We start from the raw sequence: 57671 nt of genomic DNA, 5'->3' as shown, positions 1-57671 counted from the left end.
ACGGGGCGGTGGCCCAGCAGGCGGCTCAGGAATATCTGCTGGAGATGGGGCTGTAGCAGCCCTGTTCCCATAGAGTACGGAGGAAAGACGATGGCAAGAATGTTTGGAACCGACGGCGTCCGTGGCGTGGCCAATGATAAGCTCAACTGCGACCTGGCCTATAAGCTGGGGCAGGCGGCGGCTGTTGTGCTGACGAGCGCGGTGCATAAGGCGAAAATTTTGATTGGAAGGGATACGCGGATCTCCGGGGATATGCTGGAGAGCGCGCTTATCGCGGGCATCTGTTCGGCGGGAGCCGAAGCGGATACGCTGGGAGTCATCCCCACGTCCGCCGTGGCGCATCTGACCCGGCACTATGGAGCGGATGCGGGCGCGGTTATCAGCGCATCTCATAATTCCTTTGAATATAATGGAATCAAGTTTTTCAACGGCCAGGGATATAAGCTGGCGGATATGATAGAGGACGAAATCGAACGTCTGGTGCTCTCGGGGGAGGCGGCCTGCAATCTGCCCACCGGGCTCATGGTGGGGCGCAAGGTCAAGCTGAAAAAGGCGAAGGAGGAATATGCAGAATTTCTCTGCTCCACGGGCGAACCCCTGAAGGGATTGAAGGTGGTTTTGGACTGCGCCAACGGGGCCTCGTCTCAGATTGCGCCGGAGGTTTTCCGCCGCCTGGGGGCGACGGTATATCCGTATTACAACGACCCGGACGGCACCAACATCAACGATAACTGCGGCTCCACCCATCCCCAGCAGCTCTGCATGCTGGTGAGCGAGCTGGGAGCGGACGTGGGCCTGGCCTTTGACGGCGACGCCGACCGGCTGATTGCCGTGGACGAACTGGGGCGCCTTGTGGACGGCGACCGGATCATGGCGGTCTGCGCTCTGGATATGATGGAGCGCGGCGCCCTGAAGAAAAATACGATCGTGGCAACCGTGATGAGCAACCTGGGCCTGGAGCTTGGGGCGAAGCGGCTGGGAATGAACCTGGTGAAAACGGATGTGGGCGACCGGTATGTTCTGGAAGAAATGCTGAAAAGCGGCTATAATTTCGGCGGCGAGCAGTCCGGGCATATCATTTTCCTGGATCACAACACCACGGGCGACGGTATCCTGACGGGTGTGCAGCTTTTGAGCATCCTGCGCCGCAAGGGAAAGCGGCTCTCGGAGCTGGCGAAGATCGTGGATATTTTGCCCCAGGTTTTGGTAAATGCCCGGGTGAGCGAGGAAAAGAAGCACGATTACCAGGATGACCCGGTGATTATGGAGCGCATCCAGGCGCTGGAAAAGGATATGGACGGCAAAGGACGGGTGCTGATCCGTACATCCGGCACCGAGCCGCTGGTTCGCGTGATGATTGAAGGAGAAAACCGGAAGGCGATTGAGCGGGAGGCCGTTTCCATTGCCAAACTGATAGAAACCAGATTAGCATAACAGGAGGAAAAGCAAATGTGCGGAATCGTCGGATATGTGGGCCCGCGGGATGTGATCCCGGTTTTGACCAACGGGCTGGAAAAGCTGGAATACAGAGGCTATGACAGTGCAGGCGTCGCCTATGTGCAGGATGGAAAGATGAAGGTGGTCAAAACAAAGGGCCGCCTGCAGAACCTGCGGGATAAGCTGGGGGATGCCTCCCAGGAAAACACCATCGGCATCGGGCATACCCGCTGGGCCACCCATGGGGAGCCCTCGGATATCAACTCCCATCCCCATACCAACGTATCGGGAAGCCTGGCTGTTGTCCATAACGGCATCATTGAAAACTTTTTGAAGCTCAAGGAATGGCTGCAGGAAAAGGGCGTTCATTTTGTTTCTGAAACGGATACCGAAGTGGTGGCGCATCTGGTCAACTATTATTACGAAGGCGATCTGAAAACTGCCGTCATGAAGGCAGTGAAGATGCTGGAGGGTTCCTATGCTCTTGGCGTCATCACCGTGAAGGAGCCGGACCGCATTGTTGCCGTGCGCAAAGACAGCCCGCTCATCGTGGGCATCGGCAAGGGCGAGAATCTCATCGCCTCGGATGTTCCTGCAATTTTGGAATATACGCGGGATGTATATTTCCTGGACGATAACGAAGTGGCGGTCATCAAAAAAGACGAGATTCAGATTTATGACGCTTATGGCGCCCGGACGACCAAAGAGGCGGTCACCATCGACTGGGATGTGACCCAGGCCGAAAAGGCGGGCTATGAGCACTTTATGATCAAGGAGATCAACGAACAGCCCAAGGCTTTGGCGGATACGCTGTTCCCCCGGATTCACGATGGGAAAATCGATCTCACGGACGCGGGCTTCTCGGATGACATGATCGAAGGCATCCGCAAAATCTATATCGTGGCCTGCGGAACAGCCTCCTATGCCGCCCAGGTGGGCAAATATGTCATTGAGCGGCTGGCGCGTGTCAGCGTAGAGGTCGACGCGGGAAGCGAATTCCGCTATCGCAATCCGGTTCTGGAGCCGGATATGCTGGTGATTGTCATCAGCCAGTCGGGCGAGACGGCGGATACCATCGCGGCCCTGCGGGAGGCGAAAAAACGCGGTCTGAAAGTCATTGCTATCACCAATGTGGTGGGCAGCACACTTTCCCGGGAGGCGGACGCCGTGTTCTATACCCGCGCGGGCATGGAAATCGCCGTGGCTTCCACAAAGGCCTATATCACCCAGCTTCTGGCCCTCTATATGATCGCCATGGAGGTGGGGCGCATCAAAGGTAAGCTGGCGGATGAGGAATATGCCCGCCTGCTGAAAGAGCTGGAGCGGGTTCCGGAGCTGTCTAAAGAGCCCATGGAGAAAAAGAAGGATCTGCAGAAGCTGGCTTCACAGCGGTATATGGACCAGCACGCGTTCTATATCGGCCGCGGCCTGGATTATGCCGTCGCCATGGAAGGAACCATGAAGATCAAAGAGGTTTCCTATATCCATGCCGAGGCGTTCTCCGCCGGCGAGCTGAAGCACGGGACGATTGCCCTGATTGAGAAAAACACGCTGGTGGTGGCCCTGGCGACCCAGGCAGATCTTCTGGAAAAGATGATGAGCAACATCAAAGAGGTTAAGGCCCGCGGCGGCTATGTGTTCGCCATTGTGCAGGAGCGGGATGCGGCAACTGTGGCCGATCAGGTGGACCAGGTGTTCACGATTCCCAATGTGGAGGATTTGTTCGCGCCCATGCTTTCGGTTATCCCGTTGCAAATGCTGGGATATTATGCGGCAGTCAGCAAGGGGTGTGATGTGGATAAACCCCGCAACCTGGCAAAATCCGTGACCGTGGAATAACATATGCAGGAAATAAACCGGCTGCCCGCAAGGCAGCCGGTTTTGGTCTCTGTGTCTTCGGCAGACGGCCATGACCGAACAAAAAATGGCCAGTGAATGGAAACAGAGCCCGCATTGAAAAACAGCGGGGAGCGAGAGACAGGTTTTCGGCAGACGGCCGCGACCGAACAAAAAATGGTCAGTGAATGGAAACAGAGTCCGCATCGAAAAACAGCGGGGAGCGAGAGACAGGTTTTCGGTAGACGGCCACGACCGAACAAAAAAGCGGCAGCAGATGGAAAAAGGAAATCACATGGAAAAGCAACAGGAAAGAGCACGCAGGCAGGGATCACAAAAAGCGGCAAGAGGATGTGTGCGGGAAGGCACCGAGATGCCCAGAGAAGGCCATATGTGAAACGGCGGGCTTACAGCATGAGACAAACTCCCGGGGGAGGAACGCCCAGGCAGATAAGGGGAATCCCAAATGGCAGAGATATTTCCCGGGGCGCGGAAGATATTTTTCTGATCGAATGCAGCGGATGCCATTTTATCCTGCAAGGGCTGCAATGAATTGTGAAACCGCGGAGGAAGGAGACCAGCAGATGGAAATTTTCTACCGGCTGTTTTTACCGCCGGATTTTATGAAAAAAGAGGTCAACGAAAGCGTTGTATTCGCCATGCTTAAAGCGGCAAAAAACCTTCAGGTTTCTCGGCGGGGGATTCCGCCGGAGCCGGATTTTATTGCGGACGGCGAGGGCATCGAGGTTACCTTTGCCGCCGGGCGGGAGGCCAGCCGGGATTTCATCCGCCAGACCTGCGATGGTCGCTTTGATCCCGGCGCCAGCAAAGCCGGTGAGATTGGGCGCATAAAGAGCGCGCTGTCCCGGAAGGCGGAAAAATTCTACAGCACCCGGCGAACCAGCCTGGCCATCCTCTGCATGCTGGAGTTGTTCGACTGGGCTGCGGGAGAAAGCCGGGAGCGGGAGAAGTTTTTCCGCTGGATACGGAGGGAGTATATAGATGCCGGCATTTTCCATACCGTCTATTTGCTCCTGCCCAGCCTGAATCAGGAATGGTTTGTCTATGACCTGCGCCGGGAGGAGCGCAGGCGGCTTCTGATCCTGAACTATCTCCAGGCGCCTTATTACACGGTTGTCAACAAAGGAGGAACCGGCGGATGAAAAAAGGGATTCCTTAGAGAATCCCAGCCATTCTGTTATGTGTATGCGCTATATTCCTGCTGCTGAAGGGGTGCGTTGAAGATAAAAACCGCATCATTCAAACAAAACCCTGCGTCCGGGGCAGGGTTTCTCGGTGAGGATTCCCTGCGTCAAAGCTGCCGCCTTAAATGTGGTGGAAAATAAGGACAGCGATGGGGATATAAAGGCAGGCGATGAAGTTGCCGCATACTGCGGGAACGGCGCCTTCCCGGTTTTCTAAGGTCTACGCACCTCTATATAGGAATCCGAAAAACGGCCCGCATAAAATATGGACAACGCAACAGCGCACATAGAATTCTATGTGCGCTGTTTTTGTTGCGGATGAAAAGCCCTGCACAACACCGCCGGGATAAAGCGGCAAAGACAGGCCCGGAACCAGAAACGTCGGGGAACATGCCGTTTCCGGTCGGATTTTGTTTGGCCTTTGTGACTCCCCTCCAAAAAGAGACCAGCTCCTGCTGCGGCGGGAAATGATGCGCGGCCTCATTCTCCCGTTTGCGAAAGCAGAACCGGGCGCACCATCCGGAACATGGCCTTTCCCAGCCCCTTTTCCAAAAGGGCAGTAAATTCCGCAAAGCTGACAGGGCAGCCATAGGAAAGAACCTCCATATGCACGCCCATATCCTCTATTTCCAGACCGACAGGCGTGATATCGTGGCGGCGATAGAATTCCCTGCGGCGCAGGCGGTCGGCATAGTTGGAAGCGGATTCCTCGGGAAATTCGATTTCCAGAAAGAGCCGCCGCCCCGCATAGCGCTTTTTCAAAAGAGAGAGGGCCCTGCCGCCCGCTCCCTGTCCGCGCGCTCCGGGAGAAATGGCAAAATAGTCGAGAAGCACGAGGTCTTCATGGAGTACCGTAATGGCCAGCCCCAGAAACCCCTCCTCTTCAATGGAGAGGATTTCCATATGCCCGGCTCTCTCCCTGCGTTCCATGAGGGAAAAAGGCTTGCGCTCACTCCGGGGGAAGGCCTCTTTATAGAGGCGGACAATATCCGGTTTGTTGGAGGGGGATATAGTATGAAGCTGCATAAAATCTCCTTTCCATATTTTTTATATGATATTGGCCTTTGATTGCAAAATGCGGGCCGGAAATTTTTTATGAAATACAATGCAAATACAGTATACCATAAATTCCACGATACGAAAAGCAGAGGCGGGGAGGCGGAACGAGACTGCGGCGAAGAAGGGGCAAAAGCCGCCGCAGATATTGTCAGGGGAAAGGCAAAAGACCAAAAGACCTTGGGAGATTTTTCAAAAGCTCCCAAACCCGCAAAACTTTTAGCCGGATGCTCCGCATCCTTGGGGGGGAGGGAAACAGGCCGATTTTTTGAACATTCATCTTCTTAATATTTATTCCAAAAATGGGGGCTGTTCCGTCTCTTCTCTAACCCGTTCTTTCAAGGCCAACAATCTTTCCTTTTCCCGCACCTTCTGCACACACTGCATCCGCTTTTGCCAGCTTCTCCGCTCTTCCCGCAGAAGAGATATCGTTCTTTCCACTACAGTCCGTGCCCCATCCTGTTCCATCCTCTCCCGATAGAGCTGCAAGAACATCCGGCGCCCTGTCCGTTCCATCACCGGGTCCTGCGTCGTCATCAGCATTACGGGCAGCAGCTCCTCATATCCCGCAAAATAATCTACCTCCAGCTCCCGCAGCAGATCATTATATGTAAACCGCTCATAGGGCATACATAACATTTCTAAATTCAAAATCCCTTCCAGGAGTAGATTCATTTCCTCTTTCCCTTTATTTCCCATTTTTTTCTCCTTTCTTTTTTCAAATGCCACTATATAGTGGCATTATATCATCTTTACCTTATTATAATCAAGATATAATTTGCAACTATATGGTTGCGAAGGGAGATTTTTATGGAAAAATTGATACAAGACATCAGTTTTGGGGATAATTTGAAAAGGCTGCGGACGCAAAAGAAGCTTTCTCAGGCCGATTTAGTTTATAAGATGCAAACTTATGGTAGCTCTATTTCTCGCAGTGCTTATTCCATGATTGAATTAGGTACTCGCAATATCAAAATTTCTGATCTTATAATTTTGCAGCAAATCTATAAAGTAGACTTTGGTGAATTTTTCAAGGGTATCGCGCCCCAAGAATGACCGGACTGCCCCGCAGATGCGAAAGCATCTGCCCGTTTTTGGGGTGCGGGGGATTTTTTCAAAAATCCCCTGCGGCCTTCCCGTAGCCTTAAACAGAAAACAGCAGAAAATGCCGGCCGCTTTCCGGCTTCCTTGCCATGCCGCTTTTTCCCGCAGACGAGTGGCGCCGCGCAATCCCCATCCCGCAGATGCGAAAGCATCTGCCCAAAGATTTTTGGGGTGCGGGGGATTTTTTTAAAAATCCCCTGCGGCCTTCCCGCGGCCTTAAACAAAAAAACGGCACGGAATGCTCCGTGCCGCAGCGGTGCAGAAGATTACTTCAGCAGATCGAGGATTTTGTTCTCGCCGTAGAACGCCTTCCAGTCCTTGTCGAACCCGGCAATGCCAGAATCCGTCAGCGGATGGCCCGCCAGCATGTCGAACATTTCGGCCTTCAGGGTCACCACATGGCAACCGCCCATGGCGCATTCCTGCACCTGATCGACATTCTTGAAGCTGGCGCCAACGACCTCGCAGGGCAGGCCATAATGGTCAAGCATTCCGGCGATATCGCAGGCAATTTCCACGCCGCCCGCGCCGATGTTGTCCAGACGGTTGACATAAGGCGCAACAAAGCTGGCTCCTGCCCGGGCCGCCAGCATAGCCTGCTGCCGGGAGCAGATCGCGGTCACGCAGCAGGGCATCTCCTTGGAAAGGGTCATCACGGCCTTGAGGCCCGCCCGGCCCATGGGGATTTTGGCCACATAGTTGTCGCCGATGAGCTTTTTCAGCGCCCGGGCCTCCTCAATCATTTCCTCGGCGGTGTCGCCTCTGAGCTGCACAAAAAATACGCGGTCGGGGCCGATCACGTCCCGGATGCCGGTAACCAGGGTTTTGAAATCCATCTTTTCCTTGGAAACCAGCGTGGGGTTGGTGGTCACGCCCTCGATGGGAAAGAACTCGATGATGTCTTTGATCTCTTCAATGTTAGCGGTGTCGATCATGTAACGCATGGGAAAAACCTTCCTTTTTATAGAGTCTATTTTGTGACTAATTCACAAAAACAGCATACAATATAAACAAAAAACTGTCAATGTCTATTTTTCACTGCCGGAAGTATCCCCGCTGTCATGGGGATTTTCCGGTTTCGTACATTTGTCCTTTTTCTGACATTTTTCACAGTCGCCGCAGCAGCGTCCGCTTTTACGGTAATGCCAAGCCAAGCCCAGGCAGACAGCGATACCCGCCAGAAGGAAAATATCGATTGCATTCATATGCTTCACCTACACGAACAGCAGCCCGATATGATAGACGGCAAAGGCCGCGATCCAGGCGATGACCAGCTGATAGACGATCAGCCCGGCCGTGGCTTTCCAGCTTCCAAGCTCCTGCCGGGCGGCGTTGATGGCGGCCACGCAGGGCGTATAGAGCAGCGTGAAAGCCAGGAAAGAAAGCGCCGCCAGGGGCGTGAAAATCTGTCCCAGCGCCGCGGGCAGCTCTGCCTGGGTCACGCCGAAGAGCACGCCGAAGGTGCTGACCACGGCTTCTTTGGCTGTAAGCCCGGTGATGAGCGCTGTGGAGGCCCGCCAGTCCGCAAAGCCCAGGGGGGCAAAAATGGGGGACAGGAAGCGCCCGATGGCGGCCAGCATACTGGTCGAGCTGTCACTCACCAGATTGAACCGGAAATCAAAGCTCTGGAGGAACCAGATGACAAGAGTGGCGATGAAGATGATGGTAAATGCTTTTTTGATGAAGTCCTTGGCCTTCTCCCACATATGCAGCGTCACATTTTTAGCCGAAGGCAGGCGATAGGCCGGCAGTTCCATAACAAAGGGCACCGGCTCGCCCCGGAACAGCGTCTTTTTAAACAGAAGCCCCGAGAGAATCCCCATGAGTATGCCGAAAACATAGAGCCCGATCATCACAAACGCCTGATTTTCCTTGAAAAAAGCCATGGTAAACACGGCATAGATCGGCAGCTTGGCGCTGCACGACATGAAGGGCGTCAAGAGGATGGTCATGCGGCGGTCTCGCTCGCTGGCCAGCGTCCGGGTCGCCATGATGGCGGGAACCGAACAGCCGAATCCGATGAGCATGGGGACGAAGGAACGCCCCGAAAGGCCGATTTTTCGCAGCAGCTTATCCATGATGAAGGCCACCCGGGCCATATAGCCGCTGTCCTCCAACAGAGACAGGAAGAAGAACAGCACCACGATGATGGGCAGGAAGGAGAGAACGCTGCCCACGCCGGCAAAAATCCCATCGATGATCAGGGAATGGATGGTGGCGTTGACGCCGCCGGCCGTAAGCCATCCATCCACCACGGCGGTGAACCAGGAAATCCCCTCGGCGAACCAATCGCTCAGGGTGGAGCCGATGACGCCGAAGGTGAGCCAGAAAATCGTGAACATGATGCCCAAAAAAATGGGGATGGACCAGATTTTGTGGGTGAGAATCCGATCTAGCTTGATGGATCTGGCCTGTTCCCTCGTCTGCTCGGCCTTGTGAACGGCTTTTTTACATACCCCTTCGATAAATTCATAGCGCATGTCGGCGAGGGCGGCCTCCCGGTCGGTTCCCAGCTCGGTCTCCATTTCCTTCACCACATGGCCGATGATATCCTTTTCGTTTTCGTTGATTTTCAGGGCATTGATGGTGGGCTCGTCGCCCTCCACCAGCTTTGTCGCGGCAAATCGCGGCGGGACGCCGATGGCCTCGGCGTGGTCCTCAATCAGATGGGCCAGGGCATGGATGGCTTTATGCACCGGGCCGCGGCAGAAATCCTGCCGCCGGGGCGGAATTTTCTCTTTTGCGATGTCCCTTGCCTTGTGGATCAGCTCGTGAATTCCTTCGTTTTTGCTGGCTGAAATGGGAACGCAGGGCACGCCCAGTTCTTCGGACAGCTGCCTGATATCGATGGAGCCATTGTTTGCCCGAACCTCGTCCATCATGTTGAGGGCCAGCACCATGGGAATATTCAGCTCCATAAGCTGCAGGGAAAGATAGAGATTCCGCTCGATGTTGGTGGCGTCCACAATATTGATGATGCCGTCGGGCTTATCCTTCAAAAGAAAATCCCGGGTGACAACCTCTTCCGACGTATAGGGAGAGAGGGAATAAATCCCCGGCAGATCCACCACGATCATATCCGGGTGCTTTTTGATGACGCCCTCCTTGCGCTCCACCGTGACGCCCGGGAAGTTTCCCACATGCTGGTTACTGCCGGTGAGCTGGTTAAAAAGGGTCGTCTTGCCGCAGTTCTGGTTTCCGATGAGAGCAAAGATCATTGCGCGTCCTCCTCCGGACATACCTCAATTTTACGGGCGTCGTCCTTGCGGAGCGTCAGTTCATATCCCCGAAGGCATACCTCGATGGGGTCGCCCAGCGGCGCTACCTTGCGGACAAAAACATGGGTTTTTGGCGTAAGCCCCATATCGAGAAGCCGCCGGCGCAGCGCACCCTCGCCGCCAACGGTTAAAATTACGCCGCTCTTTCCCATATGCAAATCGTCTAACGTCATGAATATACCTCGTTTATATGCAGATTCATACTTTTATTATATCTTAATAATAGTCTATAGTTTGGCCTCGCGCCTGTCAAGGAAGGAGAGAGGGAAAATCCACAGAAAAATGGGGAATATCCGGCAAAGAAAAGGATTTTCTCTCCGCTTCTGCAAAACAAAGGATACTGGATTTGCCGGAGAATCCGGGGCGGTGAATTCGGCCCTGCTGGAGAACAGAGCTGTAAGAAAGAATAATCTTCTGCTAAAAATAATTCTGCCTTCAATTGACCTGCCCGGGAATATTCCGGCGCGGCAAGGAACCAGTATGAACGATAAAATATATTTCCGGCGGTTTGTCCGGCTTTATGGAAAAGGGGTTGACAAGTTTCCTGGCTCCGATATAATGAGGGTGTCAAGTGAAGGGAAAAATTACATAAGGAATGAATTCAAATTTTGGGAGGTACTCATGAAAAAAGAACGTATGGCGGAGATCCAGGCAGCGATCCATGCTGTGGAGGAGAAAAAAACCATCAACCATGTCTATCTTGTCGGATGCGGCGCATCTTTTGCCGTGTTCAAGCCGGTGGAGTTTTATTTAAACCGGGAAACCGAAATGCCCACAACGGCGATCACGGCCAATGAATTTAACTATGCAACCCCCAAATCGCTTGGCGAAGAAAGCGTAGTCGTGACCTGTTCGCATTCCGGCTCCACTCCCGAGACCGTGGCGGCCACAAAGCTGGCCCGGGAGAAGGGCGCGCTGGTCATCTCCTTTATGGATATCGCGGCGGCGGGCGCTCCCCTGGAAAAGGAAGCGGATATCTCCTTCCACTATGAATGGGGCGACGATATCGATATGTCCGATGGTAAGGAAGCCTCCCTTTATTATTTCATGTTCGGCCTTTTGAAGGAATTCAACGGCGAGGAAGCCGCAAAATATGAAAAGGCGATGGAGGATATCCATAAGGTGGGCGCTGTCGTGGCGAAAAACCGCAAAGATTGGGATCAGAGAGCCAACAACTATGCCCGAGCCCACAAGCGTTTCGACGGCGTATACTACACCATGGCCAGCGGCAGCAGCTATGGCGCGGTCTATATCTATTCCATGTGCCTCATGATGGAGATGCAGTGGCTCAAATCCCAGGCCATCCATTCCGGCGAATATTTCCATGGCCCCTTTGAAATGACGGATTTCGATACGCCGTTCATCATCGTCAAGGGTGTGGACGACTGCCGCTATCTGGACGAGCGGGCGGAGGCCTTCTGCCGCAAGTTCTGCGATGACGTGCTGACCATCGACTGCGCGGAATTCGATATGATGGATATGGCGGAAACCAGTAAGGTATACTATGCCAACATCGTCCTTACGGCGGTTCTGCGGCTGCATGCCTCCTGGCTGGCAGACTATCGCGGCCATATGTTCACGGTGCGGCGGTATATGTGGAGAATGGAATACTAAAAGCGGTTCCAGAGATATCATGGGCGCCGGCGGAAAAACACTTCCGGCGGCGCTCTTTTGTAGGAAAAAACAGCCGGGAGGGGCGCGGCCGCAGCACAGGCAGGAGATTTCCCGCCGAGGATCAGGGGGATCGGCCTGGAAAATCCAGGCTGTTTTCTTTCCGGTTCCCCCCGCAGGCTTTATAAAAGAAGGAGAAGGATTATGCGTCTACTCTGTATCGGCGACAACGTGGCCGACTGTTATCTATACCAGCGGAAATTCTATCCCGGCGGAAATGCCGTCAATGTGGCGGTGAACTGCCGGCGGAACGGCATCGGGCAGGTGGCCTATCTGGGGATCTTCGGCGACGACGACAAGGCCGCCCATATCCGCCGCGTGCTGCGCAAAGAAAATGTGGATATTTCTCGTTGCCGCCGGTTTTACGGCGTCTCCGGGCAGCCCATCATCACGCTGAGCCCGGAGGGAGACCGGCTGTTCAGCAAGAAATTTTTCTATACCTGCCAAAACGTTGTTTCCCTCAAGTTTATCCAGCCGGACTGGGACTATATGGCTGGGTTTGATCTCTGCCACACCAGTTGTTATTCCTTTTTGGAGACCGAGCTTCCCCGCATCCGGGAGCAATGCGATATTTCCTTTGACTTTTCGGATATCCATACTCCCCAGTATATGGAGCAGGTCTGCCCCTATATCCGCTATGCCTTCTTCTCCGGTTCCCATATGGAGGAGGCGGAAATTCACGATCTTATCCGCCGGGCCCATGCGCTGGGCTGCGAAATCGTCGGCGTGACCCGGGGCGGCCAACCGGCTGTTTTTTCTCGAAACGGGCAGATATTTGAACAGCCCGTCCGCAAGGTGCAGGTCGTGGATACGATGGGCGCGGGCGATTCCTTTATCGCCGGCTTTTTGACGGAATACAGCCGCTCGGGCAGCATGGAGCAGGCGCTTTCCTTTGCCGCCGACCGGGCGGCCGAAACCTGCACTCACTATGGCGGCATCGGATATCCCGCGCCGCTGAAGGGGTATTTGGAATAGGATAAACCGCGGCGGGGCGCAGAAATGCGCCCCGTTTTTTTGCAAAAGAAAAAATGGAGAAGATGGGCGCGGGAAGGTCGCAGGGGATTTTTGAAAAATCCCCCGCACCCCAAAAACTTTTGGGCAGATGCTTCCGCATCTGCAGGGTGGGGCTTAGACGGCGCCACTCGTCTGCGGGAAAGAGCGGCATGGCAAGGAAGCCGGAAAGCGGCCGGCACTTTCTATCGTTTTTCGGTTAATGCCGCAGGAAGACCGCAGGGGATTTTTAAAAAAATCCCCCGCACCCCAAAAACCTTTGGGCAGATGCTTTCGCATCTGCGGGGTGAGGTTTGGGCGGCAATCCGATCATTCGTGAGGGGCGATGCCTTTGAAAAACTCACCAAAATCTACTTTATAGATCTGCTGCAATGCGACCAAATCTGTTACTTTAATATTGCGTGTACCTAATTCAATTTTCGTATAAGTATTTCTATCGATAGTACTTCCGAGCAAATTCATTTTAGCTGTCAACTCTCTTTGGGAAAGTCCGGCAGACGCCCGTAATCTTCTCAGATTCGTTTGTAAACTTACATTTTGCAAAATTAAACCTTTCATGGCAATCCTCCCTGATAAAAAAGTGACCAATTAGCACATTTTCTTCTTGATTATATAGCCAAAGTATAATAAAATAGGTGCTAACGAGTAACCTGTTAGAAAGGAGACAAACAGATGAAAAATAACGGGAAAAAGGAAGGCGAGAAACTGCTGCTGGAAGGGATTTTGAATTTAGAAATGTTATGTATGCCCTATGAGCGGTTTACATATAATGACCTGCTGCGGGAGTTGGAGGTAGATTATTTTGCGGGATATGAGGAGCTGCTGCCCGTAATGCTGATGACGACGCAGGATCCGGTGATGGAACGGACAGGGCGCCGGATGTTCTTGCAGCTCTATCGGGAGAGGATGGAACAGGATGGGGCACGGACTGTAGTGGAAAGAGCGATATCTCTTCTGCGGGAAGAGCGGAGAAGCTGGCAAAAGCGGATGCAGTGTGTGCAGAAGGTGCGGGAAAAGGAAAGATTGTTGGCCTTGAAAGAACGGGTTAGAGAAGAGACGGAACAGCCCCCATTTTTGGAATAAATATTAAGAAGATGAATGTTCAAAAAATCGGCCTGTTTCCCTCCCCCCAAGGATGCGAAGTATCCGCCAGAAAGTTTTGGGATGTGGGGGCTTTTTCAAAAGTCCCCGCGGTCTTTGCGCCCTTGTGAGTTCTGTCCCGTCCCTTCATGCACCGCGAAATAGAAAACACCGCGCCCCAAGGATGCAAAGCATCCGGTCAAAAGTTTTGCGGGTTTGGGAGCTTTTTCAAAAGCTCCCAAGGTCTTTTGGTATTTGGTCTTTGCCTTTCCCCTGACAATATCCGCGGCGGCTTTTGGCAATCCCTTTCCTGGGTCAGTTGTTGTCCCGGTGCATTTTCCGCCGGATGAGCAGGCGGGAGAGAGCACTCCACTTGAAGGGGATGAGGGGATAGAGGTAGCTGGTTCCGGCGGGCGTCCGGTTGGTGGCCAGGAGGACGAGCATGACAAGAATTCCGGCAATGAATCCCCAAAGGTTGAAAATCGCCGTGAGCACGATGAGCAGAATGCGGATGAGCTTGAAGGCATAGCCCAGCTCAAAACTGGGCTGCGTGAAGTTGCCGATGGCGACCAGGGCCATATAGAGAATGACCTCCGGGACAAACCAGCGGGCCTCTACGGCAAACTCCCCGAGGATCAGCGCTCCGACCACACTGAAGGAATTGGAAAGGGCGCTGGGCGTGTTGAGGGAAGCCAGCTTGAGGCCGTCGATGACGATTTCAAAGATGAGAAGCTGGGCGACGATGGGAACAGTGTTGGGTTCGGCGATTTTGATAAAATCCAGCCAGGGCGGGATCCAGCCAGGATTTTGAATCAGGAGGAACCAGACGGGGGTCAGAAAGATGGTGACCAGGAATACGATCATGCGGACAAAGCGCAGATATGTCCCCACCAGCGGGGGGAAATAATAGTCGTTGCTCTCCTGGACAAAATCGAACACAGCGGCGGGAAGCAGCATGACCGTGGGAGAATTGTCCACGATGATGGCGACCTTGCCCTCTAAAATTGAGGCGGCCGCCGTGTCCGGGCGCTCGGTATAGCGCACTTTGGGAAAGGGGTTATACCAGCCGCTGCGCACCAGCGCCTCGTTCAGACTCTCCTGGGCCATGGCGAGAGCGTTCACATCCAGCGTATCCAGCAGCTTTTGCAGCTTTGCCACCAGCTTTGGATCGGCCTGCCCCTCGATATAGCAGAGCACCACATCGGTTTTGGATTTCTGGCCGACGGTGTGGATTTCGTTCACTAGGTTCACATCCCGGATGCGCCGGCGGATGAGGGCCGTGTTGAATACCAGCGCTTCCACAAAACCGTCGTGAGAGCCGCGAAGCACCTTGTCGTCCTCGGGTTCGCTCACGGATCGGGAGGGATAGGTGCGGGCGTCGATCATGAGCACCTGGGGATACTGCTCCATCACAAGGGCAATCGTGCCCGACAGAACCTGGGTGATGATCTTGTCGGGATCGTCCTCTGCGGCAACCTCCACATAGCTCAAAAAGCGGTTGGCGAAACTCTGAGCGTCGGGGCAGGCGTCCACCTGGGCGGGATCGGCGGAAAAGAGGAATTCCATGATCTTTTCCATAATTTCATCCTTGACAAAGCCATCCACCATATAGAGAGCGGCGTTGTGCCCCCCAATGACCATGGGGCGCTTGACCATATCAAAGCTGGTTCCGATTTTAAGCTTTTTATCAAACAGGGCGAAAGCATCCTTTTTCTGCGTTTCCAAGGGAAAAAACCTCCTTTTTTTCTGGGTTAGCATACCCGTTTTTCCCCGTGCATATACAAAAGCAGGCGTTTGACGCGAATTCGGGCGCGTGTTATACTATTGCCAAAAGTAACAAAAGAGGGAGACGCGCATGGCGAGCTATATCGAATTTCGGGACGTGAAAAAAATATATACCATGGGCGAGGTGCAGATTCATGCGTTGGACGGTGTGAATTTTTCCATTGAAAAAGGAGAGTTTGTCATTGTCGCCGGAGCCAGCGGCGCGGGAAAAAGCACAATTTTGAATATTCTGGGCGGCATGGATACGGCCACCAGCGGGCAGGTCATCGTGGACGGACAGGATCTCAGCCAATATTCCCGCAAGGAGCTGATTACCTACCGCCGCTATGATATCGGCTTTGTGTTTCAGTTTTATAACCTGGTGCAGAACCTGACAGCCATTGAAAACGTCGAGCTGGCCACGCAGATCTGCAAACACCCCTTTGATCCGGAAGAGATTTTGAAGCAAGTGGGGCTGGAAAACCGGCGGGATAACTTCCCCTCCCAGCTTTCCGGCGGCGAGCAGCAGCGGGTATCCATCGCCCGGGCACTGGCCAAGAACCCCAAACTCCTGCTCTGCGACGAGCCCACCGGGGCACTGGATTATCAGACAGGAAAGGCAGTTTTAAAGCTCTTGCAGGATACCTGCTCTCAGATGGGCATGACGGTGGTGGTCATCACCCATAATCTGGCGCTGGCGCCTATGGGCGACCGGTTGATCCGGGTGAAGAGCGGGAAGGTAACCAGCATGGAGCGGAATCCTTCGCCCATGCCGGTAGAGAGGATTGAATGGTAGAAACATGAAAAAAGCTCTGCTGCGGGATACTCTTCGGGAAATCTGGCATTCCAAAGGGCGTTTTCTGTCTATCTTCACCATCATCCTGCTGGGTGTGGCATTTTTCGCGGGTTTAAAGGCGGCCGGGCCGGATATGAAGAAGACGGCGGACGCCTATTTTCGTTCGGAAAACCTGATGGACCTGCGGGTGGTTTCTACCTTGGGGTTAGATGAAGAAAACCTGGATGCTCTTTCCCAAATGGAGGGTGTGGCCCAGGTGGACCCGGCCTATACCTATGACGTCATCATGAAAAAGGGCGAGGGAGAGAGCGTCGTCCGGCTCCACAGCATGCCGGGAGAAGGCGGCGTCAACCAGCCGCGCCTGGCGGAAGGGCGCCTGCCCGAAAAGAGCGGGGAATGCGTTTTGGGCCGGGGAAAATTCCAGGACGAGGGCCTTTCCCTGGGGGACAGCGTGACATTCGTCAGCGGCTCGGGAGACGGCCTGGAGGAAGTCCTCGCCCGGGATACGTTTACGGTTGTGGGGTTTGTGGATTCTCCGGCGTATATTTCCTTTGAGCGCGGCTCCAGCACCATCGGCAGCGGGAGCGTCGCAGCCTATTGCCTGATTCCGGAGGAGGATTTTGCGCTGGAAGCCTATACCGACGCTTATCTGGTGCTGGAAAAGGAGGGAGCCGCGGAATCTGCCTATTCCGAGGAATATGCCCGCCAGGTGGACGATAAAAAGGCCGAGCTGGAGGCTCTCGGAGAAGAGGAGGCCCAGGCCCGGGGAGACCGCATCCGCGGCGAGGCCGAGGAAAAGATCGCCGAGGCGGAACAGGAATTGGCGGATGCCAAGACGGAATTTGACAGGGAAATCGCCGATGGAGAGGCCGAGCTGGCCAAAGCCCGCCGGGAAATCGATGACGGCCGGACGGCCATGAGCAAGGCTAAAGAGGAATATAACAGGCAGATCGCCCAGGGAGAATCTGCTCTGGCGGAGGGGAAAAAACAGATGGACGAAAAGAAACAGGAGCTGACGGCGGCCCAGGAGGAATGGGCGGCGCAGAAACCCCAGGCCCAGGCGGCGATTCAGGCAGGCGAGGCTGCCCTTGCGGAGAGCCGGGAAAAGCTGGCGCAAAGCCGGAAGGAGCTGGATGCCCTTCGTGCCCTACTGGATTCGGGTTCAGTTCCCGAGAGTCAGCGCCCGGCGCTGGAGGCCCGGCTTTCTGCCGGAGAGGCAGCCTATCAGCAAGGAGCGCAGGAGCTGGCGGCGGGCGAGGCAGAGCTGTCGGACCGGAAGGAAGAATTTGCTGCCGCTGAAAAGAAATTGGAAGAGGCCCAGGCCGCCATCGCCCGGGGCGAGACTGAACTGGCAGCTAAGGAAAAGGAACTGGCGGCCGCCAAGACCAGCGGGAAGAAACAGCTGGACGCGGCGGAGAAGGAGCTGGCGGCTGCGGAGGAGGAATATGCCGCGGGCCGGAAGGAACTGGGGAAAGGACGCGCCGAGGGGCAGGAGAAGATCGCCGAGGGAGAAAGCAAGCTGGCAGACGCGCAGGCGCAACTGGAAGAGCTGGCGGAGCCCAAATGGTATACCATGACCCGGGAGGACAATCCGGGATACGGCGAATATACCGACGCAGCCGACCGGATGAACGCCATGGCGCAGGTGTTCCCGACCCTCTTTTATTTCATCGCTGCCTTTGTCTGCCTCAACACCATGACACGCATGGTGGATGAACAGCGCACTCTTATCGGGACATATAAGGGACTGGGCTATGCGGGCGGGGCCATTGCCGGAAAATATCTGCTCTATGCCGGCATTGCCAGCATTCTGGGGAGCGCGGCCGGTGTGGCTATCGGCAATGTGGTTCTGCCCCGGGTAGTGTTCGGCGCCTATTCCATCATGTTTACCCTGCCGCCCCTGCAGATTGGGTTCTATCCCGAAACCGCGGTGACGTCGGCGGTGCTGGCCGTGCTCATCACGACGCTGGCCGCCTATTTCGCCTGCCGCCGGGAGCTGGCGGGGGTGCCCTCGCAGCTGATGCGGCCCCGAGCCCCCAAATCCGGCAAGCGGGTCTGGCTGGAGCATGTGGGATTTATCTGGAATCATCTTTCCTTCACCCGGAAGGTTACGGCCCGCAATCTTTTCCGCTATAAAAAACGGTTTTTGATGACGGTGTTCGGCATCGCCGGGAGCATGGCCCTGCTGCTGGCCGGGTTCGGGCTTCGGGATTCCGTGAGCAATATCGTGACATATCAGTTTGGCGAGCTCTATCAATATGGCCTGACCATCGGCTTTGAAACCGAGGGGGCTGATCTTGAAAAAATCGAAAATGAGGTGCTTTCCGGCGGGGAAGCGGAGGAAATGCTTTTTATGGCATCCAAAACTATGGATGCTGCCCATGACGGCAAAAAAATGAGCGTGAGCCTAATGGTCCCCCGGGAAACAGACCGGCTCCCCGAATATATCATTCTCCGAAACCGGCTGACCCATGAGGCAGTGCCCTTTGACGATTCGGGCGTGCTTCTGACCGAAAAGGCGGCGGGAGAATTGGGCGTATCGGCGGGGGACAGCATCGAGCTGCGGGAAGGGGAAACCCAGTCGCATGCCGTGCGGGTATCGGGCATTATCGAGAACTATGCCCATCACTATGTTTACATTTCCCCCGATCTTTATGGGAAAACCTTTGGGGGCGAGCCGGAATACAACAGCGCGCTGGTAAAGACCGGCGAGCTCACAAAGGACCAGCGGGACGCCTATTCCAGCCGCCTGCTGGCGGCGGGCGACATCGGTCTTGTCAACTTCACCGAGGATCTGATGGAGACCTTTTCAGATATGATCGAGACGCTCTCCCTGGTGGTGATGGTGCTGATCGTGTCGGCCGGGGCGCTGGCGCTGCTCATTCTCTATAACCTGACCAACATCAACGTGAGCGAGCGGTTCCGGGAGATCGCCACCATCAAAGTGCTGGGCTTCTATGACCGGGAGGTGCTTTCCTATGTATACCGGGAGAACTTCATTCTTGCGGGTATCGGCATGGTTTTGGGCATCTTCCTGGGAATGCTGCTGCATACCTATATCATCACGACAGTGGAGGTCAACGCCGTCATGTTCGGACGGACCATCAATCCCCTGAGCTTTGTGTATTCCTGCGCGCTCACTATTCTGTTTGCCCTGCTGGTGAACTGGATGATGTATTTCAAGCTCAAGAAAATCGATATGGTGGAGGCGCTGAAAACTGTGGAATAATGCCGGAGGCCATGCGGCAACGGGTATATTCTTCCTGAAAAAGGGAAAAGATAGCAGGGAAAACAAAATCTTTATCCCCAATGGAAGGAGCGAAACTTATGGAATTCAAAGATTCAAAGACGTATGCCAATCTGCATGCCGCGTTTGCGGGGGAATCGCAGGCCTGGGCCAAATACAGCTTTTTCAGCAAAAAGGCGAAAAAGGACGGCTATCAGCAGATCGCCAATATTTTTGACGAGACGGCGCGCAACGAATCCGCCCACGCAAAAATCTGGTTTGAGTATATCGTAAACGGCATAAAGGAAACCGGAGAAAACCTGAAAGCGGCCCAGGAGGGCGAACACTATGAGTGGACGGAGATGTATGCCCAGTTTGCCAAAGAGGCAAAGGAAGAAGGGTTCACCGAAATCGCCAAGAAATTTGAGCTGGTAGCGGCCATTGAAAAATCCCACGACGAGCGGTATGGAAAGCTGCTTGCCAACGTCCAGGACGGCAAGGTCTTTGCCAGAAACGAGGGGGCTGTCTGGGTCTGCCTGAACTGCGGCCATATCTATACAGGAACCACGCCGCCGGTGATCTGCCCGGTCTGCAAGCATCCCCAGGCGTATTTTGAGATTCAGGCGAAAAATTATTGATTTTTTTCTTGCAATGCCTATGGGCGGATGTTATAATAAATGCACGAGTTATGGGGCATGCCCATAACATGAAAAATAGGCCGGTTTTATGCCGGCGGGGGTTTATGAGAATGGCAATCCAAGGGATGGACAATCGATTTTTCGGCTTTATGGGCTTTAGCTTTTTTGGCTACGGCTATTTTTGCCTGTGTCGAAACGCGTCCCCGGAAAGTCAGTGTCAGGCCGCCTGAAATTTTTTTGAAGGAATGCCGCTGAAGCAATCGGACGCTTCAGCGGTTTTTTGTTTTAAACAGTTTAAAAAGAAAAGAGGAACATGAAATGATTATTGTAATGAAGCCCGATGCGAAAAAGGAACAGGTGGAAAAGCTCCAGGAGGAACTCATCCATGAGGGAATGACCGTCCAGCTCAACGAGGGTGTGCAGTGCACGGTGCTGGGCATTATCGGGGATACCCAAAAGCTGGATTATGAAGCTCTTGGGATGCGCGACGGCGTGGAACGTGTCATGCGGGTGCAGGAGCCCTTCAAAAAGAGCAACCGCAAATTCCATAACGACGATACGGTGATCCATGTGGGCGGCGTGCAGATCGGCGGCGGAACGATGACGGTCATGGCGGGGCCCTGCTCGGTGGAGAGTGCGGCCCAGGTGACGGGTATTGCCAAGCGGGTGAAAAAAGCGGGAGCCCGGCTGCTCCGGGGCGGCGCATATAAGCCGCGCACCTCGCCCTATGCTTTCCAGGGGCTGGAAAAGGAAGGGCTGGAGATGCTCCGGGAAGCCCGGGAGGCGACGGGCCTGCCCATCGTTTCCGAGATTATCTCGCCCCGCCATGTGGAAATGTTTGAGATGGTGGTGGATGTGATCCAAATCGGCGCCCGGAATATGCAGAATTTCGATCTGCTCAAGGAGGTGGGCAAGACCCAGAAGCCCATTCTCTTAAAGCGCGGGCTTTCCTCCACCATCGAGGAATGGCTGATGAGCGCGGAATACATCATGTCCCGGGGCAACAACAACGTCATCCTCTGCGAACGGGGTATCCGCACCTTTGAGACCTACACGAGAAACACCCTGGATCTGAGCGCGGTGGCGGCAGTGAAAAAGCTCTCGCATCTGCCCATCATTGTAGACCCCTCGCACGGCACGGGCCGGCGGGAGATGGTGGAACCCATGGCCATGGCGGCGGTGGCGGCCGGAGCGGACGGGCTGATGATCGAAGTGCATAACGATCCGGCCAAGGCCCTTTCGGATGGGCAGCAGTCCCTGACGCCCGACCAGTTCGACAGCGTAATGGAAAAGGTGAAAAAGGTTTCCGAGCTGATGGGAAAGACGCTGTAGACGGAGGAAGGTATGCGGGAAGTATTCGTAGAAGCGGAAAACGGCAGCTATGCCATCAAAATTGAGCGGGGGCTGCTCCCGCGGCTGGGCGCGGAGCTGAAAGAGATGGGGATATCCCGGGCCGCCATCGTCACCGATGAGACGGTGAACGCACTCTATGGCGCGGCGGCAGAGAAATCTCTCCGGGAAGCGGGAATCCGGGCCAAAATCATTGTCCTCCCCGCCGGGGAACACACCAAGAGCCAGAAATACCTGTATGAGATTTATGACGAGCTGGCGGCCTTTGGCGTCCATCGTTCGGATGCGCTGGTGGCGCTGGGCGGCGGCGTGATCGGCGATCTCGCGGGCTTTGCCGCGGCAACATATATGCGGGGTATTGGCTTTATCCAGGTTCCGACAACGCTGCTGGCCCAGGTGGACAGCTCGGTGGGCGGCAAGGTGGCCATTAACCTGCCCTATGCCAAAAACATCATTGGCTCCTTCTATCAGCCGGGCCTGGTTCTCATCGACACCGCCACGCTGGATTCCCTGGATGCGCGCCAGTTTGCCGCCGGCATGGCCGAGGTCATCAAATATGCGGCCATTTTTGACGAAACCATGGAAACCATGATCCGGGCGCGGGATTTGGAGGCCATCGTCTGCCGTTCCTGTGAAATCAAGGCGGACTATGTGCGCCGGGACCCCTTTGACAAGGGATGCCGCATGGAGCTGAATTTCGGGCACACCCTGGGCCACTGTCTGGAGGTGCAGACGGATTTTTCCGTTCTGCATGGCGAAGGGGTGGCCGTGGGCATGGCGGCGATGGCAAAAATCGGGGAGAACAAGGGCATAACCGAGCCCGGAACATATGAAAGGCTCATCTCCCTGCTGGATGATTTTGGTTTGGCGCACGATCCGGCGATATTCGATAGGGAGACGCTGGAAAAGACAGTAAACAAGGACAAAAAGATGGAAAAGGGCGGCGTCCGGGCCATTTTCCTGGAGCGCATGGGCAAAGCCGTTGCAAAAACCCTGCCTGCTGCCGAGCTGATTGCCGGCTGGGAGGAGCTGTTATGAGCCGAATGCGGGTTTCCGGGAGGCTTTCGGGGAAGGTAGAGGCCATGCCCTCCAAAAGCATGGCCCACCGGGCGGTGCTCTGCGCGGCCCTCAGCGGCGGAGAGAGCCGAATTTCTCATATCGCTTTTTCCCGGGATATCCAGGCGACAATTGCCTGCGCCAAAGCTCTCGGACTGGCGGACTTCTCCTTTGCGGGAGACAAGCTGCGGGTGATCGGCAGGCCCCGCACAGTCGCGGAGGAAGCCCTGCTGCCCTGCGGCGAATCCGGCTCTACCCTGCGGTTTTTCCTGCCCCTCTCCTGTCTGCTGGCTAAAAAGGCGCGGTTTGTCTGCGAGGGGCGGCTGGCGGAGCGCCCGCTGGAGCCCCTGAAGAGCCTGCTCATGGAAAAGGGCGTGGCCTGGCCGGGGAGCCATGAGGTTTCGGGGCGCCCGGCGGCGGGGACTTTTGAAATTGCGGGAAACGTCTCTTCCCAATTCATCTCGGGGCTGTTGTTTGCCCTGCCTCTTTTGGAAGGAGACAGCGTCATTCGGCTGACCACGCCGCTGGAATCGGCGGGCTATGTGGAGCTGACCCGGCAGATGCAGGCGGCCTTCGGCGTGCGCTCGGAATGGAAAAGCGAAAGAGAGCTGTTGGTTCCCGGGAACCAGACATACCGTCCATCGGATGTCCGGGTGGAGGGGGACTACTCCCATGCCGCCTTTTTTGCCGTTGCGGGGCAGATCGGCGGGGAAATTGCCGTTTCCGGTCTTTTGCCGGATTCCCGGCAGGGGGATAAGGCCGTTTTGGAAATTCTCGCCCGTATGGGCGGCAATATAGAAATTCAGGGGGAAACGGTATTTTCCCGGCCTTCGCTGCTTTCGGGCACGGTCATCGACGCGGCGCAGATCCCCGACCTTGTCCCCATTCTGGCGGTGGCCGGGGCGGCGGCAAAGGGCGAGACGCGCATTGTCCATGCCCAGCGCCTGCGGATCAAGGAGAGCGACCGCCTGGCGGCGACGGCCGCGGAGCTGGCCAAAATGGGCGCGGAGATCGAGGAGACTCTGGACGGCCTTGTGATCCGGGGCGGCAGGCCCCTGCATGGAGCGGAAATCGACAGCCATAACGACCACCGCATCGCCATGGCGGCGGCGGTAGCAGCCGGGCTGGCGGCGGGGGAAACCGTCATCGGCGGCGCGGAGTGCGTCGCCAAATCCGCCCCCCAGTTTTGGGAGGAATTTCGCAGCTTAGGAGGAAACGCGGTTGAGCAGTAGCATTGGAAAGAACCTGAAAATCAGCATCTTCGGGGAGTCTCACGGCCGGTCCATCGGCGTCGTCGTCGACGGCCTCCCGGCGGGCATTCCCATCGACCGGGAGGACATCCTCCTGGATATGGCCCGGCGGCGGGCGGGAAGAAAGCCGGGCTCCACCAAACGGGTGGAGGCGGACATACCCGAAATTCAAAGCGGCATCTATGAGGATCATACTACAGGCACGCCCCTCTGCGCCGTCATCAAAAACGGCGATCCCCATTCCCAGGACTATGCAGCCCTGGCGGGAAAGCCCCGGCCTTCTCACGCGGACTATACTTCTCTTGTGAAATACGGCGGCCTGCAGGATCTCCGGGGCGGCGGGCATTTCTCCGGACGGCTGACGGCCCCGCTGGTATTCGCCGGGGCGGTGGCCCGGGCCTATCTCAAGACCCAGGGCGTGGTCTGCGGCTCGCATATCGCCTGCATCGGCGGAATTTGGGATGCGGCATTTGATCCCCTCAATGTGGATGAGAAGACGCTTGCCCGCCTGCGGAAGAGTGATTTTCCCGTGCTGGATGCAGCTCGGGGCAGGGAAATGGCCGAACGCATTGAGAAAGCCCGGATGAATAAAGATTCCCTGGGGGGCATCGATGAATGCGCCGTGGTGGGTTTGCCCGCCGGGATCGGCGATCCCATGTTCGACGGCATGGAATCCAAAATCGCGGCGATATTGTTCGGCGTGCCCGGCGTGAAGGGCGTGGAATTCGGCCGGGGTTTTGCCATGGCGAACCTGCGGGGGAGCGAGGCCAACGACGCCATGGAGATGCGGGATGGAAAGCCCGCCTTCCTCTCCAACAACAGCGGAGGGATTCTTGGCGGGATCACCAGCGGCGCGCCGCTGATCGTGCGCACCTGCTTCAAACCCACGGCCTCCATCGCCCAGGAACAGTCCACCGTCGATATGAATACGAAAGAGGACTGCCGCATCGTCATCAAAGGGCGGCACGACAGCTGCATCACGGTACGCGGCCTTGTCGCGGCGGAGGCGGCAGTGATGATCGCCGTGGCAGACGCCATGCTGGAAGGGAGCAAACGGATATGAGCGAAAAAAAGGATCTGACAGAGCTTCGCAGCGAGATCGACTCCATCGACCGGGAGATGATGCGCCTGTTTGAAGAGCGCATGAACATCTCCCGGCAGGTGGGAGACTATAAGCGGGAACGGGGGCTGCCTGTGTTTGACGAAACACGGGAAAAGGAGGTCATCGCCGCCCGCACGGCCCTCATCGGCGAGGAGACCCTGCGGCCCTATGCCAGCCGGCTGATGCACAACATCATGGATTATTCCAAAGAAGTGCAGAAGCGCCCGGGAGGGAAAGTGGCCTTTCAGGGATGCCGGGGCGCCTATTCCGAGGAGGCTGCCCGGACCTATTTCCCGGATGCGGAACTGGCCGCCAAGGAGCAGTTTGAGGATGTGTTCCGGGCGGTGGCCCGGGGCGAGGCAGAGGCCGGCGTAGTGCCGGTAGAGAATTCGGCTGCCGGAAGCGTTACCGCCAATATCGACCTGCTGGGCCGCTATGACCTTTCGGTGCAGGGAGAGGTGCTGCTGCCCATCCGGCATGTGCTGCTGGGCGCGCCAGGAGCCTCCCTTTCGGATATTGGCGAGGTCTATTCCCATGAGCAGGCCATTCGGCAGTGCAGCGCCTATCTAGCGGGGCATACGAATTGGACGATTCGGGACTATCCCAACACGGCCATGAGCGCAAAATATGTGGCGGAATGCGGCGATAAGGCAAAGGCTGCCATCGCCAGCGCCTTTGCAGGCGAGGTCTATGGGCTCGTCCCTCTGGAGCGGGATATTTCGGATTCCATGGAGAATTTCACCCGCTTTTTTGTCCTCTCCCGCCAGAGCGGCATCGCGGAAGGGGCGGATAAGGCCAGCCTGCTGTTCACTCTGAATCACGTTTCCGGCTCGCTTGCCAAGGTGCTCAGTGTGTTCGGGGAAAAGGGCTATAACTTGACGAAAATCGAGAGCCGGCCCATTCTGGGGCGGAATTGGGAATACAAGTTTTATGTAGATGTGGAAGGGGATATCGCCCGGCTCAGCGAGGATATGGCCCAGATCGGGCGCTATTGCCTGGAACTGCGGCTGATTGGCGGATATCGAAAGGCGAAGCGATGAACATTTATCTGACAGGCATGATGGGATGCGGAAAGACAACTCTGGGGGCGCTCCTGGCCGAACAGGCTGGGGCAGAATTTCTCGATATGGATGCGCAGATCGTCCGGGAAGAGGGAAAAAGCATCCCGCAGATTTTTGCGGAATCCGGCGAAGACGGCTTTCGGGAAATAGAAACCCGGGTGCTTTCGGAGATCGCGGAGCGGGACGGCCTGGTGGTAGCCTGCGGCGGCGGCGTGGTTCTCCTGGAGCGCAATGTGGAGATTATGAAGCAGTCCGGAAAAATCTATTTTATCGACCGAGCTCCCGAGGAAATCCTCCAGGGTATGGATATGTCCGGCCGGCCGGTTCTGCGGGACGGAGAAAAGACCTTTCAGGAAGTCTATAAAAAACGCCTGCCTATCTATCGGAAGACGGCAGACGTTGTTTTCAAAAACACGGGAAACCCCGGCGACGCGGCGGAGGCGTTAGCCGCGCTGTTGAAGTTCTAGGGTCAGGCGGGCGAGCAGGGAGCGGTAGTCCGCCTCTGTGGGGCGGATACCGAACCAGTGCTCAAAGGATAAAAACGCCTGGCAGATGAGCATGGACAGCCCGTTTTGGGTCTTGAGGCCCCGGGCCTTGGCTCGCTGCAAAAGAGCGGTTTCCAGGGGATTATAGATGAGATCCACCACCCGGGCGCGGGCGGGGAGCAGATCCAGAAAGCCCAGAGAGGGAAATTCAGCACCCGTATGGGCCATGCCCAGAGGCGTGGTGTTGAAAAACAGGTCGCAGGCGGGCAGGACGGCTTCCAGGCATCCGCTGGGAACGGCTTTGGGGGAAAGCGGGCTGTTCTCCCGGACAAAGGCGGCGATGCGCTGGGCTTTGGCCTCTGTGCGGTTATAGAGATAGAGGCGCTTTCCCCCGCTGCGGGCAAAATCCAGGGCGATGGCTGCGGCGGCCGAGCCGGCGCCATAGAGGAGCAGGGTCTTGCCCTGGTAATCACCCCCGCCCTCCAGCTCCAAGGCGCTGCGCAGGCCGGGAGCGTCGGTGGACCAGCCCTTTCTGCCGTCGGCGGCAATGGTGTTGACGCTCTGGCAGAGGGAGGCCTCATCCTGCACCCAGGAGAGGAAGGGGATTACAGCAGCCTTGTCCGGCATGGTGACGTTGCAGCCGGCAATATCCCGGCCCAGACGGGCTTCCATGAAGGCGGGGACGTCTTTGAGGGGCACATGCAGCGGGACATATTCGCAGTCCAGGCGATACGTTTGATATAGGGTGTTGTGAATGAGCGGCGAAAGGCTATGGGCGATGGGATCGCCGATGACGGCATAGGTTGCTTTGGCCATTTGTTCTCCTCCTGTATGATCCGAAATGCGCTTTGTTTTCTACTATAGCATATCCGGGAGAAAAGCAAAAGGGGGGCGCAGGGAACGGCGGTTCACCGATGAGAGTATATCCAAAGGAGAACACCCGGATGAATGGGACTGGCGCTGGAGGCCGGCCCGGCCGGGGACAGGGCGTTTTCGGGAGGGATATGCCCAAAAGAGGAAATTGCGCGCCGGGCGCGAATTGAATGACTAGAGAATCGACAAGAGAAGGAGAGGGAAAATGAAAAGATATCTGGTGCTGAACGGTCCCAACCTGAACATGACGGGCATCCGGGAACGGGGCGTCTATGGAACGGGGACGCTGGAGGACATCTATGGAGAAATCCGCGCTCTGGCGGAGGAATTGGGTGTAGAAGTGGATTTTTACCAGTCCAATTATGAGGGGGCGCTCATCGATCAGCTCCATGCCGCCCATGAGGGATATGACGGCGTGATCCTGAATGCCGGCGCCTATACCCATTACAGCTATGCCATCCGGGATGCCATCGCCGCCATCGATACCCCGGTGGTGGAGGTGCATATTTCCAACGTTCATGCCCGGGAGGAATTCCGAAAAACATCGGTGATCGCTCCGGTCTGCATGGGGACGATTGCCGGATTTGGCCCCAAAGGCTATCTGCTGGCCCTCCGGGCGCTGGAGGAAGAGGAATGAAGCCGGATTTGGAGATTCTCCCCGGCCGCTTTGCCATCGCCAAAGTCCGGGATTTTGATGGGGTGCGGTTCACTCCCTTCACCTTTCTGGCGCGGACGGACGCCGAATGGTCGGTGGTCTGCCGGGAGGAAGAGGCGCCGGAGAATGCCTTGGCGAAGGAAACGGGATTCGGTATGCTGCGGATTCCGGGGAGCCTGGATTTTTCCCTGACAGGCATTCTCGCCGGGATCAGCGATGTGCTGGCCCGAGCGGAAATTGGGATTTTTGCGGCTTCCACGTTTGACACCGACTATATTCTCCTAAAGGAAGGGCAGATGCGGGCTGCCGCCTGGGCCCTGGAGCAGGAGGGCTATGTTGTGCGCCGGGTAGAAACGCAGGCATGAAAAAAGACCGCATAGGCGGTCTTTTTTCGTTATGATTTTTTGAAGCAATCAAGGGAACAGAAATTACAGAAGATTCATGAGAGGATTCTCCAAAAAATGTTTCTCGAGGAGTATTGATTGTAATGCTGAGAGGCAACAGGTTTGGGCTGGCCAAGTTTATGTTTGGACGGAAAAAATCGCCAAGAGGGCAAATCCACGCTCCGTAGATACCTTCAACGGGGCGTGTGTTTTCCTATGCCGGCGGGAGATGATATAATCAGAGCAACAGAAAGGGGGGCTGCACATGGATAATGAAAAGATTGGAAAGTATATTTCCCTATGCAGAAAGAATAAAGGGATGACACAACAGCAGCTGGCGGATATCCTGGGCGTCACCAATAAGGCAGTATCCAAATGGGAAACGGGACAGGGGATACCGGATGTTGCTCTTTTGCCTCAGCTGGCGACCGTGCTGGGTGTGCGTATTGATGATATTTTTGCGGGAGAAACTGTATCCAGGGATGCTAACAGGCAAATTCCGCGATTTGCGGCAGAACATCAGATGACGCAGAAAAGCGTCTGCCAGGCATACATGAAAATATACGGCAATATTCAGCGGGGAAGGGGGCTGAAACTCCTGTTGACGGCAGGGCTCCTGCTGTTGCTCGCTGTGGGAGCTGTGGTTGCCGTGCGGATTACAAGAATCGCGCTTTTCTATTACTTTACTGCGGTTCTGGGCCTTGCGGCAGCAGTGGTTTTTATTTGGATATGGATGGATCCATGGATGAAAGCCCGGCAGGAATTTGATAGGACTGGATTGCCCAAAGATGCCGGATATAAGGAGGAGATCCTCTTTTTTTCAGACCACTGGGAACGGAATCTGCCTTTCCGCCAGGAGAAATTTTCCTATGAACAGATAGACCGAATCCGGGAAAATCGACATGATATTGTATTTTTCCATGGAAAAGAAGTTGTTGTCATTGAAAAACAGGCCGTGCCGGAACTGGATCTTTTCTTCACGTTCCTTGCCGGCGTCTGCCCGCGCGCCTGGGCGGCGCGGGAGAAAGAAGGAAAGATTAACACGCCCCGAAAGATAAGCTGCATTGTTACCGGAGCACTTTTTGTTCTGCTGGCAATGGAAGAGGTTGGGGCGGCATTGCTCACTCGCTTTACGTCGTATGAATATATATACGACAATGCCGGTGCAGGCATCCGCATTCTTATGGCGGTGCTGCTCGGCGGATTTTTCCTCTCACTGTATTATGACAGAAAAAAACCGCGGTTTATCTCGCTTTTATGCTGCGGAATTTTGCTTGCAGGAAGCATAATAGGGGCGTTGCTTTTCCCTGCTTCCCGGGAGACAATTCTGTCGAGCTCCGCAGAAAACCTGCTGATCGTCAAGCGGGAAATAGCTTCCGGCAAAGCTACGCTGTATCGCAGGGGACCGCTGTTTTTCGCTCGGCCCCATGAGCAGTTTCCCTATACTGTCTATGGTGATATGAAAACGCAGTGGCTGCAAGAAGATGTCTGCGCTATCACCTATGTATCGCCAGATGACGGAAATGTGCATCAATATGTGGCAACCTACGGCGTTCGGGGAAATGGTCGGAGTTACGACTATGTGCGGCCGCTTCTCAGCGGCAACTGGGTATCTCATGACGCGGCAAAATGGGCAATGCAGTCTGCGGATGGAAGAATCGTTCTTTCCAGTGCCGGGAAAGTCCAGATGTTTGATCTGGATGACGCAGTTCAGTTTGGAACCACGGCCCTGGTGCTGATGGATGAGAGTGGGCTTCCGGCCTGGACAATTGCCATAGGAAGAGACTGGGAATATAGCAAAAGCGGAGAGATTCAAAAAAAGGGATCTCTTGTGGTATGCCGTGTATCCATGCAGGAAACAGCGCCGATGGTCCTGTATTCCACTGAGCCGGCGACGGTTTATGATGAACCGGAAACAACCGTGGCAAATGCGGAAATGGCGAATCGGCAGGCAGCCCAGGAGATTGTGGATTACATGCGGGATACCCTGGAAAAGGATCCGGACTTATCCGAATTTGAGAACCAACAGGGTTATGTGAAAGTGGAGGCCGGGAACAAGGATATGTTTGAAGTGGCCCGAGACGCCTTTTTTGCCAATGCGATGGAGTTTGCCAGCAGTAATCAGGATATTATTCTGCAAATCACTTATATGCAGATTCTCGCCGGTACTCCCGAGGACTTTTATATCAACGTCCGGGCGACGGAGAAACTGCGGGACGTTTTGGATGGGACAGAGGCAAATACAGGAGGAATGGTGCATAATATCCGCATCATGAAGGGGGATGGAGCCTATCTTTGTGTGTTGCCCGAAGGATCGGTTCCCGGTGATATTGGCCTGGAACAGACGGGGATGGAGCAGCGCCGGGATCCTGCTGGCGATCCCGCCTATGGTTTTACCGTTCCCTGTCAACCAAATCAGCCGAACCACTGATGACATAGAACTGACAGAAGTCAAAAAACGGCAAAATAAAAACAGGCACAGCGAACTGTACCTGTTTTTATTTTTGTGAAAAATGCAGTTATTTTGTAAGCTCGGCCATGAGGCTCTTCACGGTTGCCGCCAGACGGCTGAGCTTGGCCTGGGCATCGGCCTCGTCCGGCGAGACAATGCTTACATAGGCTTTCAGCTTGGGCTCCGTGCCCGAAGGACGCAGGATCACCCGGCCGCCGTCGAAATCATAATAAAGCATGTTGGTGGCCGGAAGGCCAATGGGGGAAACAGCGCCGGTGGCTACCTGGGTCTTGGTGTTTTTCATAAAATCACTCACCGCCGTCACGGCAAATTCGCCGAAAGCCGCGGGGGGATTCTGCCGCAAGGCCTCCACCGCCCCTTTGATCTTGGCAATGCCCTCCATGCCGGCCAGCGTCAGGGAGAGAACCTGTTCCTTGAAATAGCCGAATTTTTTATAAAGCTCCTGCAGGGCGTCATAGAGGGTCATGCCCTTGGCGTCATAATGGCAGGCGGCTTCGGCAAGAAGCATGGAGGCCATGGCCGCGTCCTTATCCCGCACAAAGGTGCCCGAGAGATAGCCATAGCTCTCTTCAAAACCAAAGAGGAACCGGCCCTTGCCCGAGGCTTCGGAGAGCTTGATCTGCTCGGCAATGAACTTGAAGCCGGTCAGGACATTGCGCAGCTCCACGCCATAATGGGCGGCAATGGTATCCGCCATAGCTGTGGATACCACAGATTTCACCACAAATTCGTCTCCCGAGAAAGAGGACTGCTTGGCGGAGAGGATATAATCCATGAGAATGCAGCCGATCTGGTTGCCGGTCAGAACCTCAAAACCGCCGTCCTTGCTCCGGACGCAGACACCCATGCGGTCGCAGTCCGGATCTGTGGCGATGATGAGGTTGGCGCCGATTTCGTCGGCCTGCTGAAAGGCCAGAGTAAAGACATCCCGGTTTTCCGGGTTGGGAGCCTTGAGGCCGGGGAAGTTTCCGTTGGGAAGCTCCTGCTCCTTGACGACGCTCAGGTTGCGGATGCCGATATCCGAGAGAATCCGGCGCACGGGAACATTGCCCGTGCCGAACAGGGGCGTATAGACGATTTTTAGATGGTCGGCCTGGCGGGCGATGACCTCCCGGTCAATCTGTAAAGACTCCACTTTTTGATAGTATACTTCATCTACATCCTCGCCGATATAGGTGACAAGGCCTTTTTCCACCGCGTCATCGAGAGACATGGGGGTATAGGACAGATAGTCGGTAACTTCGTTGATATAGTTTGTCACAGTGGCGGCGTCCTCTGTCGCCAACTGGCCGCCGTCCGCACCATAGACCTTATAGCCGTTGTATTCCGGCGGATTATGGCTGGCGGTGATGACGATGCCGGCGATGCAGTGGAGATGCAGAATGGTAAAGGAGAGCTGAGGGACGCTGTGGAGCATTTGATAGAGATAGACCTTCACACCCTTGTCCGCCAGAACCCGGGCGGCCTCCCGGGCGAATACATCGCTGTTTATCCGGCTGTCATAGGCGATGGCCACGCCGTCATCCTGCTTTCCGGTGGATAAAATATAGGCGGCGAGCCCCTCGCTGGCCCGGCGCACAGTGAACACGTTCATCCGGTTGGTGCCTAGGGCAAGCGTACCCCGCATGCCCGCCGTGCCGAATTCCAGAAACTGATAAAAACTGTCCTGCAAAAGCGCGGGGTCGGCGGCGATGCGCTCCAGCTCGGCCTCATATTCGGTTCCGGCAAGAGCCGCGCTCCATTCCGCATATGCCTGCTTGTAATCCATAGAAATACCTCCTATACGTTTTCGGTTTTATTGATAGAGCAGGAGATTGGCGCCAATGATGCCGAAATCCTGCGTAAGCTCCGCGGGCCGAATCTCCACGGGAAGGGGGAGCGGCGAGGCCGAATGAAGGGCGGAAAAGCATTCCCGCACCCGCCCCAGAAGCGCGTCGCCAAAGCCCGTGAGCAGGCCGCCTCCCATGACAAAACAGCTGACGTTCAAAGCCTGATAGAGATTATAATAGAGAATACCTATACTATTCGCCATGTCCTGAAGGATTTCCTGCGCCATTTTGTCCCCGGCAAAAAAAGCCTCCCGGAGAGTGTTGCCGGTGATATCCTCCACCCGGCCGGCCAGATCTGTCATGCAGGTGGTTTCGCCTTTCCGGAGCCGCCGGGCGACATGCTGGAAGATATGCGCGCCGCCGGCCCAGGATTCAAAGCAGCCCCGCTTGCCACAGCCGCAAAGCTCGCCTTTTCCCGGCGTGGCAAGCATATGCCCGATCTCTCCGGCGCAGCCATAGGCGCCCCGGTAGAGTGCACCATTCAGGATGAGGCCGCCGCCGATGCCGGTGGAAGCGGTGGAATAGACCATATGGGAAAAACCGCGCCCCGCTCCCAGCTTATATTCGGCCAGAGCGGCCAGGTTGGCGTCGTTATCCACATAGACCGGGACGGGAAAGTGATCCGTCAAAGCGTCCCGGAGGGAATAATCCTTCAGGCAAGCCAGATTGGGCGCATAGATCACCCGCCCCGCCTCGTAGTCCACCCAGGCGGGTGCGCCGACGCCGATGCCCGTCAGCTGTTCCTCCCGGATTCCGCCGCGCTGCAAAAGACCGCGGATTTCCCGAACCAGCAGGCGCACAAGTGCCTCGGGCTCCGCATTCTGGGGCGAGGGGGCGGCGGCGCGCAGGCGGGGCATACCCGGCCCGGAAAACAGCCCCAGGGCTGTTTTGGTGCCGCCGATATCAATTCCAATGGTGATGGGCTGCATAATAAAATCCTCTGTCTGGCGATGCCGGCGCTCTGTGCGCCGGGAGGGCCTGTCCTTTTCTTATATACTACCGTATTTTTCTCGAATTGGAAAGGGAAAAAACCGCGGGGAAAACCGCGAAAAAGAGAGAGGGAAAATCTATTGAAAAAAACGGGAATACCATATATAATAGAAATACTGGCCCGAAGGGTGCGGGAGAAGGGAGAGAAAAGGAGTCATGAGCAATAAAGTCTGGAACCTGCCCAATGTTTTGACGATGATCCGGCTGCTGCTGATCCCCGTCACCATTCTCCTGATCCTGGATAACCAGATGGTCTTTGCCCTGATCGTATTCCTCACGGCCTGCGGAACAGACCTGCTGGACGGTTATATCGCCCGCAAAAACCATCTGATCACCAAGCTGGGCATTTGGCTGGATCCGCTGGCGGACAAGCTCATGGCGGTGAGCGTGATCGTCACTTTCACGATCCGGGGCATTCTGCCGCCCTTTGTGATGATTGTGGTGTTTGCCAAGGAGTTCCTGATGCTTCTCGGCGGCGTAATCATCCTGGGGCGCGGCCATGTAACGCCGGCTAATAAATTCGGCAAGATTGCGGCGCTGCTCCTGAACATCTCCATTGGTTCGGGATTTCTATATGAATACCTGTCGCCCTATTATCTCTATGCGACGTATGTCGCCCTGGCGGCGGTAATTGTGGCGTTTGTGCAGTATGCCGCGAAAAACGGACATTTGATTTTTGAGAAGAAACCCAGCGCAAGGGAGGAGTAGGCGCAACCGCCCCGAAAGAGAAGGGCCCGGCAAGAGGTGAAAGGGTCTGGGGAGAGGAAACGCTGAAGTCGCCCGGAAGGGGCTGTGCTGAAGAAAGATAGGCATGGACGTTTGCCGCGCGTTAGGCGGCCAAAGCGCCGGAAGGCATGTGCTTCCGGAGGCTTGCTTGAGTTGCCGCGCTCCGGGCGCGGAAATAAGGTGGTACCGCGAAGTTCCTTCGTCCTTTGGGAAGAAGGGGCTTATTTTTATAAACGGGAGCAATGCAAAATGGGGAAACAGATTCTCGGCCTGGTGGTCATGATTATCGGAGCTCTTGTCACTTTCCTCGCAGGGAAAATCGGCAAAAAGCTCTGGCATATTGAAGACCCCAGGAACAGCCTGGCCTGTCTGCTTTTGAAATTTGCGGGGTTGGGGATTGCGATTTTCGGGATGCTCTTTATCATGGATATACTGTAAGAAGGATGAAGGAAGATGACGGCGGCCTGTGTGCTCCTGGCATTAGGACTTTTTTTAACGCTGTTTTTTTGGCGGCTGGCAAGGCGCCGCAGAGAGGATCGGAAAATAGAAATAGGAAGGCAAAGATTAAAAGCGGCTCGCAGACAGTGGCAGAAGGCTCAAGTGATTTTGCAGCTGCGGATGCTGGGATTCCTCTTTCTTTTCCTGGGCGCCTTTATGCTGTTTATGGCGTGGCAGACCGGGAATGGATGGAAAGGGCCGCTCTGGGCAGGGGCAATGTCCATGGAATTTATATTAGCCGTGTTGGCCTGCTTTGGACTGGCGCTGCTTCTGGAGCTTTTCTTCCTTTGGGCGGCTGCAAAAAGAAAGGAAAAAGGGAAGCCAGTGGATATTTTAGCCCGGTGGGGACCGGGAGCTTCCGCAGTGAATGTTTTGGGAATGATGGCGCTTTTATTGGCGGCTATCGGGAGCACGCTGCTGACGTTGAAATTATAACACAGCCTTGATATCCCCTGCCTCTAAGGCAGTGAGCGCAATTCCCTGCTGAATGTTGCGTTGCATAACAGGGGAAGCTCTTGATTGAACAAACCATGAAATATATTATGATAAAAACCGGGAGGGAGAACCATATGATCGACAAAGAAAATCTAAACAAAGCCTATGACCACCGCCAGGTGGAGGACAAGCTCTATGCCCGCTGGACCGAGCGGGGCTATTTCCATGGGGAAGTGGATGAGAAGAAAAAGCCTTTCACCATTGTGATCCCGCCGCCCAACATCACGGGACAGCTGCATATGGGCCATGCGCTGGACGAGATGATCCAGGACGCCATCATCCGGTTCCGCCGGATGCAGGGCTATGCCGCCCTCTGGCTGCCGGGCACGGATCACGCCAGCATTGCAACCGAAGTGAAAATTGTAAACCAGATGGCGGAAGAGGGCCTCACAAAAGAGGGAATCGGCCGGGAGGCGTTTTTGGAGCGCGCCTGGAAATGGAAGGAGCAGTATGGCGGCCGCATCGTGTCGCAGCTGAAAAAGCTGGGCTCCTCCTGCGACTGGGAGCGGGAGCGGTTCACCATGGATGAAGGCTGCTCCCGGGCCGTCAAAGAGGTGTTTATCCGCCTCTATGAAAAGGGCCTGATCTACCGCGGCAACCGCATCATCAACTGGTGCCCCAACTGCCAGACGGCACTTTCGGATGCGGAGGTGGAATACGAGGAACAGGCCTCGCACCTCTGGCATATCCGCTATGCCGCCGAGGACGGCGGCGAGGGCATTGTGGTGGCCACAACCCGGCCGGAGACCATGCTGGGAGATACGGCGGTGGCCGTCCATCCCGAGGACGAGCGGTATGCCCATCTCGTGGGCAAAAATGTCATTCTGCCGCTTCTTGACAAGCCGATTCCCGTGGTGGCGGACGAATATGTGGACCGGGAATTCGGGACCGGCGCCGTCAAGATCACGCCGGCGCACGATCCCAACGACTTTGAGGTGGCGACCCGCCATGATCTGCCCATCATCCGCGTCCTGACCGACGACGGCAAGATGAACGAAAACGCCGGAAAATACGAGGGCATGGACCGCTATGAAGCGCGGGCGGCTATCGAGGCGGATTTACAGGCGGCGGGCGTTCTTGTGAAGAAAGAGGACTATGCCCATAACGTAGGCTCCTGCTACCGCTGCCATACCACTGTGGAACCCATGGTGTCCCGCCAGTGGTTCGTCTCCATGAAGGAGCTGGCAAAACCGGCCATTGAGGCCGTGCGCAGAGGGGATGTGCAGTTTATCCCCGAGCGGTTTGATAAAATTTATTATAACTGGATGGAAAATGTCCGCGACTGGTGCATTTCCCGCCAGCTCTGGTGGGGGCATCGGATTCCCGCCTATTACTGCGACGAATGCGGCGAGATGGCGGTGGCGCGGGAAATGCCGAAAACCTGCGAAAAATGCGGAGGCACACACTTCCACCAGGATGAGGACGTGCTGGATACCTGGTTCTCCTCCGGGCTCTGGCCCTTCTCCACGCTGGGCTGGCCGGACAAGACGCCGGAGCTGGATTTCTTCTATCCCACCAGCGTCCTGGTGACGGGATACGACATTATCTTCTTCTGGGTGGCGCGGATGATCACCTTCGGCATGGAGGTTATGGGCAAGGCGCCCTTCAAGTATGTCAACATCCATGGCATTGTCCGGGATTCCCAGGGGCGCAAGATGAGCAAGTCCTTAAACAATGGCATCGATCCGCTGGAGGTCATCGAGAAATATGGTGCGGACGCCCTGCGGTTCAGCCTGGCGGTAGGGGTGAGCCCTGGAAACGACATGCGCTACTACGACGAGAAGGTCAACGCCGCCGGAAACTTTGCCAACAAGATCTGGAACGCTTCCCGGTTTGTGGCCATGAATCTGCCCGAGGATTTCGCGGGCGGCCTGGAGCCCGAGCATTTTGATGTTTCGGATCAGTGGATCGTCAGCCGGCTGCAGCAGGTAATCCGGGACGTGAGCGATAACATGGAGAAGTTTGAGCTGGGTCTGGCTGCCCAGAAGGTCTATGACTTCATCTGGAGCGAATACTGCGACTGGTATATTGAAATGGCCAAGTCCCGCCTCTATGGCGAAGATGCGGCGGAAAAGAAGACGGCCTGCCAGGTGCTGCGCTATGTTCTCATAAACGCCCTCAAGCTGCTGCATCCCTTTATGCCCTTTATTACCGAGGAAATATACACGGAAATGCTGGGCGCGGGCGAATCCATCATGATCTCGGACTGGCCGGCGGCGGAGCCGTCTCTGGTGTTCCCCGGGGAAGAGGAGAGCATGGGCGAGATCATGGAGGTGGTGCGCAGCGTCCGCAATACCCGGGCGGGCATGAATGTTCCGCCGTCTAAAAAGGCGAAGATCATTCTCCGCACGGAGAAGGCCGATATGGTGCATGCCACCGAAGCCTATTTGAAGAAGCTGGCTTATGCCAGCGAGGTGGAGGTCATCGCGCCGGGAGCGCCTGAGCCGGAAAATGCGGCGGGCGCCGTGGTTCCCATGGGTGAGGTGTTCCTGCCCCTGGGCGAGCTGATCGACGTCAAAAAAGAGATGGAGCGGCTTTTGAAGGAGAAGAAGAGCCTGGAGGGCGAAATCGCCCGGGCCGGCGGAAAGCTGAACAACGAAAAATTCGTGAGCAAGGCGCCCGCCAAGGTCGTGGAGGAAGAACGGGCCAAGCTGGCAAAATATACGGATATGCTGGAAAAGGTCGAGAAGCGGATCGCCTCCGTGGAGGCGCTGCAGAAATAGGAAAGCGCGGGAGAGAGGAAGGGCATGAAGATCATACAGGTGGCGGGGACAAACGCAAAGGGGTCGGTAGCGGCCTTTGCGGCGGGAATCTTGCAGGCCGCGGGCTATAAATGCGGGCTGTTTATCTCCCCGCACCTTGTCCGGGAAGAAGAGCGCATATCCATCAACGGGCAGGAAATTCCCCGGGAAACCATGCGGCGGCTGATGGAGGAAAATCCAGGCAAGACGCTGTTTCATACCTATTTGAACGCCTGTCTGGCATGGTTCCGGATGAACGGCGTGGAGGCGGCGGTAATGGAAACCGGCCTGGGCGGGCGCTATGACCCGGTGACCGGGCTGCATGCGGATGTGAATGTTTTGACCCGCATTGGCATGGATCATATGGAGATCCTGGGAGATACCCTGGAAAAAATCACCCTGGAAAAATGTGCCACGATCCAGCATGAAGGAACGGTGATCAACATGGAACAGGCCCCCTCCGTCCAGCGCAGCATTGAGGTGGCCTGCCAGTTTGCCCGCGCCCGGCTGGTGAACGTTCGGGAAGAGGATATCGTCCGCCATGGGGATACCTTCGACTACCGGGAATACCGCGGCCTCTCCATCCGCATGCTGGGGGAAAAGCAGCCCCTCAACGCCTGCGTGGCTCTGGAAACCGTGTGCGCCCTGAGCCAGGTGGGTATCTATGTGGAGGAACCGCATATCCGGGCCGGTTTGGAGCAGACCGTGATTCCCGGCCGCACCCAGTATTTCCCCGAGCAGAACCTGCTGATCGACGGCGCTCATAACGAGGATGCCATTGCTCAGCTGGTGAATACGCTGGACGCCCGTTTTCCCGGGAAACCTGTTGTGCTTCTTGCGGCGGCTATGCAGGAGAAAGATGTTTCGCGGCTGGCGGAGATTGTGAAAAAGCGGGGAGGGAGCGTGGTAGTAACCCAGGTGGATTCCCGGCGCGGCCGCCCCGTGCGGGAGCTTTCCCGCGTGTTCCGTGGTCTGCCCCGTACTCGGGAAAAAGACTGGGAAAAAGCCTTTTGGAAGGCACAAAAAAAGGCCCGCCGGCAGGATGCCCTGCTGGTGGCGGCAGGCTCCTTCTATCTGGCGGGGGAACTTCTGAAAAAATTGCAGAGCCAGTGAGGCTTTGAAAAAGACAGGAACGGCTGGGTCTGCATGGTTCGCGGAATACGAGCGACTCGCAGAAATTCTGCAAAAGGCCGCAATCTTTTGGGATTGCGGCCTTTTTTCATATAAGCTGAGGGAAAAATTTAACGCCCGACCGGGGAGGGGAAAAGGCGGGCAGAAGAAAACACCGGAAGCCCTTAGCCGGATTCGCGGCCATGACAAAAGAAAATTGAGTAAACCGCAGCCCGGCGGCGTATCCAGCCGGGATGGAAGCATGGCCGGATTTTCGTCATGACAAAAAAGCGAGAACAACCTTTTTTGGTCTGCTGCGTTGAAGGAATAAATAACATTATGGGCGGCATCCCGCACCATTTGCTATATAGGTGTATTCTGGCTCTCTCTGCATTTCACAAAAGCGATAAACAGGAGAACCCCGCCTTTTTTGTTTTATGACAAAAGGTTTTCAAACGTCTTTTGATAGACCAGCAGAGCCTTTTTCTTCCAGCCCTGGACATATTTATCCGCCTCGGCCTTGGTGGAGGCGAAAAAGCTCAGCTCAAATACGGCGATATCATTTTCCAGTACTTTGAGGTTGACCCGGTATTGATGTTCGCCCAAGCGGATATATTCGGAAAAGAGCTGGCTTTCCAGCCGGAACTGCTCCCGGTTTTCTTCGCAGTAGGCGGCGATCTTCTGCCGCACGCTCATGAGAAGCTCTTTTTCAAAAAATTCCAGCGTGTTTTTTCCCATCTCGGTGATCTGATAAAACGTGCCGTTGATGGAGGTCGACATATCGGCGAGCTGATTTTCCGTGAGGTCATGGAGGGCGGAATTCAGGTCAAAATAATCCATCAGGCCCAGAGTATCCGCCGCTTCGATGAGCCGGGTATCCGAAAGGCGGATATCCATTTTATTTAAAATATAGAGAATAGCGAGTTTATTTTTCGCAATTGCGTTTTTGCTGCTTTCCATAAAACAACTCCAAATATATGGCATATAGTTTCACTTATAGTATACCACATATAGAAGCGTTTTGGATCAAAGGAATGTAAGATTCACAAAAAATCTAAAAATTCCCGCGGATTCGCGCAGTTGTTTCAAAGCACCACAGGGAAAGGAAAAAACGGCGTGCATAATTTTTTATAAAAATGCGCAAAAAAAACTTGAAAAAACTGAACAGGTGTGTATAATAGTAGTTGCGCATGGGATTATAGCTCAGCTGGTCAGAGCGCTACGTTGACATCGTAGAGGTCGTTGGTTCGAGCCCAATTAATCCCACCAAACCTGGGGTGCTAGTTATGCTTCGATTTTAAACCCACAGATTGTAAACGGGTTTTCGCGTCTGAAGCCGGGGATGCAGGCCTGCATTGCCGCAGGAGCACAAAGGCGCCAGCAGATCACCCACCTGCCGAGTTGGCGGGTTACAAAAACGGGGCAGACGACACTTCGGGGAAATATTTTTCTGGCTATAGCGGAATGGTGTAACGGCAGCACCTGCGACTCTGACTCGTATTGTCTAGGTTCGAATCCTAGTTCCGCTGCCAAAAGAAAGTCGATAACCATGTGGTTTATCGACTTTTTTCTTTCTTGCCTTCACAAGTATGCTTCCTAACATTTTTGCAAATAACTTTGCCGTTTCTTTAACTATCTCTAAAAGTGGCTTAAGCAATCCGATGAGCTATTTACTTTTCGCCGTTTCTGAATGGTGATACTCCATAGAAGGAAATTTAATATGACTCCCAATTGTTTTCCATATTTTGATTGTATTCTTCCTCGCTCATGGGAATGCAAGGCGTTCCATCGGACATTGACAAAGTATAGGAGTAGAGTTCTACAATTCCCCAATCCCCATTGTATTTAATTAAGATACATCCGATTAAGTATGTTTTCCCTTTATATTCTATCAATATGACGCGTTCGGTGGAATCCTCTGCCTGATAAGAATCCGCATATTGATTCCACATATCTTTTGTATAATTGTATTTTTCGCTGTCTTCGGATAAGGGAAAATCGCAGCGGATAACCTTTATCGGCGTTTCGATATGGGCAACCATGGAGTTCGTATACAATACATATTCTTCTGGTGGAATAGCAGCTGGATCGTCTATTTCCGGCGGCCAGAAATCATATCCGCCGGTATCTTCATATAACAGACTAGTTACTTTAACGAGAAGCTGTTGTTGAAAATCAAGACGATATTTTTCGGGCGGCGGGCTATTTGTAGACGACATTTCCGCACGGGGGGTATACCCTTCAAACAGCTGCTCTGCCGGGCAAAAAGCCCACAATTCTTCCTGATCTTTATGGTCGGAGAGAGCTTGAAACAAATTAACTATGACGGCCTCTGGTGTGGAATTGGAACATCCGGATATAACGCTGCAAAGAACAAAAAGCAAAGCGAATAGGAAAATAGTCTTTCGTTTCACTATATTTCTCCCTTTCAATACACATAAGCTCGGGGGTAACTTTTCGAAAATTACAATACATAAATTATATGAAAGAAAGATAAGAGGAAGTAAAATTTATAAATTATTATAGCCTTAATATAGGAGATGGTCAAATGAGCTATTCAGACGAAGAGACATTTTTACAAAGATTAGAGGATGGAGGCGAGATGATATGCGGTAACCCAGGAGAACTTTCCATATGCTTTTATAGAGGATGCTTCGAGAAAAGAATACAAAGAAGCTTTCTATTGTGGTATGTGCTATAATAGAATTGGATAAAAACAACGAAAAAAGTGGTGGGAGCTGAACCATTGAAAGAAAAATATTACCAGACAAACGCGATGTATGAATATATCGAGAAAAACAAGCTGCCGGGCTATACGCTGGCAAAAGAGAATATATGGTTGATGGTATATGGGGATCCCGAGAGCATTCCTCGGCTGCTGCTCGTCATCTCAGCCGTGCCGGAGGAGCGATACGAAAATATGGATATCACGCCCCGGGAACGCGGCGTGATGGAGCTGGCGGCCAGGTTTGCAAGGAAAACCGGGTTGGAATACCGGGTGGTTCGCTATTGCCGGGATTGGCCGCTGGATAAAGTCCAATATATGGAGTATCCTTTCCGCCACACTGTTATAGGCATAAATGCGCTGAAACAGCTTTTTGAGAGAAACGGGGTAAAGGGAGATCCGCTCCCGGAAGGCGGCGAAACTTCCAAAGAGCTGAACGACCGAGCGGCAAGCGCATTTCATATTTGGCAGAGGGAGAATCTTGGAAATATAACGGCCAGCGACATCGATCTGATCGCATGGAAGGATAGGAAGCCTGCCTGTGTCTATGAATTGAAACGCTCCTATATTGAGCTGGAGGAATGGCAGCCTTTTGCCCGGGATTTTGCAAATTTCAAGTTAATTGCCCGGTTTGCCCAAAAAATTGGGACAGATTTTCAAATCGTTTATAACCGGAGAACAAAGAATCCTTATTTTGATGATATCCGCCGGCTGAAGCGGTTTGCATTTTTCCCTGAAGAGGAACGGGCAGAATATATCGACACCATCGCGCTGGGCGATTTTTTCGGAGGAGCATAGATGGACAGGCTGAGGATGCATTCGGTCAGCAAAATAGAAGAAAATATAAAGAAACTGGGAGAGCTGTTTCCCGGCTGTCTGGTGGAGCGGCAAGGGGAAAACGGCGCCATGGAATACGGCATAGATTTTGCTATGCTCCGCCAGGAGCTTTCTCCCGTCCTTCAGGAAGGGGAGGAGCGGTATCAGTTCACCTGGCCGGGCAAGAAGCGATCCATTCTGCTCGCGAATACTCCGGCGGCTATGACTCTGCGCCCCTGCCGGCAGGAGAGCGTGGATTTCGACAGCACGGAAAACCTTTATATCGAGGGGGATAATCTGGATGTGCTCAAGCTGCTGCGGGAAACCTATCTGGGCAAGGTGAAGATGATCTATATCGATCCGCCCTATAACACCGGCCGGGACAGCTTTGTCTATCATGACGACTTCGCCATGGAATACGGCGCTTTTGCCGAGGCCAGCGGGCAGCACGATGCGGAGGGAAACCTGTTGTTTGATCTCCGCCGGAACAACGAGAGCAGCGGCCGGTTCCATTCGGATTGGCTGAATATGATATACCCGCGGCTGAAGCTGGCCCGGGACTTGCTGGCGGAGGACGGCGCCATTCTCATCAACATGGACGAACACGAAATCGCCAACCTGCAAAAGATCTGCCAGGAGATTTTTGGAGAAAGGAACGACCTGGGGACGATCGTCTGGGATAAGAGAAACCCCAAGGGGGATGCCCAGGGGATTTCCTGCCAGCATGAATATATTCTGGTATACGCCAAGGAAAAGGAGCCGTTTCTGGCAAACAACCGGCTGCAGCGGCCCAAGAAAAATGCTGCGGCGATTTTGAAAAAGGCGGGGCAGCTCTATGCAAAGCTGTCAAAATCCTATACCCTGGAAGACGCCAACCGGGATTTCGGCATATGGATGCGGAGCCAGCCGGATTTTTCCGGCGGGGAGAGGGCCTATCATAAAATCGATGAAAACGGCGACGTATACCGGGCGGTTTCCATGGCATGGCCCAACAAGCAGAAGGCGCCGGAGGACTATTTCGTCCCGCTCATTCATCCTGTCACAGGCAAGCCCTGCCCGGTTCCCGAACGGGGATGGCGGAACCCTTCCGCCACCATGCAGAGGATGCAGAAGGCGGGGCAGATTCTTTTCGGAAAGGACGAGACGACCATTCCCAACAGCAAATATCTTTTGAAAGAAAATCTCTATGAGAACATCCCATCGCTGCTGTATTACGGCGGCAGCGACACCGCCTTTCTCAGCGGAATCGGCGTCCCGTTTGACACGCCTAAGGCGGCGGAGATCTGCCGGGAGCATATTCTGGCCTTCACTTCGGGGGAGGATATCGTAATGGATTTCTTTTCCGGCTCCGGGACTGTGGCCCATGGCGTAATGCTGGCAAATGCAGAGGACGGGGGCAGGCGCCGGTATATCATGGTGCAGCTGCCCGAAGCGTGCGGGAAAAATTCGCCGCTGGGGCGCCGGGGATTTTCCAACATTTGCGAGGCGGGAAAGGAACGGATCCGCCGGACGGCGGAACACATCGAGGGGGATTTGGACCGCGGCTTCCGGGTTTTGAAGCTGGATACCACCAATATGAAAGACGTCTATTACACTCCCGATGCCTATGAACCCGGCCTGCTGGATTCCGTTGCCGACAACATCAAGGAGGACCGGACGCCGGAGGACCTGCTGTTCCAGGTGATGCTGGAACTGGGCATCCTGCTTTCCAGCAAAATTGAGGAAAGCACCGTGGCGGGCAAACGGGTGTTCACCGTCGCGGAGGGAGAGCTTATGGCCTGTTTTGATGCGGATGTCACCGAAGAAGCCATCCGCGAGATCGCCGGGAAGCGGCCGCGGCATTTCGTCCTGCGGGACAGCTCTATGGCCAGCGACAGCGTCGCTGCCAATTTTGAGCAGATCTTTGCGGCCTATAGCCCCCAGACGGTCAGAAAGGTGCTGTGATGAAATTTCAATTTAAGCAGCAGCCCTATCAGGCCGATGCCGTGGCGGCAGCAGTCCGGGTTTTTGCGGGGCAGAGCTGCCAGGAACCGCCGCGCTATGCCGGCGGGGAAGCCGGTCTTTATGGGGCTGATGAGGACGGCGGATTTGCAAACAGGAGCGTGGAGCTTTCGGATGAACAGCTTTTGGCAAATATTCAGGCCGTGCAGAGCGAAAACGGCATCCACGGCTCGCATGCCCTGAAAAGGGGGCTGGGCCGGTGCAGCCTGGATATCGATATGGAAACCGGAACGGGCAAGACCTATGTCTATATCCGCACGATGTTTGAGCTGAACCGGCGGTATGGATGGAGCCGGTTTATCGTCGTTGTGCCCAGCATCGCCATCCGGGAGGGCGTCCGGAAATCCATGGAGATCACCGCGGACCATTTTATGGAGCTTTATGGGAAAAAGGCCCGCTTTTTTGTATACGACAGCGCCAGGCTGAACCAGCTGGATCTCTTTGCGGGAAGCCCGGGCATCAACGTAATGATTATCAATACCCAGGCATTTGCCTCCTCCTGGAAAGAGAATGGGCGGAGCAAGGAGGCGCGGATCATCTATGCCGGCCGGGAGGAATTTTGTTCCCGGCGTCCCATCGATGTGATCCGGGCCTGCCGCCCCATTCTGATTCTTGATGAGCCGCAGAAAATGGGGGGAGCGGTGACCCGCCGGGCATTGGAAAACTTCAATCCCCTCTTTTCCCTCAACTATTCGGCCACCCATCGGGAGAAGCATAACCTTATCTATGTACTGGATGCACTGGATGCCTTTCAAAAGAGGCTGGTAAAAAAAATCGAGGTGAAGGGGCTGGAGGTAGGTGGCCTCCGGGGAGCGGACGGATACCTCTATTTGGAGCAGATTCTGCTTTCCAAGAGCAAGCCGCCGCAGGCCCGGATAGAGATGGAAATACGCCGTTCGGGAGCCATCCGCCGGGAAACCCGCATCCTTGGCCCCGGAGACAGCCTATATCGCAAATCCGGAGGGATGGAGCAGTATAAGGGGCTTGTCCTCTCGGAAATTGACCCGGCCCGGGGAACCGCAGTCTTTACGGACGGCACGAAGCTTCGGGCGGGCGAAGCGGTGGGAGACGTATCTCCCAGGGACATGCGGCGCATTCAGATTCGGGAAACCATCCTTTCGCATTTTGAGAAGGAGGAAAAGCTCTTCAACATGGGCGTCAAACCCCTTTCCCTCTTTTTTATCGACGAGGTCGCCAAATATCGGGACTACGACGCGGAGGGACATGCCGTATTGGGCGAATACGGAAAGATTTTTGAAGAGGAGTATAAAAGCATTTGGAAAGAAAGACTCCGGCCGGAAGATACCCCCTATCAGCGGTATCTGCGGACGGTCTGCGGCGACGCTGCGGCGGCCCATGCCGGATATTTCAGCATCGACAAAAGGACGGGGAGGAGCATCGACAGCCGCCCGGGCCGGGGAAGCGAGTTTTCCGATGACGTCTCCGCCTATGACCTCATTCTGAAGGACAAGGAGCGTCTGCTCAGCTTTTCCGAGCCTACGCGGTTTCTCTTTTCCCATTCCGCCCTGCGGGAAGGGTGGGACAATCCCAACGTCTTTCAGATCTGCACTCTCAAGGATTCCGACAGCCAGACCGCCAAGCGCCAGGAGGTGGGGCGGGGGCTGCGCCTCTGCGTCAACCAGAATGGCGACCGCATGGACAGCGAGAGCTGCGGGGAAGCGGTGCATGAGATCAATGTGCTCACGGTAATCGCCAGCGAAAGCTATCGGAGTTTTGCTGCGGCGCTGCAGTCGGATATCCGAGAGGCGCTGTATGACCGGCGCCCGGCCGCTGCCCAGGCATATTTCAAAGGGAAATCGATACTGGCGGGGGATCACCCGATCCGGATAAACGAAGGGATGGCCGGACGGATCGAGAAATATCTTCTGCAAAACGGCTATATCGATGCCGCATGCCAGGTGACGGACATTTACCGGGAGGCCGCGGCCCGGCATGCGCTGGCCCCTCTACCGGGAGAGCTGAACGCCCTGGCCGAAGGGATTCATGCGCTGGTGGCGGCGATGGATGAGGACGCGCTGGAGGGTATGATTGGCGATGGGCGCGAAACCAAGCTCTGGGAAAACCCGCTCAATGAAAACTTTGAAAATTTCCGGCCCCTCTGGGAACAGCTCCGCCATACCTATGCGTATACCATTTCTTTTGACAGCCGGGAGCTGATTCGTAAAGCGGCGGCGCATCTCAACCAAAAGTTGCAGGTTGCAAAGCCGCAGTATAGGGCGGTTACGGGAAGGCAAAAGGCGGAGGGGGATCGATCCTTTGAACGCGGCAAAACGCAGGTGCGGGCGCTGGAATACGGCAAAAACAGCCGGACTGCCTATGATCTGGTGGGCCGAATTGCCGGAGGCGCTGCCCTGACCCGCCGGACGGCGGCGGCAATATTGCAAGGGCTTTTGCCGGAAAAGCTCGCCTTATTCCGGAATAACCCCGAAGAATTTATCGCGCGGGCGGTTCCGAAGGTTCTGGAAATCAAGGCCGCTTTGGCGGCGGAGGGCATAGCCTATCATCCGCTGACGGATACATATGACAGCGCGGTGTTCACGCAGGGGATGCCCCGGAGCCTGGAGGGAGCATACCGTGCCAAAAAGGCTGTGCAGGATTATGTCTTTTTGGACAGCGCACGAGAACGGCGGTTTGCAGAGGATCTGGATGCGGCGCCGGAAGTGCTGGCGTATGCGAAGCTGCCGGAGCAGATATCCATCCCGACGCCGGTGGGGGGATATACACCAGACTGGGCCATTGTGTTTCAAAAGAAAACAGGGCAGCTTGTTTTTGCGGTTGTGGAAACAGGAAGCGCAGGGGAGGTGCTGGAGATACCGCCGGTGCAGGCGGCCCGGTTTTGCTGCGCAAAGAAGTTCTTTTCCGGAATGCCCGGGGGGAAGATAAGGTTCTGCACGGCGGCCAGCGTTGAGGAGCTGTGCAGCCGGATGGGATTGCGGGAATGATGCGGCGCCCTCCGGCCGCCCTTTATTAAAAACAGCGATTCCATGGATGGATGCACCCCGGAAGTGATTGTCCCAAGCCTGACGCGAAATACCAGATAAAAAAGACCTTTTCCTCAGGAGGAAAGGGTCTTTTTTGCCGTTTTATACTTTCCGGATGACGCCGCAGGCGATTTTTTTGCCGGAATTGCCCGCGGGCTGGGTGGTGAAATCGTCCGACCCGCTGTGAATGACGACTGTGCGGCCAAGAACCTCCGGGATGCGGAAGCGCCCGGAGAGCACGGCCATATACGCCTGCCCATTGCTGGAAAAGAGGGGCGGCAGATCCCCGGCGTGATAGGGATGCGGGCAACCGCCGGGATTAAAGTGGCCGCCGGTATCTGCAAATTCCTCGCCGGTGCAGGCGGTTCCCTCATGGATATGGAAGCCAAAAACACCGGAAGCACAGGGACCGTTTCCCACGGGAAGCCCAGCCACATCGGCGACGACAATGGTGCCCGTGTCGGCGGGGAAGAAGGTCACCGTGCCGGAAAGGCGCGGGGCTTCCGGGCCTCCCTGGAGCCGGGCAATGGCAACCGGACGGCCATAGCAAAATTCTGTCATGATGGATCACCTCCCTCAAACTATATGCGCCCGGCACGAAAAAAAGCACGGTTTTTATTCCGTGTTTTTTTATAGAAGCGTTTTTGGTCGATCAGGTGTTGATCTTTTCCCGCGAAATTCTTCCGCATTTATCGCAGCGCAACTGTAGCCGATTTGGTTCCCGCGCGCCGATGATCGTCCAACTTTTACTGCCGCAACTGCCGCAGACCAGATAACCCGGTCCATACCAAAGAGATTTTGTATAGATTTTGATGCCGCCGTCTACGTTCCCTAGCGCATCGTCCGAAAGATTCTGAACGCCGGAGAGATTCCGTTTCTTGCCGCTCGCTATCCATTTTTTTGCGAATTTCCGCCATTTTTGTATGCTCTTTCTGGATATCTGTTATTATATGCGAGATGATTTTCCCGACAGCTTATTTTTTTCAAAATTTCAATTTTTTTGAGATATTTCGAAAAATACATCGTATTTACTTATAAAAAGTATAAGGCGGAATATGCCGGAAGAGGGGGAGATGAAATGAAACGGCAGCGGTTGGTTCCTTTGCATGGGAAGAGAGAGGCTTTGGCGGAAGCGGATTTTTCTCTAGATACGGATTTTGGAGAACGGCTTTTAAGCAAAATACAAAAAGAAAAGCTTCAGGCCCTTGATGAGGAGGAGCTTACCTTTGTGAATGCCGCGGGTGCGCCGCGGAAGGAGGATTTTTTCCGCGGGAAGAACGCGAAGGAAAAAGGGGAGTCATGATGCTTTTTGAAGCATGTGAAAACAGGCCAAATATTCCAGCTTGAATGTTGGAATATTTTTTATTATAATAAGAACAACTTTGAATACTTAAACCGAGTGTATTTTTATACATTCCTATTTCATTGAAAAGCTGGGCGTGGATCCCGGGGTAGACGGAATGCACAAAGAAACATTTTCGCCACTGAATTTTGAGAAAATTTATGCGGAATATTTTCCAAAAATCTATAACTTTATTTTTTACCGCCTGCTTTCCCGGGAGGATACGGAAGATCTGGTAAGCGAAGTGTTTTTCAAGGTGGCGAAAAATCTGGACCGTTTTGACGAGGGAAAGGCAAAGCTGAAAACCTGGATCTATCGAATTGCCCAGAATACGCTCATCGATTTCTATCGTTCCCGGAAAATCGAAACCTCGCTGGATGACGAGGAGACGGGCTATGAGCCGTCGGTGGACTTTGAAGAACAGCTGGAGCGCATCGCGTCGCCCAAACGACAGGCTCTCTACCGGGAACTGCAGAAGCTCAAGGAGCGGGAGCGGCTGATCGTCTACTATCGTTTTTTTGAAGGATATACCAACCGGGAGATTGCAAAGCTGCTTCAAATGAAGGAAAGTACCGTGGGAACGGTTTTAGGCCGGACGCTAAAGAAGCTGCAAACCGATGAGCTGCGGGAATTGTAAATGGCGGGGTCTGCAAATAGGCATCGCCATTTTTTCATGGAGAGAGAAAGATGAAGAAAGATTTATTCCGAAAAAGGTCGCTGGAGTCGGTTTCTTCCCCGGAGCGGCTGGATGAATATATCAAGGTGACACATCCGGGGATATGGAGCGTACTCATCGCGTTTCTAGCAGTCGTGGTAGCGGCTGTGGTATGGTTTGCCGTGGGGACGATCCCGGATACATTGGATATCCGGGGCGTGGTGTTCCCGGGCGACGGAACTGTCGCGGCCGAGGCCCGGGAAAGCGGCCGCATTCAGGATATGCGGGTGGAAGTGGGGGATTTTGTGGAGCCCCATGATATCCTGGCGGTGGTGGAGCAGACGGAGCTGGCCGCCGAACTCGAGAGCCTGAAAAATGCGGCGGAGCCGGACGAGGCCGCCATTGCGGCGAAACAACAGGAGCTGATGGATGCCAGCGTGATCCGCTCCGAGGTCTATGGCGTGGTGCTGGATGCCAAGCATCTGGGAGACATGGTAAACGCGGGGGACGCGGTTGCCAGCCTGGCCCGCATGGAAGAGGGTACCAACACCTATGAAATTCTCTGCTATGTGCCCCAGGATACGGCCAAACGGCTGGAAAAGGGCATGGAGGTTCAGGCATGTCCGTCTTATGCCAACCGGGAAGAGGTGGGCTATATGAACGGCTATATCACGGAGGTCGGAGAATATCCGGTCACCGAAGGGGATATTTTGGCGGCTGTGGGAGATCTGCGGTATGTGCAGGAAGTTATGGAGGAGGGAAACAATGTGGAAGTGCGGGTTTCCATTGCCGTCGACGCCTCCAAGGGTGATGCCAAAAATGCGGCCCGGTGGTCGAATGCCAAGGGGAACGACCTGGACATCACAACGGGAACGGCCTGCGACCTTTTGGTGGTGATTAAGGAGCAGAAGGCCTATGAGCTTCTGCTGGGCTCCTGAGGGGGGAAGCATATGATGGAGAAGGTGCCGGTTATCATGCAGATGGAGGCGCTGGAATGCGGCGCCGCCTGCCTAGCCATGGTGCTGGCCTATCACGGAAAATGGCTTGCTCTGGAAAAGGTGCGCGCCGACTGCGGCGTCTCCCGGGACGGCAGCAACGCCCGCAATATTCTGCGGGCCGCCCGCTCTTATTCTCTGGAGGCGGCGGGATATCGCATGGAAACTGAGGACCTTCGGAAATGTGATTTCCCCGTGATTCTGCATTGGAATTTCAACCATTTTGTGGTGCTTTGCGGATTTAAAAAGAACAAGGCCGTGTTGAACGACCCGGCGCGGGGACGTGTTACCGTCAGCCTGGAAGAACTGGACAGGGCTTTTACGGGCATTGTTCTGTGTTTTGCGCCCGCGGAGGGTTTTACGAAGGAGGGAAAGCCGGCCAGCACACTGCGCTTTGCCAGGGAACGGCTGCGGGGCAGCGGCGGAGCGGTTATTTTTATCATGCTCTGTTCGCTGGTGAGCGCAGCGGTCTCCATGGGGATCTCCCTGTTTGCCAAGCTGTTTATGGACAATATTCTGACGGGGAAAAACCCGGAATGGCTGGAACCGCTGGTGATTGTCATGCTGTCGGTTCTGGTGTTTCAGTTTGTGGCGGCGGCGGTGCAGAACAGCTATTGGCTGAAAATCCAGGGGAAAATGGCGGTTTCTGCCAGCGCCTCGTTTATGTGGCATGTGCTGCGTCTGCCGGTTTCCTTTTTTGCCCAGCGGTATGTGGGGGATATCGCCTCGCGCCAGGGAAGCAACGAGGGGATCGCTTTCTCTCTTGTGGCAAAAATTGCGCCTGTGGCGGTCAATATCTGCCTGTTGGTGCTCTATCTGATTCTGATGCTGCAATACAGCGTCCTGCTCTCCCTGGTGGGGATCGGGGCCGTGCTCATAAATCTGGTGACCATGCGCCTGGTGAGCAGCCGGCGTGTGAATGCCGGGCGGGTCATCGAGCGGGACATGGGGATTTTGTCCGGCGTCACGGCGGCCGGGTTTGACATGGTGGAAAGCGTGAAGGCGGCGGGCGCGGAAAACGGCTTTTTCGAGCGTTGGAGCGGGACGGCGGCCCGGGCGCATAACAGCCGGATGCAGTTTCAAAAGACGGATCAATACTATTCTATCCTGCCCCAATTTGTGCAGGAGCTGGCGAATACCGCAGTGCTGATGCTGGGCGTCTATCTTATTATGGAAGGGGATTTTACCATCGGCATGCTTTTGGCGTTTCAGGGGTTCCTTTCCTCCTTCATGGCGCCGGTGCAGGAGCTTTCCGGTGTGGGGACGACGCTCGTTGAAATGCGGACCCAGATGGAGCGGGTGGAGGATGTTCTTCAATATAAAACAGACGTTCCGGCGGATTTTGCCGAAGAGCCCGGGGAAAAACTCCGGGGGGATATAGAGCTTTCGCATATCACTTTTGGCTATAGCCCCCTTTCCGATCCGCTTCTGAAGGATTTTTCCATGGACGTAAAGGCCGGAGGAAGCGTGGCCTTTGTGGGCGCGTCGGGAAGCGGAAAATCGACGCTGGCCAAGCTGATCGCGGGGCTGTATACGCCATGGCAGGGGGAGATCCTGCTGGACGGAAAGCCGCGGCGGGCCTATCCGCCGGGGACCCTGCCTAAGTCCCTGAGCGTAGTGGATCAGGAGATTATTCTTTTTGAGGACACCGTGGCCAACAACATCACCATGTGGGACCCTGGGATTTCTCAGGCGGAGGTGGTGGCGGCCTGCAAGGCGGCGGAGATCCACGAGGATATCGTCGCCCGGCCGGAGGGATATGGACTCATCCTTCGGGAGGGGGGACAGAACTTTTCCGGAGGACAGCGCCAGCGGCTGGAAATTGCCCGGGCGTTGGTGACCAATCCATCCATTCTCATTCTGGATGAGGCCACCAGCGCGCTGGACGCCCGGACCGAACAGAAGATCATGGAGAATATCAAGGCGCGGGGGATCACGCTCATCATCGTTGCCCACCGCCTTTCCACCATCCGGGACTGCCAGGAGATCATCGTTCTGGACGAAGGGCGGGTCTGTGAACGGGGGACCCATGGGGAGCTGATGGCGGCCCATGGGAAATATGAAGCCTTGGTAAAGAGTTAGGAGGGCGCATGAAACAGCGGGACGCAGCAGAAAAAAACAGCCGGCAGCCGGATGCCATGCCCGGAGCCCTCTCGCAGCTGCTTTCAATTTTCGATAGAGGCGGGCGGCACACACGCCGGCCCCGGTATGCCCCCCAGGGGGAACGGGAGATCGACCAGGCGCTTTTGGATATTTTGTGGTTCTGGAAGATCGAGGCAGCCCCTGCGCCAGAGGAGATCTCAGAGGAAAATCTGCGCATGGAGCATATCCTCCGGCCCACCGGGGTGATGCGCCGCCGGGTGGAGCTTTCGGGCGCCTGGTGGAAAGACGCCTCCGGCCCTTTCCTGGGGCGGTTGTTGGATGGGACGCCGGTGGCCCTGCTGCCGGATTTTATGGGATACAGCTACCGGGACCCGGCGAGCGGAGAACGAATCAAAATCCGGGAAAAGACGGCGGAGAATCTGCGGGCAGATGCCTATTGCTTTTATCAGGCCCTTCCGGCCCGGCCCCTGAAGCTCCTGGATCTGATTCTTTTCATGAAAAAGAGCATCTCTCTGGCGGATATCCTGCTGGTGGTGCTGGGGGCGGCGGCCGTGAGCCTGCTTGGGATGGTTCTTCCCCTCATCAACAAGCTGATTTTTGACAGCATCATCCCCGGCGGCCTCAAGGGGGATATTCTCCCGGCGGCGGGTTTGCTGCTGGGGGCGACGGTTGCCAGCCTGCTTTTCAGCATCATCCGAAGCCTCTGTTTGACCCGCCTTTCGGATAAGCTGGAGACCGCCGCCCAGAGCGCGGCCATGGCCCGCATCTATTCCCTGCCCGCTTCCTTTTTCAAGGAATATTCGGCAGGGGATCTGGCCCAGAGGGTGGGCAGCATCAGCACCATCGTCCGGATCTTATCGGATGCCGTCCTCACCACCGGGCTTTCCACGCTGTTTTCCTTTGTCTATATCTCCCAGATGGCGGCTTATGCTCCGGCGCTGGTGGGGCCGGGGCTGCTCATCATCGGAGCCACGCTGGCCTTTATCATAGTTTCGACGCTGCTCCAAACCCGGCAGATGAAGAAGCGGATACGGATTTCCGGAAAGCTGAACGGCATGGTTTTCAGCCTGTTCGGCGGCATCTCAAAAATCAAGCTGGCCGGGGCAGAGCGCCGGGCCTTTGCCCAATGGGCCGGGCTGTATGCCCAGGAGGGAAAAATTTCCTATAATCCGCCGTTATTTTTGAAATGGAATACTGCCATTTCCGGTGCGCTGACCCTGGGCGGGACAATTCTGCTCTATTTCACCGCCGGAACCAGCCGGGTTTCGGTTTCGGATTACATGGCGTTTTCCGCGGCATACAGCATGGTAAGCGCCGCCCTTTTGTCTCTCTCGGGCGTGGTGGCGCAGATTTCTGACCTGAAGTCTCTGGAGGAAAATGTCCGCCCGATTTTTGCGGCCCAGCCGGAGGTGAGCGAGGGAAGAAAGCAGGCTGTCGCCTTGAAGGGCGAGGTGGAGATCTCCGGCGTCTCCTTCCGCTATGGGGAGAATCTTCCCTATGTGCTGAAAAATTTCAGCCTGCATGTGGCTCCGGGGGAATATGTGGGCATCGTGGGCCGGAGCGGCTGCGGAAAATCTACGCTGATGCGCCTGCTCATTGGGTTTGAAACGCCGGAAACCGGCGCCGTATATTATGACGGTGAGGATCTTAAGGACTTTGACCTGCGCAGCATGCGGCAGAAGATCGGGGTAGACCTGCAAAACGGCAAGCTGTTCTCCGGGGATATTTTTTCCAACATCACCATCACGGCTCCCTGGAGCACCATGGACGACGCATGGGAGGCCGCCCGGCTGGCGGGAATTGCCGAGGATATCGAGGCTATGCCCATGGGCATGATGACCATGGTGAGCGAAGGGAGCGGCGGGATTTCCGGCGGCCAGAAACAGCGGATTCTGATTGCCAGGGCCCTGGTGGGGAAGCCCCAGGTGCTGCTGTTTGACGAGGCAACCAGCGCCCTGGATAACATCGTCCAGAACCAGGTGGCCGAGAATATCGCGGCCCTGGGCTGCACGCGCATCGCCATTGCCCATCGTCTTTCCACCGTCCGGCAATGCGACCGCATCGTCATGATGGACAACGGCGGCATTGCAGAAGAGGGAACCTATGAGCAGCTAATGGAAAAGAAAGGGTTGTTTTATGATTTTGCGATTCGGCAGATTTAAAAAGAAACTATCCGGCGCCGGGCGGCGGGCTGCGGCGCTCCTTTTGGCGGGAGCGGCGGCCTTTTCCCTGGGGGGCTGTGCGCAGGCGGCACAGCAGGCCGACCCGAATGCCATCCGCATCGCCCTGGTCTGCCGCGGGGATATGGATTTAAATGTTTCCTGCTATCAAAAGGGGATGGAACTGGCCATCGCGGAATATGGCGGGCCGTATCGGGCCAGCGTGGAGATCTACAGCGACGCGGATGATTATGAGGAATCCCTGGAGATCAACAACGCTTTGGCAGAAAACCCGGATATCACGGCAGTCGTCTCCATGCAGGACTATGAGGTGATCGACACTTCAGCCAGGGCCATGAACGAGAACCAGAAGGCCTTTTTTGCCGTGCAGGGCTCCTATGCCAAGACGGCGGAAGAGGGATACGACACCTTTTTTCCATTTTCCCTGAGCGGTGAACATCTGGGCTGTGCGGCGGCCCTCTATGCCCGGAAGGCGGGCGCAAAGCGCGTGGGCTGTCTATATAGCGGAACCGAATTTGAAAGGGAGCAGGTTTTGGCCTTTGAACGTATGGCGGTGCTGTCCGGCATTCGGACGGCAGGCTCCCTCAGCGAATCTTTCACGACCTCGGAGTTTATGGCGGAAATGGAGAATTGGAGCAACCTGGATGTGGACACGGTCTATGTTCCCTATTACCGCTCCTATTGGGCGGCGGATATTTTGGCCAACATCAGGAAACTGCTTCCCGAAGCGCGGCAGATCGCTTCCTTTACCCTCTCCAGCCAGGACACGCTGGATCTCATCCGGGAGGACGAGGGAATAGTGATGCCCGCGGCCTACCCCGTGGAACGGGGCGCGGCCTATCAGGCGTTTGTGGAACGATACCAGGCGGCCTATGGGGAAGAGCCGGATAATGAGGCCGTCCAGGGCTATGATCTTGCCAATCTTATTTTGAAAAACTATTCGGGAGACAACGCAGCCTTGAGCGCGAATATTCGCGCCGGTGCAGAGAATGCTTCAGGCGTTGCGGGAGAAATCGTTGGGGATCTTCTGACGGGACTGCCCGAGCTTACCTATGACCCGGAAACCTCATATGCCTATGAATATCTGGTTTTAAAGAACGGAAGGTTTGTGCATCTGGATGTGTAATTGTTTGGAAAAGATTGAGATAGTTTTGCAGAGGCTTTCGTATATAAAAACAGAAAGAAAAACAAAGGAGGATATGGTAATGGCAAACTTTTTTGACGAAAAGGGAAAGCAACTGAGCGAGGAAGAGCTTCAGGAGGCCGCCGGCGGCGTAGTGATCGCCAAGGGAACAGGGTTCTTTGATAGAATGATCCAATGGAAATGCGGGAAATGCGGGTGCCTGGATTTTACCGTGACCGGGGTTTCCCAGGATGGAAAGAAATTTTATGCAAGATGCAAAAAATGCGGAACCTCCTATGATTTCGATAATTGAAATCAGCGGAACATCGAAAAACCGCCGAAAGGCGGTTTTTTGTTGGAAGCGGAGGAGACGGAGAACGAAAAGCCGGGAGCTGGGCAGAGCTTTACAACCCCCGGGCGGATTGCTATAATAAAGCCACAAGGAAAAAACCGGATACGCGGGGGCGTTTGGGCGAAGGCAGCAGGTTTCGCGGCGTCTGGTTGAAATCTAGAAAGGTTTGGTATGCATATGAAAAAAGTTATGAACGATCCGGCGGCTTTTGTGGATGAAAGCCTGCAGGGAATCATTGCCGCCCACGGCGACCAACTCAAATTTGCCGGGGACGACACGCGGGCAGTGGTTCGCAAAGAAGCTCCCGTGGAAGGCAAAGTGGCGATTGTCACCGGCGGCGGATATGGGCATCTGCCCACCTTCCTGGGCTTCGTGGGCCAGGGCTTCTGTGATGGTGTAGCCGTGGGCAATGTGTTCACATCCCCCAGCAGCGATGCGATTTTGAACGCGGCGCGGGCTGTCGACGGCGGCAAGGGGATTCTGTTCCTCTTTGGAAACTACATGGGGGACACCATGAATTTTGAAATGGCCAGCGAGATGCTGCAATTTGAGGATATTCCCTGCCAGATCATCAAAGGTTCGGACGACGTGGCCTCCGGCCCCCGCAGCGACTGGGAAAACCGCCGGGGCGTGGCTGGAATCTTCTTTGCCTATAAAATCGCGGGCGCTATGGCGGATACGGGCGCGTCGCTTGAGGAGGTCTGCGAGGTGACCCGCCGGGCCTGCGAACGCATCGCCACCATGGGCGTGGCTTTCTCATCCTGCCAGCTTCCGGGTGCGGCGGCCCCCATTTTTGAGATTGGGGACGACGAGATGGAGATTGGCATGGGCATTCATGGCGAACCCGGCGTGGAGCGGGGCAAAATGCGGACCTCCGCAGAAATCGCTCAGGTGCTTGTGGAAAAAGTGACGGGGGATCTTTCCCTTGGAGCGGGCAGTGAAGTGGCCCTGCTGGTGAATGGACTGGGCGCCACATCCCGCGAGGAGCTTTATATTCTCTATAACGATGTGAAAAAAATTATGGACGAAAAGGGCATCGCCATTAAGCGTGTGTTTGTGGAAGAATTTGCCACGTCCATGGAAATGCAGGGCGCGTCTCTCACGGCCTTCGCCCTGGATGAACAGTTGGAAGAGCTTTTGAACAAGCCGGGCCGCACGCCCTTTGTATGCGTGTGAGGAGGGGGAGCGCGATGGTGAC

Annotated in this window: 52 protein-coding genes, 2 tRNA genes and 1 pseudogene (2 of these 55 only partly in view); 41 read left to right on the top strand and 14 right to left on the bottom strand. The window is 55.2% G+C overall.

Annotation, left to right across the window (positions count from 1 at the left end):
• The 4 genes from trxB to H8693_RS07945 all read left to right on the top strand — a co-directional run.
• Positions 1–56, top strand: the end of a protein-coding gene (trxB, locus tag H8693_RS07960; RefSeq protein WP_249280534.1) for a thioredoxin-disulfide reductase. 862 nt of this gene lie to the left of the window's left edge; only the last 56 of its 918 coding nucleotides appear in the window; its start codon lies beyond the left edge, outside the window; the stop codon is at positions 54–56.
• 34 nt (positions 57–90) lie between these two features.
• Complete coding sequence (gene glmM, locus H8693_RS07955; protein ID WP_249280533.1) at positions 91–1434, top strand: phosphoglucosamine mutase; 1344 nt, start codon at positions 91–93, stop codon at positions 1432–1434.
• 15 nt (positions 1435–1449) lie between these two features.
• Positions 1450–3276 carry a glutamine--fructose-6-phosphate transaminase (isomerizing) gene (gene glmS / locus H8693_RS07950; protein ID WP_178618269.1) on the top strand — a complete coding sequence of 609 codons (1827 nt, stop codon included), beginning with the start codon at positions 1450–1452 and terminating at the stop codon, positions 3274–3276.
• A gap of 545 nt (positions 3277–3821) precedes the next feature.
• Entirely contained in the window at positions 3822–4436 is a 615-nt protein-coding gene (locus tag H8693_RS07945; RefSeq protein ID WP_249280532.1) for a hypothetical protein, read from the top strand.
• 522 nt (positions 4437–4958) lie between these two features.
• On the opposite strand, the gene H8693_RS07940 is transcribed toward H8693_RS07945, so the two are convergent.
• Together H8693_RS07940 and H8693_RS07935 are read right to left on the bottom strand one after the other, a co-directional pair.
• Complete coding sequence (locus tag H8693_RS07940; protein ID WP_249280531.1) at positions 4959–5504, bottom strand: GNAT family N-acetyltransferase; 546 nt, start codon at positions 5502–5504, stop codon at positions 4959–4961.
• Positions 5505–5825: 321 nt separating this feature from the next.
• On the bottom strand, positions 5826–6233 hold the full coding sequence (locus H8693_RS07935) for a hypothetical protein (protein WP_249280530.1): 408 nt from the start codon (positions 6231–6233) through the stop codon (positions 5826–5828).
• Between the two features lie 111 nt (positions 6234–6344).
• On the opposite strand from H8693_RS07935, the gene H8693_RS07930 reads away from it, so the two are divergent.
• A complete protein-coding gene (locus tag H8693_RS07930) occupies positions 6345–6590 on the top strand; it encodes a helix-turn-helix domain-containing protein (RefSeq protein ID WP_249280529.1) in 246 nt (81 codons plus the stop codon).
• A 314-nt stretch (positions 6591–6904) separates the two neighbouring features.
• On the opposite strand, the gene H8693_RS07925 is transcribed toward H8693_RS07930, so the two are convergent.
• The 4 genes from H8693_RS07925 to H8693_RS07910 all read right to left on the bottom strand — a co-directional run bounded on the left by H8693_RS07925 (position 6905) and on the right by H8693_RS07910 (position 10089).
• Positions 6905–7582: a transaldolase family protein gene (locus tag H8693_RS07925; RefSeq protein WP_249280528.1), complete on the bottom strand. Its 678-nt coding sequence runs from the start codon at positions 7580–7582 to the stop codon at positions 6905–6907.
• Positions 7583–7666: 84 nt separating this feature from the next.
• Entirely contained in the window at positions 7667–7843 is a 177-nt protein-coding gene (locus H8693_RS07920) for a hypothetical protein (RefSeq protein WP_249280527.1), read from the bottom strand.
• A 9-nt stretch (positions 7844–7852) separates the two neighbouring features.
• A complete protein-coding gene (gene feoB / locus H8693_RS07915) occupies positions 7853–9856 on the bottom strand; it encodes a ferrous iron transport protein B (RefSeq protein ID WP_249280526.1) in 2004 nt (667 codons plus the stop codon).
• The gene (locus H8693_RS07910; RefSeq protein ID WP_178619965.1) at positions 9853–10089 is read right to left on the bottom strand and encodes a FeoA family protein; all 237 of its coding nucleotides are present in this window, start codon (positions 10087–10089) and stop codon (positions 9853–9855) included. The genes feoB and H8693_RS07910 overlap by 4 nt, the downstream gene beginning before the upstream one ends.
• A 448-nt stretch (positions 10090–10537) precedes the next feature.
• Between H8693_RS07910 and H8693_RS07905 the strand changes: the two genes are divergently transcribed.
• Positions 10538–11530 carry an SIS domain-containing protein gene (locus tag H8693_RS07905; protein ID WP_249280525.1) on the top strand — a complete coding sequence of 331 codons (993 nt, stop codon included), beginning with the start codon at positions 10538–10540 and terminating at the stop codon, positions 11528–11530.
• 201 nt (positions 11531–11731) lie between these two features.
• Positions 11732–12562, top strand: coding sequence for a PfkB family carbohydrate kinase (locus H8693_RS07900; RefSeq protein WP_178621622.1), 831 nt, complete (start codon positions 11732–11734; stop codon positions 12560–12562).
• Positions 12563–12907: 345 nt separating this feature from the next.
• On the opposite strand, the gene H8693_RS07895 is transcribed toward H8693_RS07900, so the two are convergent.
• Complete coding sequence (locus H8693_RS07895) at positions 12908–13156, bottom strand: helix-turn-helix domain-containing protein (protein WP_249280524.1); 249 nt, start codon at positions 13154–13156, stop codon at positions 12908–12910.
• A 114-nt stretch (positions 13157–13270) separates the two neighbouring features.
• On the opposite strand from H8693_RS07895, the gene H8693_RS07890 reads away from it, so the two are divergent.
• Positions 13271–13681 (top strand): hypothetical protein, encoded by a 411-nt coding sequence (locus H8693_RS07890; RefSeq protein WP_249280523.1) that lies wholly within the window; start codon positions 13271–13273, stop codon positions 13679–13681.
• A gap of 312 nt (positions 13682–13993) precedes the next feature.
• On the opposite strand, the gene H8693_RS07885 is transcribed toward H8693_RS07890, so the two are convergent.
• The gene (locus tag H8693_RS07885) at positions 13994–15403 is read right to left on the bottom strand and encodes a spore germination protein (protein WP_249280522.1); all 1410 of its coding nucleotides are present in this window, start codon (positions 15401–15403) and stop codon (positions 13994–13996) included.
• A gap of 130 nt (positions 15404–15533) precedes the next feature.
• Here H8693_RS07885 and H8693_RS07880 point away from each other — a divergent pair, with 130 nt between their 5' ends.
• From H8693_RS07880 to H8693_RS07840, 10 genes and pseudogenes are all read left to right on the top strand, one after another.
• The gene (locus tag H8693_RS07880) at positions 15534–16238 is read left to right on the top strand and encodes an ABC transporter ATP-binding protein (protein WP_249280521.1); all 705 of its coding nucleotides are present in this window, start codon (positions 15534–15536) and stop codon (positions 16236–16238) included.
• A 4-nt stretch (positions 16239–16242) separates the two neighbouring features.
• Positions 16243–16788: pseudogene (locus tag H8693_RS10800) on the top strand (ABC transporter permease); the annotation flags it as partial.
• Between the two features lie 366 nt (positions 16789–17154).
• Entirely contained in the window at positions 17155–19467 is a 2313-nt protein-coding gene (locus tag H8693_RS07875; RefSeq protein ID WP_407926347.1) for an FtsX-like permease family protein, read from the top strand.
• Between the two features lie 98 nt (positions 19468–19565).
• Positions 19566–20102, top strand: coding sequence for a rubrerythrin (gene rbr / locus H8693_RS07870; RefSeq protein ID WP_178619341.1), 537 nt, complete (start codon positions 19566–19568; stop codon positions 20100–20102).
• 318 nt (positions 20103–20420) lie between these two features.
• Complete coding sequence (gene aroF / locus H8693_RS07865; protein WP_249280519.1) at positions 20421–21434, top strand: 3-deoxy-7-phosphoheptulonate synthase; 1014 nt, start codon at positions 20421–20423, stop codon at positions 21432–21434.
• Between the two features lie 12 nt (positions 21435–21446).
• Positions 21447–22490: a 3-dehydroquinate synthase gene (aroB, locus tag H8693_RS07860; protein ID WP_249280518.1), complete on the top strand. Its 1044-nt coding sequence runs from the start codon at positions 21447–21449 to the stop codon at positions 22488–22490.
• Positions 22487–23740: a 3-phosphoshikimate 1-carboxyvinyltransferase gene (gene aroA / locus H8693_RS07855; protein ID WP_249280517.1), complete on the top strand. Its 1254-nt coding sequence runs from the start codon at positions 22487–22489 to the stop codon at positions 23738–23740. Before aroB ends, aroA begins: the two co-directional genes overlap by 4 nt.
• Positions 23730–24821, top strand: a complete 1092-nt coding sequence (gene aroC, locus H8693_RS07850; protein ID WP_249280516.1) for a chorismate synthase — start codon at positions 23730–23732, stop codon at positions 24819–24821. The genes aroA and aroC overlap by 11 nt, the downstream gene beginning before the upstream one ends.
• Entirely contained in the window at positions 24818–25900 is a 1083-nt protein-coding gene (locus H8693_RS07845) for a chorismate mutase (protein ID WP_249280515.1), read from the top strand. The genes aroC and H8693_RS07845 overlap by 4 nt, the downstream gene beginning before the upstream one ends.
• Positions 25897–26388: a shikimate kinase gene (locus H8693_RS07840; protein ID WP_249280514.1), complete on the top strand. Its 492-nt coding sequence runs from the start codon at positions 25897–25899 to the stop codon at positions 26386–26388. The genes H8693_RS07845 and H8693_RS07840 overlap by 4 nt, the downstream gene beginning before the upstream one ends.
• On the opposite strand, the gene H8693_RS07835 is transcribed toward H8693_RS07840, so the two are convergent.
• On the bottom strand, positions 26365–27222 hold the full coding sequence (locus tag H8693_RS07835) for a shikimate dehydrogenase family protein (protein WP_249280513.1): 858 nt from the start codon (positions 27220–27222) through the stop codon (positions 26365–26367). The two genes, H8693_RS07840 and H8693_RS07835, sit on opposite strands and share 24 nt — an antisense overlap.
• 262 nt (positions 27223–27484) lie before the next feature.
• On the opposite strand from H8693_RS07835, the gene aroQ reads away from it, so the two are divergent.
• The 3 genes from aroQ to H8693_RS07820 all read left to right on the top strand — a co-directional run bounded on the left by aroQ (position 27485) and on the right by H8693_RS07820 (position 30748).
• Positions 27485–27916: a type II 3-dehydroquinate dehydratase gene (gene aroQ / locus H8693_RS07830; protein WP_249280512.1), complete on the top strand. Its 432-nt coding sequence runs from the start codon at positions 27485–27487 to the stop codon at positions 27914–27916.
• A complete protein-coding gene (locus H8693_RS07825; protein ID WP_249280511.1) occupies positions 27913–28299 on the top strand; it encodes an ACT domain-containing protein in 387 nt (128 codons plus the stop codon). Before aroQ ends, H8693_RS07825 begins: the two co-directional genes overlap by 4 nt.
• Before the next feature lie 283 nt (positions 28300–28582).
• Positions 28583–30748 carry a helix-turn-helix domain-containing protein gene (locus H8693_RS07820; protein WP_249280510.1) on the top strand — a complete coding sequence of 722 codons (2166 nt, stop codon included), beginning with the start codon at positions 28583–28585 and terminating at the stop codon, positions 30746–30748.
• A gap of 88 nt (positions 30749–30836) precedes the next feature.
• On the opposite strand, the gene H8693_RS07815 is transcribed toward H8693_RS07820, so the two are convergent.
• Both H8693_RS07815 and H8693_RS07810 read right to left on the bottom strand, forming a co-directional pair.
• Complete coding sequence (locus H8693_RS07815) at positions 30837–32558, bottom strand: phospho-sugar mutase (RefSeq protein WP_249280509.1); 1722 nt, start codon at positions 32556–32558, stop codon at positions 30837–30839.
• A 27-nt stretch (positions 32559–32585) separates the two neighbouring features.
• Positions 32586–33548: an ROK family protein gene (locus H8693_RS07810; protein WP_249280508.1), complete on the bottom strand. Its 963-nt coding sequence runs from the start codon at positions 33546–33548 to the stop codon at positions 32586–32588.
• Positions 33549–33765: 217 nt separating this feature from the next.
• On the opposite strand from H8693_RS07810, the gene H8693_RS07805 reads away from it, so the two are divergent.
• The 6 genes from H8693_RS07805 to H8693_RS07780 all read left to right on the top strand — a co-directional run bounded on the left by H8693_RS07805 (position 33766) and on the right by H8693_RS07780 (position 39462).
• Positions 33766–34317 carry a CDP-alcohol phosphatidyltransferase family protein gene (locus H8693_RS07805; protein ID WP_249280507.1) on the top strand — a complete coding sequence of 184 codons (552 nt, stop codon included), beginning with the start codon at positions 33766–33768 and terminating at the stop codon, positions 34315–34317.
• A gap of 267 nt (positions 34318–34584) precedes the next feature.
• Positions 34585–34773 carry a hypothetical protein gene (locus H8693_RS07800; protein WP_178618395.1) on the top strand — a complete coding sequence of 63 codons (189 nt, stop codon included), beginning with the start codon at positions 34585–34587 and terminating at the stop codon, positions 34771–34773.
• A gap of 5 nt (positions 34774–34778) precedes the next feature.
• Positions 34779–35279 (top strand): hypothetical protein, encoded by a 501-nt coding sequence (locus H8693_RS07795; protein WP_249280506.1) that lies wholly within the window; start codon positions 34779–34781, stop codon positions 35277–35279.
• A gap of 123 nt (positions 35280–35402) precedes the next feature.
• Positions 35403–38051, top strand: coding sequence for a valine--tRNA ligase (locus H8693_RS07790; protein WP_249280505.1), 2649 nt, complete (start codon positions 35403–35405; stop codon positions 38049–38051).
• A gap of 24 nt (positions 38052–38075) precedes the next feature.
• Positions 38076–39182, top strand: coding sequence for a bifunctional folylpolyglutamate synthase/dihydrofolate synthase (locus H8693_RS07785; protein WP_249280504.1), 1107 nt, complete (start codon positions 38076–38078; stop codon positions 39180–39182).
• A 4-nt stretch (positions 39183–39186) separates the two neighbouring features.
• Complete coding sequence (locus H8693_RS07780; protein WP_249280503.1) at positions 39187–39462, top strand: hypothetical protein; 276 nt, start codon at positions 39187–39189, stop codon at positions 39460–39462.
• A gap of 152 nt (positions 39463–39614) precedes the next feature.
• Here the strand turns inward: H8693_RS07780 and H8693_RS07775 are convergent, their stop codons facing one another.
• Complete coding sequence (locus tag H8693_RS07775) at positions 39615–40139, bottom strand: DUF4364 family protein (RefSeq protein ID WP_249280502.1); 525 nt, start codon at positions 40137–40139, stop codon at positions 39615–39617.
• A gap of 232 nt (positions 40140–40371) precedes the next feature.
• On the opposite strand from H8693_RS07775, the gene H8693_RS07770 reads away from it, so the two are divergent.
• Both H8693_RS07770 and H8693_RS07765 read left to right on the top strand, forming a co-directional pair.
• Positions 40372–40448, top strand: a tRNA-Val gene (locus tag H8693_RS07770).
• Between the two features lie 189 nt (positions 40449–40637).
• Positions 40638–40711, top strand: a tRNA-Gln gene (locus H8693_RS07765).
• A gap of 183 nt (positions 40712–40894) precedes the next feature.
• On the opposite strand, the gene H8693_RS07760 is transcribed toward H8693_RS07765, so the two are convergent.
• Positions 40895–41593 (bottom strand): hypothetical protein, encoded by a 699-nt coding sequence (locus H8693_RS07760; protein WP_249280501.1) that lies wholly within the window; start codon positions 41591–41593, stop codon positions 40895–40897.
• A 332-nt stretch (positions 41594–41925) separates the two neighbouring features.
• Here H8693_RS07760 and H8693_RS07755 point away from each other — a divergent pair, with 332 nt between their 5' ends.
• From H8693_RS07755 to H8693_RS07745, 3 genes are read left to right on the top strand one after another with little or no spacing between them, the layout of a single operon-like run.
• On the top strand, positions 41926–42702 hold the full coding sequence (locus H8693_RS07755; RefSeq protein WP_249280500.1) for a hypothetical protein: 777 nt from the start codon (positions 41926–41928) through the stop codon (positions 42700–42702).
• Positions 42703–44664, top strand: coding sequence for a site-specific DNA-methyltransferase (locus H8693_RS07750; protein ID WP_249280499.1), 1962 nt, complete (start codon positions 42703–42705; stop codon positions 44662–44664).
• Positions 44664–47684 carry a restriction endonuclease gene (locus H8693_RS07745; protein WP_249280498.1) on the top strand — a complete coding sequence of 1007 codons (3021 nt, stop codon included), beginning with the start codon at positions 44664–44666 and terminating at the stop codon, positions 47682–47684. The genes H8693_RS07750 and H8693_RS07745 overlap by 1 nt, the downstream gene beginning before the upstream one ends.
• A gap of 141 nt (positions 47685–47825) precedes the next feature.
• On the opposite strand, the gene H8693_RS07740 is transcribed toward H8693_RS07745, so the two are convergent.
• Complete coding sequence (locus tag H8693_RS07740) at positions 47826–48284, bottom strand: superoxide dismutase family protein (RefSeq protein WP_249280497.1); 459 nt, start codon at positions 48282–48284, stop codon at positions 47826–47828.
• 517 nt (positions 48285–48801) lie between these two features.
• Between H8693_RS07740 and H8693_RS07735 the strand changes: the two genes are divergently transcribed.
• From H8693_RS07735 to H8693_RS07695, 9 genes are all read left to right on the top strand, one after another.
• A complete protein-coding gene (locus H8693_RS07735) occupies positions 48802–49026 on the top strand; it encodes a hypothetical protein (RefSeq protein ID WP_249280496.1) in 225 nt (74 codons plus the stop codon).
• A gap of 157 nt (positions 49027–49183) precedes the next feature.
• The gene (locus H8693_RS07730; RefSeq protein WP_249280495.1) at positions 49184–49702 is read left to right on the top strand and encodes an RNA polymerase sigma factor; all 519 of its coding nucleotides are present in this window, start codon (positions 49184–49186) and stop codon (positions 49700–49702) included.
• 50 nt (positions 49703–49752) lie between these two features.
• Positions 49753–50658 (top strand): biotin/lipoyl-binding protein, encoded by a 906-nt coding sequence (locus tag H8693_RS07725; protein ID WP_249280494.1) that lies wholly within the window; start codon positions 49753–49755, stop codon positions 50656–50658.
• Between the two features lie 12 nt (positions 50659–50670).
• Positions 50671–52797 carry an NHLP family bacteriocin export ABC transporter peptidase/permease/ATPase subunit gene (locus H8693_RS07720; protein WP_330605736.1) on the top strand — a complete coding sequence of 709 codons (2127 nt, stop codon included), beginning with the start codon at positions 50671–50673 and terminating at the stop codon, positions 52795–52797.
• A gap of 8 nt (positions 52798–52805) precedes the next feature.
• A complete protein-coding gene (locus H8693_RS07715; protein WP_249280493.1) occupies positions 52806–54980 on the top strand; it encodes an NHLP bacteriocin export ABC transporter permease/ATPase subunit in 2175 nt (724 codons plus the stop codon).
• Entirely contained in the window at positions 54955–56124 is a 1170-nt protein-coding gene (locus H8693_RS07710; protein WP_249280492.1) for an ABC transporter substrate-binding protein, read from the top strand. The genes H8693_RS07715 and H8693_RS07710 overlap by 26 nt, the downstream gene beginning before the upstream one ends.
• 79 nt (positions 56125–56203) lie before the next feature.
• Positions 56204–56434 (top strand): hypothetical protein, encoded by a 231-nt coding sequence (locus H8693_RS07705; RefSeq protein WP_249280491.1) that lies wholly within the window; start codon positions 56204–56206, stop codon positions 56432–56434.
• Between the two features lie 216 nt (positions 56435–56650).
• On the top strand, positions 56651–57649 hold the full coding sequence (locus H8693_RS07700) for a dihydroxyacetone kinase subunit DhaK (RefSeq protein ID WP_249280490.1): 999 nt from the start codon (positions 56651–56653) through the stop codon (positions 57647–57649).
• Between the two features lie 14 nt (positions 57650–57663).
• Positions 57664–57671 carry the 5' portion of a DAK2 domain-containing protein gene (locus H8693_RS07695; RefSeq protein ID WP_249280489.1) on the top strand. It continues 607 nt past the right edge of the window, so only the first 8 of its 615 coding nucleotides appear in the window; the start codon lies at positions 57664–57666; the stop codon falls past the right edge of the window.

It is taken from the genome of Guopingia tenuis (genome assembly GCF_014384805.1).
Taxonomy (GTDB): domain Bacteria; phylum Bacillota; class Clostridia; order Christensenellales; family Christensenellaceae; genus Guopingia; species Guopingia tenuis.
This window is presented reverse-complemented; position numbering and strand designations above follow the sequence as displayed.

Excerpts from the sequence above, each read along its gene's own strand:
- H8693_RS07820 (WP_249280510.1), top strand. The coding sequence starts at position 28,583 with ATGGATAATGAAAAGATTGGAAAGTATATTTCCCTATGCAGAAAGAAT.
- H8693_RS07825 (WP_249280511.1), top strand. The coding sequence starts at position 27,913 with ATGAAGCCGGATTTGGAGATTCTCCCCGGCCGCTTTGCCATCGCCAAA.
- H8693_RS07740 (WP_249280497.1), bottom strand. The coding sequence starts at position 48,284 with ATGACAGAATTTTGCTATGGCCGTCCGGTTGCCATTGCCCGGCTCCAG.
- H8693_RS07845 (WP_249280515.1), top strand. The coding sequence starts at position 24,818 with ATGAGCGAAAAAAAGGATCTGACAGAGCTTCGCAGCGAGATCGACTCC.
- H8693_RS07930 (WP_249280529.1), top strand. The coding sequence starts at position 6,345 with ATGGAAAAATTGATACAAGACATCAGTTTTGGGGATAATTTGAAAAGG.
- H8693_RS07745 (WP_249280498.1), top strand. The coding sequence starts at position 44,664 with ATGAAATTTCAATTTAAGCAGCAGCCCTATCAGGCCGATGCCGTGGCG.
- H8693_RS07730 (WP_249280495.1), top strand. The coding sequence starts at position 49,184 with ATGCACAAAGAAACATTTTCGCCACTGAATTTTGAGAAAATTTATGCG.
- glmS (WP_178618269.1), top strand. The coding sequence starts at position 1,450 with ATGTGCGGAATCGTCGGATATGTGGGCCCGCGGGATGTGATCCCGGTT.
- H8693_RS07905 (WP_249280525.1), top strand. The coding sequence starts at position 10,538 with ATGAAAAAAGAACGTATGGCGGAGATCCAGGCAGCGATCCATGCTGTG.
- H8693_RS07735 (WP_249280496.1), top strand. The coding sequence starts at position 48,802 with ATGAAACGGCAGCGGTTGGTTCCTTTGCATGGGAAGAGAGAGGCTTTG.
- H8693_RS07705 (WP_249280491.1), top strand. The coding sequence starts at position 56,204 with ATGGCAAACTTTTTTGACGAAAAGGGAAAGCAACTGAGCGAGGAAGAG.
- H8693_RS07810 (WP_249280508.1), bottom strand. The coding sequence starts at position 33,548 with ATGCAGCCCATCACCATTGGAATTGATATCGGCGGCACCAAAACAGCC.
- H8693_RS07815 (WP_249280509.1), bottom strand. The coding sequence starts at position 32,558 with ATGGATTACAAGCAGGCATATGCGGAATGGAGCGCGGCTCTTGCCGGA.
- H8693_RS07935 (WP_249280530.1), bottom strand. The coding sequence starts at position 6,233 with ATGGGAAATAAAGGGAAAGAGGAAATGAATCTACTCCTGGAAGGGATT.
- H8693_RS07710 (WP_249280492.1), top strand. The coding sequence starts at position 54,955 with ATGATTTTGCGATTCGGCAGATTTAAAAAGAAACTATCCGGCGCCGGG.
- aroF (WP_249280519.1), top strand. The coding sequence starts at position 20,421 with ATGATTATTGTAATGAAGCCCGATGCGAAAAAGGAACAGGTGGAAAAG.
- H8693_RS07750 (WP_249280499.1), top strand. The coding sequence starts at position 42,703 with ATGGACAGGCTGAGGATGCATTCGGTCAGCAAAATAGAAGAAAATATA.
- H8693_RS07805 (WP_249280507.1), top strand. The coding sequence starts at position 33,766 with ATGAGCAATAAAGTCTGGAACCTGCCCAATGTTTTGACGATGATCCGG.
- glmM (WP_249280533.1), top strand. The coding sequence starts at position 91 with ATGGCAAGAATGTTTGGAACCGACGGCGTCCGTGGCGTGGCCAATGAT.
- H8693_RS07835 (WP_249280513.1), bottom strand. The coding sequence starts at position 27,222 with ATGGCCAAAGCAACCTATGCCGTCATCGGCGATCCCATCGCCCATAGC.
- H8693_RS07880 (WP_249280521.1), top strand. The coding sequence starts at position 15,534 with ATGGCGAGCTATATCGAATTTCGGGACGTGAAAAAAATATATACCATG.
- aroB (WP_249280518.1), top strand. The coding sequence starts at position 21,447 with ATGCGGGAAGTATTCGTAGAAGCGGAAAACGGCAGCTATGCCATCAAA.
- H8693_RS07785 (WP_249280504.1), top strand. The coding sequence starts at position 38,076 with ATGAAGATCATACAGGTGGCGGGGACAAACGCAAAGGGGTCGGTAGCG.
- H8693_RS07795 (WP_249280506.1), top strand. The coding sequence starts at position 34,779 with ATGAAGGAAGATGACGGCGGCCTGTGTGCTCCTGGCATTAGGACTTTT.
- H8693_RS07725 (WP_249280494.1), top strand. The coding sequence starts at position 49,753 with ATGAAGAAAGATTTATTCCGAAAAAGGTCGCTGGAGTCGGTTTCTTCC.
- H8693_RS07715 (WP_249280493.1), top strand. The coding sequence starts at position 52,806 with ATGAAACAGCGGGACGCAGCAGAAAAAAACAGCCGGCAGCCGGATGCC.
- H8693_RS07775 (WP_249280502.1), bottom strand. The coding sequence starts at position 40,139 with ATGGAAAGCAGCAAAAACGCAATTGCGAAAAATAAACTCGCTATTCTC.
- aroA (WP_249280517.1), top strand. The coding sequence starts at position 22,487 with ATGAGCCGAATGCGGGTTTCCGGGAGGCTTTCGGGGAAGGTAGAGGCC.
- H8693_RS07920 (WP_249280527.1), bottom strand. The coding sequence starts at position 7,843 with ATGAATGCAATCGATATTTTCCTTCTGGCGGGTATCGCTGTCTGCCTG.
- feoB (WP_249280526.1), bottom strand. The coding sequence starts at position 9,856 with ATGATCTTTGCTCTCATCGGAAACCAGAACTGCGGCAAGACGACCCTT.
- aroQ (WP_249280512.1), top strand. The coding sequence starts at position 27,485 with ATGAAAAGATATCTGGTGCTGAACGGTCCCAACCTGAACATGACGGGC.
- H8693_RS07945 (WP_249280532.1), top strand. The coding sequence starts at position 3,822 with ATGAATTGTGAAACCGCGGAGGAAGGAGACCAGCAGATGGAAATTTTC.
- H8693_RS07790 (WP_249280505.1), top strand. The coding sequence starts at position 35,403 with ATGATCGACAAAGAAAATCTAAACAAAGCCTATGACCACCGCCAGGTG.
- H8693_RS07940 (WP_249280531.1), bottom strand. The coding sequence starts at position 5,504 with ATGCAGCTTCATACTATATCCCCCTCCAACAAACCGGATATTGTCCGC.
- H8693_RS07720 (WP_330605736.1), top strand. The coding sequence starts at position 50,671 with ATGATGGAGAAGGTGCCGGTTATCATGCAGATGGAGGCGCTGGAATGC.
- H8693_RS07800 (WP_178618395.1), top strand. The coding sequence starts at position 34,585 with ATGGGGAAACAGATTCTCGGCCTGGTGGTCATGATTATCGGAGCTCTT.
- rbr (WP_178619341.1), top strand. The coding sequence starts at position 19,566 with ATGGAATTCAAAGATTCAAAGACGTATGCCAATCTGCATGCCGCGTTT.
- H8693_RS07875 (WP_407926347.1), top strand. The coding sequence starts at position 17,155 with ATGAGCAAGGCTAAAGAGGAATATAACAGGCAGATCGCCCAGGGAGAA.
- H8693_RS07840 (WP_249280514.1), top strand. The coding sequence starts at position 25,897 with ATGAACATTTATCTGACAGGCATGATGGGATGCGGAAAGACAACTCTG.
- H8693_RS07890 (WP_249280523.1), top strand. The coding sequence starts at position 13,271 with ATGAAAAATAACGGGAAAAAGGAAGGCGAGAAACTGCTGCTGGAAGGG.
- H8693_RS07925 (WP_249280528.1), bottom strand. The coding sequence starts at position 7,582 with ATGCGTTACATGATCGACACCGCTAACATTGAAGAGATCAAAGACATC.
- H8693_RS07700 (WP_249280490.1), top strand. The coding sequence starts at position 56,651 with ATGAAAAAAGTTATGAACGATCCGGCGGCTTTTGTGGATGAAAGCCTG.
- H8693_RS07910 (WP_178619965.1), bottom strand. The coding sequence starts at position 10,089 with ATGACGTTAGACGATTTGCATATGGGAAAGAGCGGCGTAATTTTAACC.
- H8693_RS07900 (WP_178621622.1), top strand. The coding sequence starts at position 11,732 with ATGCGTCTACTCTGTATCGGCGACAACGTGGCCGACTGTTATCTATAC.
- H8693_RS07895 (WP_249280524.1), bottom strand. The coding sequence starts at position 13,156 with ATGAAAGGTTTAATTTTGCAAAATGTAAGTTTACAAACGAATCTGAGA.